Source organism: Streptomyces sp. NPDC015144 (assembly GCF_043079735.1).
Classification (GTDB): Bacteria; Actinomycetota; Actinomycetes; order Streptomycetales; family Streptomycetaceae; genus Streptomyces.
In genome coordinates, this window is sequence record NZ_JBIBUU010000008.1 from 56974 (window position 1) to 113008 (window position 56035).

A 56035-nucleotide genomic window follows, 5' to 3' on the forward strand; every position below is an offset into this window, starting at 1 on the left:
TGACGATCTTCATCGTCCTGGCGCTGGCCGCCGCGAACACGTCGGCCGGCGCTCCGCCGGTGATGCTCGCGGCGAGGGAGTCGCTGCCCCCGAAGCTGAACGTCACCTTCGTGCCCGGGTGCCGGCTCTCGAACGTCCTGCCCAGGGCGGTGAAGCTCTCCTTCAGCGAGGCCGCGGCGAAGACGGTCACCGTGCCGGAGAGCTTCTTGGAGGCCGGGGCGTCCGAGGCCGGTACGTCGTCCTTCCCGGACGAGGAACAGGCGGTCAGGACCAGCAGCGCGGCGGCGCCCGCCCCGGCCACTTGAAGGGTCCGGCGGGTCCGGCGCGCGGTACGGGTTGTCACGGGTTCCACTCCCTCTGGGCCTCACGGACCCGTCTACGGTCTACCGGCACCACCGGGCCGACCCGATGATAATGCCGCAGATGCGAGGGGGAAGTCTGCTGTGGCTTCGCATGAGCCCGGCAGTCAGTCTCAGGGGCTTGCATGTGCGTTTGTACGGGACGGTCGCCCCGGTGGAGTCGGGAGGGGTGTCACCCGCCGGTCAGGCACGGTCGATATGCACATTGGTCGACTTGATCCGGGCGGTCGCCTCCATCCCGACCTCCAGCCCCAGCTCCTCCACCGCCTCCCGCGTCAGCAGCGACACCAGCCGGTGCGGCCCGGCCTGGATCTCCACCTGGGCGGCGACGTCACCGAGCTTGACCGCGGTGACGATCCCCGGGAAGGCGTTGCGGACCGAGGTGTACGAGGCGTCCTCCTCGCTTCCGTCCTTGGCCAGCTCGACGGAGAAGGCGGCGAGGTCCTTGCCCTCGACGAGCCGCCGCCCGCTCTCGTCCCGGTGCGTGGCCACCCGGCCCGCGTCGGCCCAGCGGCGCGCGGTGTCGGGGCTCACGCCGAGGAGCCGGGCCGCCTGACCGATCGTGTAGTACTGCATACCGGCCAAGATAGGCCCACCCGCCCCGGGCCCCGGCGCCGGGCGCGCCCGGCCGGATCGGGGGTTGCTGGGCGCGCATGTCCGCTTCGAGCGGCTCGTGGCCGAATGTCCCCAGCGTGTTTCAAGCCGCCGGGCAATCCCTCGGGAGGGCTCGTTCGACGCGGTGGGCCGGAGGCACCGTATCCGACGCGGGAGCAGTTGGCGGAAGCCGTCCGGTGTCAAGAGCGGCTGATCTAAAGTGCTCAGGCCGGATCCCGAACCGAGGACCTGAGAAGGAATCACGGAATTATGCCCACTGAGACGTTCGAGTTTCAGGTGGAAGCGCGACAGCTTCTGCAGATGATGATCCACTCGATCTACTCGAACAAGGACGTGTTCCTGCGTGAACTCGTCTCCAACGCTTCCGACGCGCTCGACAAGCTCCGCCTCGAAGCGCTGCGCGACGACGCGCTCGACGTGGATGTGTCCGACCTGCACATCGCGATCGAGGCCGACCGGAAGGCCCGCACCCTGACCGTGCGGGACAACGGCATCGGCATGTCCCACGACGAAGTGGTCCAGCTCATCGGGACCATCGCGAACTCCGGGACCGCGAAGTTCCTGCGCGAGCTCAAGGAGGCCGAGGGCTCCGCCGCGGCCGAGGGGCTGATCGGCCAGTTCGGCGTCGGCTTCTACGCCAGCTTCATGGTGGCCGACGAGGTCGAGCTGCTGACGCGGCGCGCGGGGGAGGACCAAGGCACCCGGTGGATGTCGACGGGTGAGGGCACGTACACCGTCGAGACCGTCGACGACGCACCGCAGGGGACGTCGGTCACGCTCCGGCTCAAGCCCGAGGACTCCGACGACCAGCTCCACGACTACACCTCCCCGTGGAAGATCAGGGAGATCGTCAAGCGGTACTCCGACTTCATCACCTGGCCGGTCAGGATGGCCGCGGAGACCACGCCCGAGGATGCCGGGGCCGCCGGGGAGGAGGCCGACGACACCCCGCGCGAGCCCGAGACGCTCAACTCGATGAAGGCCCTGTGGGCCCGCTCGCGCGACGAGGTCTCCGACGAGGAGTACCACGAGCTGTACAAGCACATCAGCCACGACTGGGTCGATCCGCTCACCACCGTCCGGCTCCAGGCCGAGGGCACCTTCGAGTACCAGGCGCTGCTCTTCATCCCCGCGCACGCGCCCCACGACCTGTTCATGCAGGGGTACAAGCGCGGCATCCAGCTGTATGTGAAGCGCGTCTTCATCATGGACGACTGCGAAGCGCTGATGCCGCTGTACCTGCGCTTCGTCAAGGGCGTCGTCGACGCCCAGGACCTCTCCCTCAACGTGTCGCGGGAGATCCTCCAGCAGGACCGCCAGATCCAGCTGATGCACCGGCGGCTGGCGAAGAAGGTGCTGTCGACGGTCAAGGACATGATGTCCGCCGAGCCGGAGCAGTACGCCACCTTCTGGCGCGAGTTCGGCCGGGTCGTCAAGGAGGGGCTGCTGAGCGACTTCGAGAACCGGGAGACGATCCTCGGCATCTCGTCCTTCGCCAGCACCCACGACAAGGACGAGCCGACCACGCTGCGGAGCTACGTGGAGCGGATGAAGGAGGGCCAGGAGCACATCTACTACCTGACGGGCGAGTCCCGGCAGGCCGTCGAGAACTCCCCGCACATGGAGGCGTTCCGGGCCAAGGGCATCGAGGTACTGCTGCTGACCGACCCCGTCGACGAGGTGTGGGTCGAGGCGGACCCCGAGTTCGACGGGAAGAAGCTGCGCTCCGTGGCCAAGGGCGAGGTGGAGCTCGGCACCGAGGAGGAGAAGAAGGAGGCCGCCACCGAACGGGAGGGCCGGCAGCAGGAGTACGCGGATCTGCTCGGCTGGATGACCGAGCGGCTCGGCGAGAGCGTCAAGGAGGTCCGGCTCTCCTCGCGCCTCACCGTCTCGCCCGCCTGCGTCGTCTCCGACACCAACGGTGTGACGCCCGCCCTGGAGGCCATGTACCGCGCGATGGGCCAGGAAGTGCCGCACTCCAAGCGCATCCTGGAGCTCAACGCCGGGCACCCTCTGGTCAGCGGCCTCAACCGGGCGTACGCCGCCCGGGGCGAGGAGCCCGTCACCGGTCTGGAGGAGACGGCCGAGCTCCTGTACGACCTGGCGCTGCTGGCGGAGGGCGGCGAACTGGGCGACCCCTCGCGCTTCGTCAGGCTGATGGCCGACCGGCTCGAACGCACGCTGTAGGCAGCACCGCGCGACGGGGCCGCGCCCCGCGCCATCGGGCGCGGCCCCACCGGTCCGATCCGTGACGGGACGGGGCCGGCCGACCCGTCGCCTTCCCCGCACGCACGCCGCAACGGAGGTCTCCGTGAAGTCCAGCGCCCCGCCCCCGGCCGGAAACCGGCCCCCGGAGGTGCGGTTCACAGCGGCGGACCGCCTGGTCGCCGTGCTCGCCCTCTCCGGGATCGTCGTCTCCCTGATGCAGACGATCGTGATCCCGCTGGTGCCCGAGCTGCCCGACCTCCTGCACGCCTCCCCCTCCGACGCGACCTGGGCGATCACCGCGACCCTGCTCGCCGGAGCGGTCGCCACCCCGGTGATGGGCCGGCTCGGGGACATGTACGGCAAGCGCCGCATGCTGCTGGTCAGCCTGCTCCTGCTGGTGGCCGGCTCGGTGGTCAGCGCGCTCGGCGACGGCCTCGGCCCGATGATCGTCGGCCGGACCCTCCAGGGCCTCGCCTCCGGCGTCATCCCGCTGGGCATCAGCATCATGCGCGACGAACTGCCCGCCGAGCGGCTCGGATCGGCGGTCGCGCTGATGGGGGCCTCCCTGGGGATCGGAGGAGCCCTCGGACTGCCCGCCGCGGCCTTTCTCGCCGAACGGGTCGACTGGCACGTGCTGTTCTGGGTGGCGGCCTGCATGGGCGGGCTCGCCACGGTACTCGTCCTGACGCTGGTTCCGGAGTCGCGGGTGCGCACCGGCGGACGGTTCGACCTGGTGGGCGCCGCAGGGCTCTCCGTGGCCCTGCTCTGCCTGCTGCTCGCGATCTCCAAGGGGGCGGCCTGGGGGTGGGCCAGTGGGTGGACGCTCGGCCTGATGGGCGTCTCGCTGGTCGTCCTGGCGGTGTGGGGCCGCTGGGAGCTGCGGACCGGGCAGCCGCTGGTCGACCTGCGGACCACCGCCCGGCGGCAGGTGCTGCTGACGAACATCGCCTCGGCGGTCTTCGGCTTCGCGATGTTCGCGGTCTCGCTCGTACTGCCCCAGGTGATCCAGTTGCCGACGGCCACCGGGTACGGCCTGGGGTCCTCGCTGCTGACCGTCGGACTGGTCATGGGCCCGTCCGGGCTGGTCATGATGGCGGTCGCGCCCCTGTCGGCGCGCATCTCCCGGACCCGTGGGCCGAAGACGACGCTGATGACCGGAGCCGTCGTGGTCGCCGCCGGGTATCTGCTGGGCATCGTCCTGATGTCCGCGATCTGGGAGCTCCTGCTGGTGTCCGCCGTGATCGGGGCCGGGATCGGCCTTGCCTACGGGGCGATGCCCGCACTGATCATGGGCGCGGTGCCGGTCACCGGGACCGCCGCCGCCAACAGCTTCAACACGCTCACCCGGGCCATCGGCACCTCCGCCGCGAGCGCCGTGGCGGGCGTGGTCCTCGCCCAGATGACCACCCGGTTCGGCCCCATCGAGGTGCCGTCGCTGAACGGATTCCGTACCGTCCTGGCGATCGGCGCCGGCTCCGCGCTGCTGGCCTTCCTCGTCGCGTCCTTCCTGCCCGCCCACGACCCCGCCGGCGCCGGGGCCCGGCCGGCCACCGGGGCCACCGCGGCCGAACCCGCCGAGAGCTGAACGGGCCACGGGACAGGGGCAGGGGCGCGGGCTCCACGGCGCACGGAAAACCGGTGGCGGACGCCGAGCCGGGCCGCATAGCTTGTCGGCCCGTGACAGATGCGCCCGAGAGCACAGCGCCCGCCGCCCCGGCCCGACCGGCCCCGGAACGGCCCGAAGCGGAAGAAGGGCTGTTCTCCCGTACGTACCGGACGGCCACCGCGGGCTTCGCCGCGGTGATGTTCCTGACCGGGCTCGCCGCGCTCGCCGTGGTGCCCACTCTGCCGACCGCGGTACGGGACCTGGACGGGGTGGCGCTCTTCCCCCTGGTGGCGGGCTGTTTCGTGGCCGCGAGCCTGCTGGGCGGGGTGCTGGGCGGGCAGTGGGCGGACCGTGCCGGGGCCCAACGCCCGCTGGCGGTGGGCATGGTGCTGGCGGTGGTCACCCTGCTGGTCTCGGCCGCCAGCGGCTCGGTCTGGCAACTGGCCGCCGGACGCTTCGTGGACGGCGTCGCGGGCGGCATGATCGCGGTGGCCGTCAACGCGGCGATCGGCCAGGCCTATCCCGACCGGCTCCGGCCGAGGGCCCTGGCCCTGATGAGCGCCTGCTGGATCGTCCCGTCACTGATCGGCCCGCCGCTGGCCGGTCTGGTGGCCGAATGGTGGTCCTGGCGTGCGGTGTTCTACGGGCTGGCGGCGCTCACCGCGCTGCCCGCCCTGGCGGTGGTCGCCGCGCTGCGCGGCCGCTCCTGGCAGGCCCCGCCCGCGCCCGCCGGGGACGACGCGCCGCGTCCGGCGCCGATGGTGGCGCTGGCGGTGAGCGCGGGAGCCGCGCTCGGCCAGTACGGTGCGTCGGGCTGGGACATCCGCCATCTGCTGTTCGCGGCGGCCGGGCTGGCCCTGCTGGTGCTGTTCGCCAACCAGCTGCTGCCGACGGGCACCTGGCGCGCCGCACGCGGGCTGCCCGCCACCGTGCTGCTGCGCGGCCTGAGTTCGGGCGTGTTCTTCACGCTGGAGGCACTGGTGCCGCTGATGCTGGTCACCGGCCGGGACGTGGCCCCGGTCGTGACCGGGCTGGCCTTCACCGGGGCCGCGCTGGCCTGGGCGGCCGCCTCCTGGGTGCAGGGCCGCCTGCCGGAGCGGACCCCGCGCCATCGCCTGGTCGTGGTGGGCGCCGTGGTGCAGGCGGCGGCGGTCGTGCTCGCCGCCGTCGGGTCGCTGCCCGGGATGCCGCCCGCCGTCGCCGCCTCGTCGATGGTCGTCGCCGCGACCGGCATGGGCCTGCTCACCCCGTCCCTCACCGTGCTCTCGCTCGGCCACGCCCCCCGCGACCGGCAGGGCTACGCCAGCAGCGCCATGCAGACCAACCAGAACCTGGGCCAGATCGTGATCCTGGGCATCGCCTCCGCCCTCTTCAACGCCTTCCTGAGCGCCGGATCGGACGACCACACCGGCTACGCCGCCGCGTTCACCCTGCTGCTGGTGCCGGGAGTCCTGGCGGCCGTGCTCGCCACCCGGGCCCGCGAGGCGTGACCGGAGCGCCCCGGGACACCGGGACCCGGCACGGCCGCGTCGCCAGAACCCGCCCGGCTCAGACGCCGAAGGCGTGCACGACGATGCCCGCGCGCCCGGCGAGCTCCGTCAGCTCCCCGGCCCGCGCGGCCGGCAGGCACACCACCGGATAGCAGTCCGACTCCAGATCGATCACGGCGAGCGCCGCGCCGACCTCGCGGTAGCGGCGGCCGCACACCTCCAGGAAGTCGTACGTCGGCAGCAGCAGGTCACCGTCCTCGAAGAGCCCCCAGGGGTCGACGGCGGGCGCGGAGTCCAGCAGGCGCAGCTGGGCGCGGATCTCCTCCGGATGCTCCTTCCAGTCGAACTCGGCGAGCAGCCCGTGCGCGTACAGGGCGTCGACCAGCGCTATCCGGAGGAGCTCCGGGACGGGCCCGTCGACGCCCCGGTCCTCCAACTCGTCCGCGTACGCCCGCGCATAGCCCTCCGGGTCGTCGTGGGCGAGCAGCACCCGCTCGGCTACGGCCGGGCGCTCGGGGGCGAGCAGGGCGGTGACGGCGGTCAGGGAAGCGGCGACGACTCCGGTGCCGGACACGGGCGTTCTCCTTCGAAGGCCCGGGGCCGCGACCGGTCCCGGGGACGTGAACGCCCTGTTCGGCGCTCATGGGGGAAGCCTGGCACAGGGGTACGACAGTCGGCGCGGGGAGCCGGATGTGCGAGCCGTACGCCCTGAGTGGGGCGTTGCGGATCAAACGCCGGTAACGCGCCGTAATCAGGCGGAAAGTGGCCCTGTGGGCGGAGAAGGCGGAATCCTACGCTCGGTCCCATGCGCGTACTTTTCACCTCGACCCGCGGTGCGGGCCACTTCTACCCACTCGTCCCCCTCATCGACGCGTGCGCGGCGCGCGGTGACGACGTCCTCGTCGTCGCCCCCTCGGCGCTCGAACCGGTGCTCGCCGCCCGGAAGCAGCCGTACCGCATCGGCGGGGAGCCGCCGAGGGAGGCCATGGACGCGATCAGAGCGCGTGCGATGTCGCTGGCCCCGGACGACGGAGTCTCCGTGATGGTCGCGGAGGGGTTCGGCCGGCTCTGCACCGCCGCGATGCTGCCCGTGGTGGAGGAGGTCTGCCGGGACTGGCGGCCGGATCTGGTCCTGCACGAGACGTTCGAGTTCTCCTCCGTCGTGGCGGCCGAGCGCCACGGCATCCCGCACGCCCGGGTCGCGGTCTCCGCCGGGGGGTTCACCGCCCAGGCCGACCCCCTGGTGGGCCCGGTGCTCGACGCGTACGGCTCCGGCATCGCTGAGCGGCTCCTGGCCTCCCCGTACCTGACCCGCCTGCCCGTCTCCATGGACCCGTCCCCGTACGACGTGACCCACCGCTACCACGAGGAGCCCCGGTCGGCGGTCCTGCCGGACTGGTGGAACGGGGCGAAGGAGCCGCTGGTCCACCTCACGCTCGGCTCCGAGGCGGGCGCGCTGCCGACCGCGGCGGGGCTGTACCGGGGGCTGGTGGAGGCGGTGGGCGCGCTGCCGGTCCGGGTCCTGCTCACGACCGGGCGCCACCTCGGCCCCCGGGACCTCGGACCGCAGCCGCCGCACGTCCACGTGGAGTCATGGGTGCCGCAGGAGGACGTGCTGCGCGGGGCATCCCTCGTGGTGTGCCACGGCGGGTCGGGGACGGTCTACGGCGCTCTCGCGGCCGGTGTTCCGCTGGTCTGCGTCCCGCTCTTCGCCGACCAGCCGGCGAACGCGCGGCTGGTGACCGCGGCGGGGGCCGGCGCGGCCGTCGTCCCGGCGAACGCCGGCGGCGAGGAACCCACGGTGCTGGACCCCGACGACGTACGGAGCCTCGGCACCGCCGTCGAGCGGGTCCTCGCCGCGCCGTCGTTCCGCGAGCGGGCCCGGGCGCTGGCCGACGAGATGCGGGCCACCCCCTCGGCCGCCGAACTGGTCGGGGCCCTGTACGGGTGACCCCCGCGCACCGTCCGCTCCGGCGGACGGTGCGCCGCAGGTCGTTCGGGTCCGGAGGGGTCCCGGACCGCGGCTCAGTCCTGGATCAGGTCCTTGACCGCCTGCCCGGCCTCCCGCATGGCGTTCTTGGGCGTGGCCGAGCCGACCAGCACCGCCTGTACCTGCTTGGCGACCGCCTCCTCGATCTGGGAGTTCTTCGCGAACCGCCAGAAGGGGCTGCTGGTCGCCGTTCCGGTGATCTTGTCGGTCCAGCCGGTGGTGAAGGTGTCGCCCTGGACCTTCGGGTCCTCCAGGCCCTCGGTGGTGGTCGGCGGCAGCGCGAGCTGCTCGAAGTAGTCGGTGACCGTCTTCCTGTCCGACGTGGTGTGCAGCGCGAACTCGGTGGCCGCGTCCTGGCCGTGGCCCCGCACGATGACGATGACCTGGCCCCACAGCAGGGCGCGCGGGATGTCGCCCTTCTGCAGGACCGGACGGGCCACGGGCTGCATCGCGTCCGCCAGCTTCTTGTCCTTCGCCTGCGCGGCGATCACGCCCTTGCCCACCAGGGCGTCGTCGTAGAACGCGGCCCTGCCCTGGGCGAACAGGGCGCGCGCGTCGAAGCGGTCCACGTCGGCGGAGATCAGCCGCTCGTCGTACAGCCGCTTGTACCAGGTGACGGCGTCGATCGACGCGTCGTCGCCGATCGTCACCCGGTTTCCTTCGAGGAGCGTGCAGCCGAAGGTCTGCATCCACGGGAAGATGTCCTTGAGCTGCGCCACCTTCGTCGCGGCGGCGTACGGCACCAGCCCGCCGCCCAGCGCCTTCAGCTCACGCAGGGCCGACTCGAACTCCTCGGTCGTGGTGGGGTGCTTGGTGATTCCGGCCTGCTCCAGCAGCTTTCCGTTGGCGACCAGGCCGATCGACCCGGTGGTCCACGGCAGCCCGAGCTGCTTGCCGTTGTACGTGCCGCTCTCCAGCGCCACGTCGGTGTAGTGGCCCTCCGGGGCCTTCGTTCCCAGGTCGGCGAGCTTGCCGGTCTGGGCGATGGTGCCGAGCCAGGCGATGTCGAGCTGGACCGCGCCGGTGACCTGGCCGCCGCCCAGCTTGACCGCGAGCTGGCTGAGGTACTCGTTGTACGGGTACGAAGTCGTCTTGATGCTGGTGGACTTGAGCTTCTCCCAGTTCGAGACGATCTTCTGGACCGCGGGTCTGGCGGCCTCCTCGTTCATCGACCAGGACGTGAAGTGGAAGTCCTTGGCCCCGGTGTCGCCGCCGTTGGAGTTCGATCCGCTGGACGGAGCGCAGGCGCTCAGCGCCCCGGAGCTGGCGACTCCGAGCGCGCCGAGGGAGAACATCCGGAGCGCGCTGCGTCGGCTGAGGTCGAACCTGGTCATGAGGGTCTCTCCGTACGGGGAAGTCGAGCGGTTGAAGGTGGGGCGGGGGGCCGCGTGCCGGGACCGGATCAGTGCCGGGTGCCGGGGATGCCGGGTACGGCGTGACCGGCGGGCGGGGCCGCGGGACGCGGACCGGGCGCGTCGGCGGACCGTGCTCCCGATGGGGGGAGGCGGCGGACGGGCTCCGCGGTGCGGTGGTCGACCGCGCGGACGCCCGGTGTGCCGGGCGGATTGCCCGGGGGGACGGGGCGGTCGAGGGGACCGCGTGCCACCGGGCCGGGCCGGTGCCCGGCGGTCGGCGGGTGGGGGGAGGCGGGCGTGCCGGGCCGTGGTGCCCCGGCCGGGGCGACGGCCCGTGACTCGGGCCGGCCGCTGAGTAATCCGCTCAGCACGGACATGGCCCGCCGCACGCTCTGGTCGTTCCCTCGATCGAATGCCGTTACCGTGCGCACTCCGGCGAACCCGGCGTGCAACATGCGGAATCGTCGTCCATTCATCACGGAAACGTCAACCCTTGGGCGGGATGTGTTTGCGGTGTGCTGGCAGAGAAGTTTGACGATCCCTCAGTGAGGAAGTCTGAATCAGGATTCAGTGCCGCTCCATGCAAATTAATTGCGCAGTATGGGCGCGCTTGCGAGATCCCGTGCCCGGCGGCGCCGGTTCCCGCGCCGGGCCCCCTGTTCGGCGGCGCGTTGCCGCACGGCACACTGTTCGGAAATACCGCACCGCGAGGAGACCAGTCATGGCCCTGTTCGACCTGTCGCTGCCCGAACTCCGCTCCTACCGGCCACAGGTGGACGAACCGGCGGACTTCGACGCGTTCTGGGCGGAGACCCTCGACGAGACGCGCTCCTTCGACCTCGCGGCCTCCTTCGAGCCCGTCGAGACCGGGCTGAGCGGCATGCGCACCTGGAACGTCACCTTCGCCGGTTTCGGCGGCCATCCGATCAAGGGCTGGTTCAGCGCCCCCGCCGGTGCCGAGGGGCCGCTCCCGCTCGTCGTCCAGTTCCACGGCTACAACGGCGGACGCGGCCTGCCGCACACCCACGGCCTCTGGCCGCTGGCCGGGTACGCCCACTTCATCATGGACGTGCGGGGCCAGGGCAGCGGCGGAAACGTCGGCGACACCCCCGACCCGATCGGCTCCGGCCCCTCCATCGCGGGCTTCATGACCCGGGGCATCGAGGACCCGCGGAGCTACTACTACCGGCGGGTCTACGCCGACGCCGTACGCGCCGTCGAAGCCGCCCGCTCGCACCCGCTCGCCGACGCCGCCCGCACCGTCGTGGTCGGCGGCAGCCAGGGCGGCGGCCTCGCCCTCGCGGTCGGCGGACTCGTCCCCGGCCTGACGGGCATCGCGCCCGACGTCCCCTTCCTCTGCCACTTCGGCCGGGCCGTCACCCTCACCGACTCCAACCCGTACGCGGAGATCGCCCGTTACCTCAAGATGCACCGGGACAAGGAGCGGGGCGTCCTGCGCACCCTGTCGTACTTCGACGGGGTCTCCTTCGCCGCCCGGTCCACCGCCCCCGCGCTCTTCTCCGTCGGTCTGATGGACCAGGTCTGCCCGCCCTCCACGGTCTTCGCCGCCCACAACGCGTACGCCGGCCCGAAGGGCATGGAGGTCTACTCGTTCAACGGCCACGAGGGCGGCGACATGTTCCACGAGGCCGTCAAGGTCCGCTGGGTGCGCGAGGTGCTGAACGAAGCGGGCTGACCGGTGCCGGGGCGGGGGACCAGCGGGGTGTGGCCGGGGCCACGGACACCATGTCGACGCCTCGTATAGGGTCCAACGGGGTATGTCAATACCCCGTTCCGGTGGTCGGTGGCCAGGCAAGAGCAAGGGCGGACAGTGCGGCAGAGAATCTATGCGCAGACCCTGCGCGTCATCGCCTGCGCGCTGATGGTGTGGCAGGTCTGGCTGACGTGGTACGTCGCCGCCCACGAAGCCGTCGGCGTGCGGTGGAGCTGCGACGGCACCGGAAGCTGCGCCAGCGACCAGTTCGCCTCGGTGGCTCCGTTCCTGGGCATCGGCATGGCCGTCCTCCTCGGACTGCTCACCGCCCGGTACCTGCACCGGGCCGTGCCCGGCGCGATGGTCTCGCTGTCCGCCGCGGCCGCGCTCGCCGGCTGGTACGACGCGCTGGACGAAGGGCTGGTCGAGCGAGGGACCACCACCTCCTTCCACATCATCTTCCCGTTCGGCGAGTTCACCGTCTCCAGCTGGCTCGCCTTCCTCTGGTCCGTCGCGGGCGCGGGCTGCCTGGCCGCCTGGTGGGGAGCGGCGGTCAGCCTGCGCCGGTGCGGCGGGCTGCGGAGGTTCTCCCGCCGCTGCGCCACGGCCGAGGCACGGCTCACGGGCTGGCGCTCCGCGGGCGGCGGCAGGTACGGCGAGGTCACCGTGGTCTTCGACGACGCCGCCGGGGTCCACCACGAGGTCCCGGCCGTCGTGGAACGCCTCGCGCTGCGCCGCGACGTCCTCGCGCTGTACGACCCCGACCGCCCCGACGACCCGGACCGCACCCGGGTCGTCATCCCCCGCAGGAAGGCGCTGCGCCTCGTATGAGCATCCCGACCCCTTCCCCCGTCGCCCGGCTGCGCGGCGCCCTCCGGTCGCTCGGCGTCCTCTGCGCGCTCGGTACCGGACTCGTCCTGGCGGTCACGGTCCAGGGCGCCGTGCACGGCCCCCGCTGGCTGCTGTTCCTCGGGCTCCCCCTGGCGGCCCTCACCCTGGCCGCGTACGGCAGGATCGCCGAGGACATGGGCGAGAACGCGGCCGCCGCCCCGCTGCGCTCCGACGGCCCGCGCGCCTTCGCGCCCGCCGTCGTCAACAAGGTGCGTGCGGTGGACAGGGCCAGTGGCCGGACCGTCGGTGACGGGCGGTCGGTGAACTCCGCCTTCGCCTTCGACCTGACCGTGGTGGCCGACGGACTGCCCCCGTACCGGGTCGAGGTCCGCCACCCGCTCGACCTCCAGGGGCTGCTGCACCGCTCCAGGGCGGTCGTCGAGTACGACCCCGAGCAGCCCTGGCGGGTCGTCGTCCCGCAGAACCCGCCGCGCGCCTGGCTGGCCAGGGCGGAGACGCTCACCCCGCCCCAGGGCGAGGTGGAGCGGGCCGGACGCGGCGGCCCGGCCGGTCTGTGGGTCCTGGTGGCGGGTGCGGCGGTCGCCGCCGTGCTGCTGGTGGCGGTGGCGGTTCTGGGCTGAGCCCCGGCCCTGCCGGGCCGCCGGTGGCTCAGCTGTCGCGCGGGTACTTCTTGAGCACCTTGCCGTGGATGTCGGCCCGCAGATAGGCGCCGCCGTACTCGTCCGAGACGTAGACGCTGAGCGTCGGCTGGTAGTCGTCGAACGGGGACGCCGGGTCGATGTCCACGTAGTGCGTGGTGGGCTCGGCGACCCCCAGCTCCTTGTCCGCCCGGCGGATCAGCTCGGGCAGGGCGTCCCAGTCGAACTTCAGCAGGTCCACCGACTTGGCACCCGACATGAGCGTGCCGCCCGCGCGGTCCCGGACGGCCTTGCCGTCCCGGTAGGAGAAGACGTCGTACAGGGCCTTGTTCTTCGCGAGCGGGGCCTCGGCGCTCGCGTGCACGTCGTACAGCGTGAACGAGGTGATCTCGGTGCCGCCCATCACCGGCTTGAGCGAGGCGATGACGGACCGGGCACCGGCGGGCGTCAGCAGGTTCCTGGGCGGTGCCGGGGTCTTCTCCGTGCTGTCCGGGCCGGTGTTGTCCGACGTGGCGCTCTTCCCGGCGGAACGGCCCGCGGCCGTACGTTCCGACTGCGGCCGGTCCGCGGCGGAGGCGGCGCCGGGGTCGGCCGGTCCCGTCTCCGTCCCGGGCAGCAGCGACCACACCAGGACGCCGGTCAGGGCCGTCCCGGCGAGCGCGGTGGAGACCGCCACGATCCGGCCCCGCCGGACCCGCCGGTTGACCTCCCGGGTCCCCAGCGTCGGAGGCGCGGGGTTCGGGAAGGCGGGCGGGGCGAACGGATCGGCCGGCCGGGGAGCGGGGCCGGGGGGCAGGACGGCGGTCGGGGCGGGGCCGAAGCCGGGGCCCGGCGGTACGGCGTCCTGCGGGGCGGGTGTGGCCCGCCGGGGCGGTACGGCGTCCTGCGGGGGAGCGGTCCGGGGTCCGGACCCGTCGGCCACCGCGGCCAGCAACCGGTCCAGCTCCTCCGGGCCGGGCCGGGCGGCCGTGTCCCGGACCAGCAGCGCGGTCAGCACCGGTGCCAGCGGACCGGCCTGCCGGGGCGGCGGCACCTCCTCGTCCAGCACGGCGGCCAGCGTCGCCAGCGTGGTGGCCTTGCGCAGCGGATGGCGGCCCTCGACGGCGACGTACAGCATCATGCCGAGCGACCACAGGTCCGAGGACGGGTCGCCCTCGTCGCCGCGTATCCGCTCGGGCGCCATGTAGTCGGGGGAGCCGATGATGGAGCCGGTCGCCGTCAGGCTCGTGGACTCGCGGATCGCCGCGATGCCGAAGTCGGTGAGGACCGGGCTCCCGTCGGCCCGCAGCAGCACGTTGGCCGGCTTCACGTCGCGGTGCAGGATCCCGGCGGCGTGGGCGGCCCGCAGCGCGGAGAGCACCCCGCGCCCGAGCCGGGCGGCCTCGGCCGGGGCGAGGGTGCCCTCGGTCAGCCGCTCCGCCAGGGAGGCGCCGGGCACCAGCTCCATCACGATCCACGGATACGTACCCGCGCCGCCGTCCACGATGTGGTGGACCGTGACCACCCCGGGGTGGTCCAGCCGGGCCAGCGCCCGCGCCTCGCGCAGCACCCGCTCGCGCAGCAGCCGGGCCGACTCCGGATCGTTCTCCATGAGCGCCGGGTCCGGGGGCCGCACCTCCTTGAGCGCCACATCGCGGTGCAGGGCCAGGTCGTGGGCCCGCCACACCATGCCCATGCCACCGCTGCCGAGCCGGTTCACCAGCTCGAAACGGTTGTCGATCACGCGGCGCTCAGGCCCCCCAGCGGTCATGGGGAAGAGGGTACGGGGCAACGCCGGGGCGGCACGCACCCACCCCGCGCGCTGGCATGATCAGGGCATGAACGAGAGCATCATCGCCGCCTGCGACGGCGCCTCCAAGGGCAATCCGGGACCCGCGGCCTGGGCCTGGGTGGTGGCCGACGCGCAGGGGCGGCCCGAGCGCTGGGAAGCCGGGCCGCTGGGCACCGCCACCAACAACGTCGCCGAGCTCACCGCCCTGTACGAGCTGCTGGCGGCCACCGACCCGGCCGTACCGCTGGAAGTACGGATGGACTCGCAGTACGCGATGAACGCGGTGACCAAGTGGCTGCCGGGCTGGAAGCGCAACGGCTGGAAGACCTCGGCGGGCAAGCCGGTCGCCAACCGCGATCTGGTCACCGGCATCGACGAGCGGCTGACCGGCCGGACCGTGCGGTTCACCTACGTCCCCGCCCACCAGGTCGACGGCGACCCGCTCAACGCCATCGCCGACCAGGCGGCCAGCGAAGCCGCCGTCGCCCAGCGCCCGGCCGGTACCGCGCACGGCGCCACCGAGCCCCCGGCGCCCGCCCCCGCCCGCGCCACCGGCACCCGGAGCGCCGGCGCCTCCTCCGGGGGCGGGAAGCGGCCGGGCGCCTCCCGCCCGGCCCGGTCCGGCGGCACGATCCGGGCCAGGTTCGCGGGCCGCTGCCGGTGCGGTCGCCCCTACGCCGCCCAGGAGATGATCGCCAAGAACCCCGAGGGCTGGGGCCACCCGGAGTGCCGTACCGCCTCCGCCTGATCCGGCCGACGGGCGGCGCCCGGACCGGCCCGCGTGCCATGATGCGGACCGGGGAGCGGCACGCTGGGGGGGGGCGGATGCGAAGCACGGGCACGGTTCTGCGTGAGCTGCGCGGCGCCCAGAAGACGGCCAGAGGGGTGTCGCTGTACTCGCGGTACGTGAACCGGCCTGTCGGCCGGCTGTTCGCCGCGGCCGCGTACCGCATCGGCCTGACACCCAACCACGTCACTCTGGTCAGCGCGGCGTTCACCTTCTCCGGGATCGCCGCGGTGGCGCTGGTCCGGCCCTCGGCCGGGCTCGCGCTCCTGGTCTACGCCGCCCTGGCCGTCGGCTTCGCCCTCGACTCCGCCGACGGGCAGCTGGCCCGGCTCACCGGCCGGGGCGGCCCGGACGGCGAGTGGCTGGACCATGTGGTGGACTGCGCCAAGATGATCCTGGTCCACACCGCCGTCCTGATCTCCTTCCAGCGGTACGGCGGGGTGCCCGGCACGGGCTGGCTGCTGCTGCCGCTGGGCTTCCTGTTCACCGCCGTACTGACCTTCTGCGCCGGGCTGCTGCGCGAACAGCTGGGCCGGGCGGCCGCCCGGCCGGGCGCGGGCACCGGCGCCGCCGCCCCGGCCTCCCGGCTGCGGGCGCTCGCCCTGCTGCCCGCCGACTACGGGGTCTTCTGCCTGGTGTTCCTGCTGCTCGGCGACCGCGACGCGTTCCGGACCGGCTACGCGGCCCTCGCCGCCGTGCACACGCTGTTCCTGGCGCTGTTCCTCGTCAAGTGGTTCCGGGAACTCAGAGCGCTCCGGACTGACGGCTGACGATCACCTCCAGCGCCCGGCGCAACTGGGTGCTGGAGGTGTGCACGGTGTACGGGAAGTAGACGACCTCCACGCCCACCGCGGCCAGGTCGCGTTCCAGCCGTTCTCCGCGCTCCGTGCCCCGCCAGTCGTCCCCCTTGAAGAGGACGTCGAACCGCACCTGCTGCCAGGTCTCCACCTTGTCCGGCACCGTCTCCACGAAGGCCGCGTCCACGTAGCGCACGCTGCGCACGATCTCCAGGCGTTCCGGCAGCGGTATCACCGGCCGATGGCCCTTGGCGCGTTCGGCCATCTCGTCGGAGACGACTCCGGCCACGAGGTAGTCGCACTGACCGCGGGCATGCCGCAGGATGTTGAGGTGCCCCACATGGAACAGGTCGTAGACCCCCGGCGCGTAGCCGACCCTGTGCACCATCCGTTCTCTCCCCCCACGGTGGGCGCGACACCCCGCCCCCGCACACGGGGTGTCCGGACATGCCGTCCGGTGCGACGGGATGTCGGCATCGGTGCTGATGGTCCAACGACCTTACTGTGAAGAACAGTTGCGCATCTCGTGAACGGATAAGCTCGCTTTTGGGACCGTTCCCCGCGGGGAACACGGAGGGTCCCGGGGGGAAGGCGAGCGCCATGACCGATGCCCAGCTTCACCGACCGTTCGACGGCCGCACCCTGCTGCTCGTCTCGACGAACTACGCGCCGGAGCTGACCGGCATCGGCCCGTACGCCGCCCAGCTCGCCGAGCACTGGGCCGCGGCCGGGGCCGACACCCACGTACTGGCCGGGATGCCGCACTACCCGTCCTGGCGGACCGACCCCGGGTACCGGGGGGTGCGGCGGGTCACCGAGGAGCGGGCCGGGGTCACCGTGCACCGGCGCCGGCACTACGTCCCGCCCCGCCAGAGCGCCCTGCGCCGGGCCCTGTTCGAGGCGACCGTGCTCGGCCACGGAGTGCTGTCGCCGCCGGACACGCCCCCGCCGGACGCGGTGGTCGCCCAGATCCCCAGCCTCGCCGGAGGCGTGCTCGGCGCCCGGCTGGCCGCCCGGCACCGGGCCCCCTACATCCCCGTCGTGCAGGACCTGATGGGCGCCGCCGCCGCGCAGAGCGGCATCCGGGGCGGAGGAAGGGCGGCGGCCCTGGCCTCGGCCGCCGAACGCCGCGCGCTGCGCTCCGCCACCCTGGTCGGCGTCATCCACGAGAGCTTCGTGCCCCGCGTCGCCGCGTACGGCGTGGACCCGGGCCGCATCCGCACCGTGCCCAACTGGTCGCACGTACCGACGCCTTCGGCCGACCGGGCCGCGACCCGGGCGCGCCTGGGCTGGGACGAGGGCACCCCGGTCGTGCTGCACTGCGGAAACATGGGGCTCAAACAGGGGCTGGAGGTACTGGTCGACGCCGCCCGGCTGGCCCCCGGGATACACGTGGTGCTCATGGGCGACGGCAACCAGCGCGAGACGCTGCGCGGACGCGCGGCGGGCCTGCGCAACCTCGACTTCCTGCCCCCCGCCGCCGAGGACGAGTTCACCGACGTCCTGGCCGCCGCCGATGTGCTCGTGGTGACCCAGCGGGCCTCCGTCCTCGACATGAGCGTCCCCTCCAAGCTGACCTCCTACTTCGTCTCGGGCCGCCCCGTGGTGGCCTCGGTCGCCGAGGGCGGCGGTACCGCCCAGGAGGTCCACCGCTCCGGAGCCGGCCTCCTGGTCGCCCCCGAGGACCCGGCGGCCCTCCTCTCGGCGGTACGCAACCTCGTCGAGGCCCCGGCCAGGGCGGACGCCCTCGGGGCCAACGGGCCGCAGTACGTCGCACGCCATCTGGGCCGGGAAGCGGGCCTGGCCCGCTTCGACGCCCTGCTCACCGAGGTCCTCGCGGACGCGCAAGGGAGACCACGCCGATGAACCAGCCGAACACCGCCCTGGAGGACCAGGACGAACCGGCGCTGCTGCGGGACCAGTTCCGCCAGCTGCTGCGCTACCGGACCCTGCTCGTCTCCGGAGTGGTCGCCGGTCTCCTCGGCGGCGGCTGGCTCGCCCTCGGCGGGGAGGACACCTACACCTCCACCGGCGAGGTCGTCGTACGCTCCGCCGCCTCGGACCCCTTCGCCGCCGGCGCCTCCGCCGACAAGGGCATCAACATCGGCTCGGAACGGCAGACCGCCGTCAGCGACACCGTGGGGACCCTGGCCGCCGCCAACCTGGCCCGGCAGGGCGACCGGGTGGAGGTGGAACCCCTGCTGTCCGGCCTCCAGGTCACCAACCCGCCCAACACCCTGGCCCTCCGCTTCGCCTACACCGGCGCCACCCCCGCTCTCGCCCAGCGGCGCGCCCAGGCACTGGCCGCCGCCTACCTGGAGATCCGGCAGCAGCGCACCGAGAACAGCATCGCCAACATGGTCGAGGGCTACCGCGCCCAGCTCGCCCCGCTCACCACCCAGCGCGACCAGCTGACGCAACAGACCGGCGGAAGCGGCGACGTGACCAGCGCGCGCGCCAACCTCGTCGTCTCGATCTCCGAACTCTCCCGGAAGATCTCCGAGCTGCGCGCCCTGGACACCACACCGGGCTATCTGACGAAGAAACCCGCCACCCCGACCGGACCCAGCGGCCCCTCCCTGCCGCTGCTGCTCGGACTCGGCGGCGTCGTCGGCAGCGCGCTCGGGCTGCTGCTGTCCTGGGTGCGGCTGGTCTTCGACCCGGCCGTACGCTCCACCCGGGAACTGGTCCGCTCGCTCGGCGCCCCCCTGCTCGGCACCCTGCCGAGGGAGCGCTCCGCGACCGGATCGCCCCTGGCCATCGGCCGCGGCGGCAGCCGGCTCGCCGAGGAGTACCGCGCGGTGGCCTTCCGGCTCGCCTACGACCCGTCCTTCGACCGGCGCCGCAGACTCCTGGTCACCGCCCCGCGCGGGGACGGCGCCGCCGCGTCCGCCGCCGCGGCCAACCTGGCCGCCGCCTTCGCCGAGATGGGCCGCGACGTCATCCTGGTCGAGGCGGATCTGCGCACCCCCGCCCTGGCCGCGAACCTCGGCCCCGCCGCCCAGGGCGTCCCGGCGCGCGGCATCAACCGGGGCGAGTGGTCCTGGCCCGCCGAGAGCCGGATGAACGTGGACGTGCCGGGCTCGGGCGCCTTCACCCTGATCGCGGGCCGCCGCACCGACAACGTGCCGCGTGCCCTGACCTCGGCCCTGGTCGGCCGCATCCTCGCCGAGGGCGACCGGCCCGGCGCCGTCGTCATCGTGCTGGCCCCGCCCGTCCTGGCCTACGCCGACGCCGTCGCACTGCTCGACCGGGTGGAGGGCGTCGTCGTGGTCTGCGACCAGCGCGAGGTGCACCGCGCCGACCTGGAACGCATCCGCGAGATCATCGCCGGGGCGGGCGGCTCGGTGCTCGGCGCCCTCCTCCACCCCGGCCTCGGCCGCCCCGAACGCCGGGCCCGCAGCCGCGCCGTCGGACACCGGGCGGGCGGCGGACGGCCGGACCGGCGGCACGGACCGGACGGCCACCCGGCGGACACCGGCGACCCCACCCAGACACTGGGCCTGCGCCCCTTCGACCCCGCCGCCGGACACAGATGAGGGCACGGACCGCGATCGTCTGCTCGGTCGCGGACCAGGGGGTGGCCGCCCTCACCAACATCCTGGTGCTGGTGAGCGCCGCCCGGATCTCCACCACGGCCGACTTCGCCCGCTTCTCGGCGGTCTACCTGGTCTTCACGGTCCTCCTCGGCGTCTCCGGCGCCCACACCGGCCAGCCGCTGGTGCTGCGGCGCGGCGACGGTCCGCAGGTGCGCGGCGCCTGCCGGTCGGCGGTCGCCTTCACCGTGCTCGCGGCGGCGGCGCTCGGCGTTCCGTCGGCCGGGATCTGCCTGCTGCTGCCCGGCGCCACCCCGGCCGCCCTGGCCGCCCTGGGAGCCGTACTCCCCGTCGTCCTGGGACAGGACGCCCTGCGGTACGCCTTCGCCACCCTGCACCGGCCGCACCTCGCGCTCGCCGGTGACACCCTCCGGCTGCTCTGCGTACTGGGCGCCCTCGCCGTACAACCGCACGGCGCCTCCGCCGCCCGGCTGGTGACCGTCTGGGGGCTGGCCACCCTGCCCGCCCTGCTGCTGTCGGCCGCGCTGCTCCACCGGGAGACGGCCGGGGCGCCGCTGCGGATCCGGGAGCCGCTGCGCCGGGACCGTCTGGGGCGGCGGTTCGTCGTGGAGTTCGGGGTGGGCAACGCCACCGCCCAGCTCTCCGTGCTCGGGCTCGGCACGGTCGGCGACCCGCTGGTGGTCGGCGCCCTGCGCGGCGCGACCACCCTCTTCGGGCCGCTGAACGTGCTCTACGCCTCGGCCACCGGCTTCGGCCCGCCGCTGCTCGGCCGCCTCGCCGACGACCGGAGCCGGATCCGGGCCGCCGCCCTGCTCTCGGCCGTCCTCGCGGTCACCGCCGCCGCCTGGGCCACCGCACTGGCGCTGCTGCCCGAACCGGCCGGCCGCCGGCTGCTCGGCGACACCTGGCCCGTCGCGGCCGCCCTGCTCCCGGCGACCGGCAGCCAGTACGCGGCGATGGCCGTCGGCACCTGCGGGCTGCTGGCCCTGCGGGTCCTCGACCCGCGCACCACCCTCGCCGTCCAGGTGGTCTTCTCGCTCACCGCCGTCGCCCTCCTCACCGGCGGGTACCTGCTCGGCGGGGTGCCGGGCGCCGCCTGGGGGCTCTGCCTCGGCTCGGTCTGCAAGGCGCTGGCCACCTGGATCAGGGTGGTCCGGACCGGGCGCCGGACCGCGGCCGGACTGCCGTCCCCCGACGCGGACGCCCGTCCCGTCCGCCCGGAGTCCGCAGGCTCATGACCAGCAGCAGGCACAGGGCCGCCACCGCGGGCTTCCCCGCCGCCTGCAACAGCGGGCCGCGCAGCAGGATGAAGGCGTACCCGGCGACGAACGGCACCGCCACCGCGAGAACACCGCCGGGCCCCGGCCCCGCCCGGGAGACGGCCCGCGCGTACCGCCGGTCGGTACGGGCGGCGGCGTACCCGATCAGCGCGAACGCGCCGGCCATGCCCGGAGCCCCGAAGTCCACCCAGATCTCGGCCCACAACGGCGCCGACAGGTTGGTCATGGTCATCCCCATCCACTGACCGACCCGCACCCCGGTGTCCTCCGGCTTGCCCTCCCACACCGAACGGGGCACGAAGAACAGGGCGGACCCCGCCAGTTGACGCCCGTAACCGTGGCCCCGGCCGTCCACCCAGGTGATGGCGTTGGCGAACATCACCGTCTGGTCGTAGTCCTTGGCGGCCAGCGGCTCGAACACCGACGACGACTCCACCGGCCGGTACCCGTCGCTGTCGTAGCGGAACCGGTCCGCGTACGGGAACAGCACCAGCGCCCCCACCACCCCCACGGCCAGCACCGAACGGTACATCGCCGCGCTGCTCGGGAACGCGGTGAACAGCAGCGAGACCAGCACCGTCAGGAACCAGTAACGGGCGTTGGAGAACGGATTGTTGACGACGACGTTGAGCGCCACCAGCCCGGCCCAGACCAGCACCGTCGACGGGGAACGCCGCGCCCGCCGCGAGGTCACCAGACGGCGGGTGAAGAACAGCAGCGCGAGCAGCGCCGGCACCGTGCCGAAACCCTTGAGGAAGGCGGACCCCACATTGGACTGCCCCGACACCACCCCGCTGGCCGCCACCGAGGCGCTGATCTCCTGACGGCTGCTGAAGAAGACCGCGGGCCCGCCGAGCTTCACGACGTAGTAGCCGCTCGCCGCGAACGCCAGCACCACCAGCACCCTCAGCCGTACCGGATGCGCCACCGCAGGACCGCGCCCCGGCCGTGGGGCCGGCCGCGCGCGCAGGGGCCGCCGGGACGCCAGCAGCGCCCCCAGGTCGAAGGCCGCACACCCCACCAGCACCAGCGCCACCGCCGTCACCAGGTCCGCCCGCGGCCCCACCAGCGGTGTGGGCGTACGCCCGAGCACGAGCTGGGTGAAGGGCGCCACCCCCATCGCGATGTACACGAACATCCAGAACACACCCTGCAGCAGCCGCCGCCGGGTGGAGAGGATCATCGTCGCGAGCCGCGCCCCCGCGTAGCAGGTCAGCACGAGCTGGAGCCAGTACGCGGCGTCCCGCGCCCCGTCGCCCGGCTGCGCGGCGACCACCGCCGGCAGGAAGCAGACCAGGGCGAGGATGAGGGGGATCGCCAGGGCGCGCGAGAGCATCGCCCACGACATGGGCTTCGCCGGTGGCGCCGCCTCCCGCGCGGACATCGTCTGCTCCCCGCCTCCATGGACCGGAGGGTCCGCGCACCATGGAGCCGCGTACCCGTGAACCGTGAACACTCTAACGAATCAACCCACTTGGGGTGTTTGGACGACTAGTCTCGGGGCGTCGGCCGAGGGCTGGAGGGCCTGGTGAAGATCCTGCACATCGTCACACTGCACACCCCGGACCACGCGTTCGGCGGACCGACCAGGGTGGCGCTCAATCTGTCGAAGGCCCAGCGGGCCGCAGGCCACGACGCCAGGATCATGGCACTCGCCGACGGATTCGACGGCCCGCCGCCCCGCACGGTCGAAGGCGTACCGGCCCACCTCTTCCCGGCCCGCCACCCGCTGCCCGCCTTCGAGGTCAGCGGCATCACCTCCGGCGCGCTGCTGCGCACCGCCCACCGGATGGCACGCGGCGCCGACATCGTCCACCTCCACCTGATGCGCGACCTGGTGACCCTCCCCGCCGGACTGCTCACCCTGGCCTCCGGCACGCCCCTGGTCGTCCAGACCCACGGCATGGTCGACCCCACCGAGAACCGGATCGCCCGGCTCACCGACCTGCTGGGCGTACGCCGCGTCCTGCGCGGCGCCGACGTCGTACTGCACCTCACCGAGACCGAGCGCCGCGAGGTGGAAGCGGTCGCCGCGCCGGTGCCGCCGGCCCGCGCCGTACGACTGGTCAACGGGGTGCGCCCGCAGCCGATCAAGCCCGCCCGGACCCCGGGGCGCCCGCCGACGGTCCTCTTCCTCGCCCGGGTGCAGCAGCGCAAGCGCCCCGAGGACTTCGTCGCCGCGATGCCCGAGGTCCTGGCCCGCCACCCCGACGCCCGCTTCGTGCTGGCCGGACCCGACACCGGGGCCCTGCCCGCCACCCTCCGGCTCGCCCGCCGGCTGGGCGTGGCGGACTCGCTCGACCAGGTGGGGCCGCTCGGCCACGAGGAGGTCCTGGCGGCGGGGCGGGCGGCCGATGTGTACGTGCTGCCCTCGATCGAGGAACCGCTCGGCGTCTCCGTCCTCGAAGCGATGTCGGTGGGCACCCCCGTGGTGATCACCCGCACCTGCGGGCTCGCCCCCGACGTGGCGCGCGCGGGCGCGGGCCGGGTGATCGACAGCCGGGTGGGCGAGGACGGGCAGAACGCGCACAAGGTCGCCACGGCCGTCCTGGAGCTGCTCGAACCGGAGGCCAACTCCAGTGCGGGGAAGGCCGCGTGGGAGCTGGTCAACGCGGACTTCACCATCGACGCCGTCGCCGAATCCCTCCGGCGGACCTACGAGGACGTGCTCCGCCGGAGGGACGGCCGGGTCAGGGGACGCGCCCCTCGCGGGACTTGAGCGCGATCTGCCAGCGGTAGAAGCTCATCGCCACCGCGAAGTCGAACCCCGCCCGCCCGTCGAGGAACCCCCGCCGGTAGACGTACATGTAGACGAAGGACACCAGCGGCTTGAACGGCGCCCGGTGGAACAACTGCCCCTGGCGCGACTTCGCCCGGCGCACCTGTTCCTTGACCTCGGGGTGGTGCTCCAGCCACGCCTCCCAGTCCGAGTAGCGGTTGTGCCGTTCGAACCAGGCGGCGACCGGGTCGAGGTCCTGGTGCTCGATCGGATGGCGCAGCGCCCCGACCTCGTCGGCGACCGGCTGGTAGTGCCCCTCGACCTCGCCGATGCCCGGTGCGTCGAGATCCGCCACCTCCGGGTACCGGCAGCGGGTCCGGTCGGTCAGCGACCGCTTGCGGATGGTGTAGCCGTGCCGCAGCCGCTTCCCGGCGAACCAGTAGCCGAGCGGGATGTCGTACGCGGCCGGCTTCGGCGTGCCGGGGTCGGCGAAGATCCGGCGCAGTTCGGCCAGCAGGCCGGGGCTGATCCGCTCGTCCCCGTCGAGCAGCAGGATCCAGTCCAGGTCCGTGCGGACATGGTCCAGGCACCACTGTTTCTTGCGCGGATGGCCGCCGTCCCAGGTGTACGTGACCACCTCGGCCCCGCACTCCTCGGCGATCTTCACCGTGTCGTCCGTGCTGTGCGAGTCCACGACGACGACCGCCTCGAAGTGGCCGAGCACCGAGCCGACCGCCTCGGCGATGTTGAGCCCCTCGTTCCTCGTGGGGATCGCCACGGCTATCGGAAGCTTCTTCATCCGAGGTCCCCTTCGGGCAGCCAGGCGTAGCAGCCTGTGGAGGTGAAGGCGCGGGCGCCACGGCCCAGGGTGAGGACGGTCCGCTTCCCGTCGTCGGTCCCGCCCCCTTCGGCGAGCGGGGTGCCGTCGGCGCCGGTGATCCGCCAGGCGCAGCCCTCGGTGGGGGAGACGACCCGGTAGCGGCCCGGCCGCAGCCGCGCGCCCTGGAACGTGCCGTCCGCGTATCCCCGGGCCGCGTCCCGCAGCAGGTCGCGGCGCTGGGGGCAGAGATGCTCGATCGCCGGCTCCGCGTCGGCGATCTCACCGGTCAGGAGCGCGCCGACCGCCACGTCCCGGTCGGCCTTCACCAGGTAGCGCAGCCGGTCGCAGGTCTCCTGGCCGGTCTGGAGCACGGCCGCCGGGTCCATGCCCCGGGGCACCCGGTCGGTCAGGTACTCCTTCTGCTTCCCGGTGAACGAACCGGTGGCCGGGGTGAGCTGCTCGACCGGGATCCTCGGCGGTTCGGTGGTGCGCGGGGCCGAGGGGTCTGCGGGGTCACCGGGAACGGAGGAGGCGGGCGGGGGCCGGGTCGCGCCGGTGCCGGCCGCCTCCGGCGCGCCGCCCGGGTGCGGGGCCGGGGGAGGCGACGAGCCGCAGGCGGCCAGCGCCGCCGTCAGGACGACGACGGCGGCACCGGCCCGGAACGGACCCCTCATCCGCTGGTCCTCAGTGCGTAGTGGGCACTGATCTGCGCACTGGTCAGCGCGGTCGGGTAGACGGCGGTCTCATCGACCTGACCGGCGAAGAAGGTGCTGGACGGCTTGTTCGGCCAGCCGTTCAGGTTGTCCCCGCCGACCCGCCAGTAGCCGTCGTACTTCTCGTTGGTGGTGTACTGGGTGGTCGAGGCGCGCAGCACCCCGTCGACGTACAGCGCCATTCCGCCGGTGCCCTGGGTGGCGACGACGTGGTGCCAGGCGCCGTTGTTGTACGCGGCGGGGGTGGTGATGGTGCGGGCGCTGCCGCTCTTCACGCCGAAGACCAGCTTCCCGTCGTCGCGCATGTAGATGTGCTTGTCGTACTGGGTGCTGTCCTGCATGGTCAGATTGCTGAAGCCGACGATCCGGCCGCCCGTGGTGGTCGTGGTCCGGAACCAGGTCTCCACGGAGAACTTGGCGGGCTGCGGGTGGCGCTTGTTGCTGTAGACGTACTGGCTGGTCCCGTTGAGGCCGAGCGCCGTGGACGGGCCCGCGACGGCGGCCGGGACCGCCTGCCGGGTGGGGGAGTTGCGGGCGAAGCCGTTGTCGCGGCCGCCGCCGGTGTCGCCGACGAACGTCGAGGGGTCGTCGTACCGCCAGTACAGCGAGGCGCCGTCGGAGAGGACCCTGGCCGGGTACTTCGCGGCGGCGGACGCCACGGTCGCGGAGACGGCGGGCGACTTGGCGCTGGTGTTGGTGCCGTCGCTCGCGGTGATCCGGTACGTGTGGGTCTCGCCCGGTGCCACGTCCGAGTCGGTCCACCTCAGCTGCGGCCGGTCCCAGAACACCGAGTAGCCGGTCGTGGTGTACACCGGGGTGGTCCCGCCGTCCCGGTAGATCCGGTAGGTGAGGGTGCCGTCGTCGGTGTCGAAACTGGCCTGCCAGTTCACCTCCACCTTGCCCGCGGCGACCGTGGAGACGCTGACGTTCGGCACCCAGGGCGCCCCGGTGTCCGGGCCGTCGGCGAACCGGGTCAGCCCCTGCTGGGCGGTGCCGTTGACGGTGGTGAACTCGCCGCCCACCCAGAGGTAGTGGTGACCGCCCTTGTCCGCCTGGGCCATCACCCTCGGCCCGACCGGCTCGCCGATGCCGTCGTTGGTGTCCGGGAACCAGGGCAGCAGGGTGGGATCGGTCACCGACTGGGCCAGCAGATGCTTGCGCGGCTGGTTGGGGAACTCGCCCATGGTGGCGCAGTCATGGGCGTGGGACCCGCTGTAGAGAACATCCTTGTACACCAGGACGGCCTGGGTCGCGCCGAGGCAGGTGTCCCGCCAGCGCTGCGCGAAGGTGCCCAGGTCCAGGGCGATCCGCCCGTCGAACACACCGCCCCCGGTGCCCTCGTTGGCGGTGTAGAAACCGGTGGCGTCGGTCGCCAGGTCCTTCACCACGGAGGCGTCGGGGATGAACCCGGCCGGATAGCTCTTGGCCACCGCCCCGGTCGTCGCGTCGACGACCGCCAGCGCGTGCGACGTGGTGCCGTTGACGGTGAAGAAGTCGCCGCCGAGCAGCACGTGCTTGCCGTCCGGGGTGAGCTCGACCGCCCGGCCCACCTCGTCGGTGTCCGCCTTCCACGGCTTCAGCGCGGCCGCCGTGGTGACCGCGGCGAACTTGTTCCTGGTCTGTCCGGCCACCGAGTTGAAGTCGCCCCCGAGATACACGGTGTCGGCGGTGACGCTCAGCGCCCGCACCGTCGCGGAGACGGCGAGCTTGAAGTCCTGGCGCGGGGTGCAGGTGGCGGTGTCGATCGCGGCGATGTTGCTGACCCCGACCCCGCTCACCGACCCGAACTGGCCGCCGACATACAGGGTCTTCTGATCCGGTGAGAGCGCCAGGGCGCGCACGGTGGCCGTCCCGGACGACAGGGTGAACGAGAGCCGGCAGTCGGTCGGTTCGCCCGTCGCGGCGTCGAAGGCGGCGAAGTTCACCGCCGGCTGCTCCGAGGTGCCGGCCGCCGCGCCGGGCGGGCGGACGGTGGAGAAGGTCCCGCCGGTGTAGACGACGCCGCTGGACGAACCGGCCATCGCCCAGACGATGCCGTTGGTCTGCCAGGTGGACAGGTCGTCCGCGGTCAGCGCGACCGGTGCGGTGAGGGCCGAGGCGGGCGAGGTCACCGACGCCGCGGCGGACAGGGCCCCGGCGAGCAGGGCGAGCGCCGCGGCCGCGGCACGCAGCCGGCCGGGCCCGGAGCGTCTGCGCCCCGTGGTTGCGTTCATCATTCGGCTCCGATGGTGAGAGCGAGCGGCGACCGGGCGGCCGCCGTCGGTGAGGGGCGCACAGCGGCGCCAGGGCCGCGAGGTCTCATCGGTCCACCCGCACGGACGCTCCGGCGAGCTGGTCGGACAACTGCCGGATGTCCGCCTCGACCATGATCCTGGCGAGCTCCCGGGACCGCACCACCGGTTTCCAGCCGAGCAGTTCCTCGGCCTTGGCGGCGTCCCCGATCAGGGCGTCCACTTCGCTGGGACGTTCGTACTTGGCGTCGTGGCGGACGTGTTCGCGCCAGTCGAGGCCCGCGTGCGCGAAGGCGTACTCCAGGAACCGCCGGACGCTGACGCCCTCGCCGGTGGCGACCACGTAGTCGTCCGGGGTGTCGCGCTGGAGCATCCGCCACATCGCCTCGACGTACTCGGGGGCGTACCCCCAGTCGCGGACCGCGTCCAGATTGCCCAGGTGGAGATGGGTCTGCAGGCCCGCCTTGATCCTGGCCACGCCCCGGGTGATCTTCCGGGTCACGAAGGTCTCGCCGCGGCGCGGGGACTCGTGGTTGAAGAGGATCCCGTTCACCGCGAACATGCCGTACGCCTCGCGGTAGTTGACGGTGGACCAGTACGAGTAGACCTTCGCGACGCTGTACGGGCTGCGCGGATGGAACGGGGTGCGCTCGTTCTGCGGCGGCGGGTTGGCGCCGAACATCTCGGACGACGACGCCTGGTAGACCCGGGTGTCGATCCCGCTGGCCCGGACCGCCTCCAGCAGTCGGACGGTACCGAGTCCGGTCACGTCCCCCGTGTACAGCGGGGCGTCGAACGAGACCCGGACATGCGACTGCGCGCCCAGGTTGTAGACCTCGTCCGGCCGGATGTCGCGCAGCAGGTTGACCAGCGCGACGCCGTCGGCGAGGTCGGCGTGGTGCAGCAGGAACGAGCGGTTCTCCTCCTCGGGTCCCTGGTAGATGTGGTCTATCCGCTCGGTGTTGAAGCTCGACGAGCGTCTGATCAGCCCATGGACCGTGTACCCCTTGTCGAGCAGCAGCTCGGCCAGGTACGAGCCGTCCTGGCCGGTCACGCCGGTGATGAGCGCGGTCTTCGCCACGATTCCCCCTTCTCCGGTCACCTCGGTGACCGTTGTCTCCGCACCGAATGCTTTCCGCCGGGATAGCCGCATCGGGCGATCCCCGGCAAGACGTCATCACCGACCGCGTCGACTGGCAGAATCCGGCCCATGACGACCGATCTCCCCGGCCGCCCCCGGGATTCCGCCCGTCCGCTGCTGCGATCCGGCGCGCGCGTCTTCGTCGCCGGGCACCGCGGCCTGGTCGGCTCGGCGGTGGCCCGCCGCCTGACCGCCGAGGGGTACGAGGTGCTCACCCGGGACCGCGACCGGCTGGATCTGCGCGACGGCGAACGGACCGGGGCGTTCCTCCGTTCCGCCCGGCCGGACGCCGTGGTGCTGGCCGCCGCCCGGGTCGGCGGGATCATGGCCAACAGCACGTACCCCGTGCAGTTCATCGAGGACAACCTGCGCATCCAGCTGAGCGTGATCGCCGGGGCGCACGCGGCCGGGACCGAACGGCTCCTCTTCCTCGGCTCCTCGTGCATCTACCCCCGGCTCGCCCCGCAGCCGATCCCCGAAAGCGCCCTGCTCACCGGCGCGTTGGAGCCGACGAACGAGCCGTACGCCATCGCCAAGATCGCCGGGATCACGCAGATCCGCTCCTACCGCAGGCAGTACGGCGCCTCCTACATCAGCGCCATGCCGACCAATCTCTACGGCCCCGGCGACACCTTCGACCTCGCGACCTCGCACGTACTGCCCGCGCTGATCCGCCGGTTCCACGAGGCCCGCGTCGGCGGCGCGCCGGAGGTCGTGCTCTGGGGGTCGGGGAGCCCGCGCCGGGAGTTCCTGCACGTCGACGACCTGGCCGCCGCCTGCCTGCTGCTGCTGGAGCGGTACGACGGCGACGAACCGGTCAACATCGGCTGCGGAAGCGATCTGACCATCCGCGAACTCGCCGGGCTCGTCGCGGATGTGACCGGATTTCGCGGGAAGGTCGGCTGGGACGCGGACAAGCCGGACGGCACCCCGCGCAAGCTGCTCGACGTCTCCCGCCTCACCGCCCTCGGCTTCGCGCCGCGGATCGCGCTGCGCGACGGGATCGCCGGGACCTACGCGTGGTGGCTGGAACAGCACGCCGACAAGGGGTGAGCGTCCGGGCGTGCCGTCCCGGGGCGCGGGGGCTCCTCGCATCGTCCGCCGCCGCTCTCAGTACGCCCCGCGGCCGTCGGCGACGGCGCGCAGCGTGCGGGCCATGAGTCCCATGTCCGTGGCCACCGACCAGTTGTCGACGTACCAGAGATCGAGGGAGACCGTCTCCTGCCAGGACAGGTCGGAGCGGCCGCTGACCTGCCAGAGGCCGGTCAGCCCCGGCCGCACCGCGAGGCGGCGCAGCTCGCGCTCGTCGTAGCGGGACACCTCGTCCGGCAGCGGGGGCCGGGGGCCGACCAGCGACATCTCGCCGCGGACCACATTGAGCAGCTGGGGCAGCTCGTCGAGCGAGGTACGGCGCAGCAGGCGGCCGACGGCGGTGACCCTGGGGTCGCGGCGCATCTTGAACATCGGGCCGTCGGTCTCGTTCTCGGCGGCCAGGCGCGGCTTGCGGCTCTCGGCGTCGAGGACCATCGTGCGGAACTTCCACATGGTGAAGGGCCGGTTGTTCCGGCCCTGGCGGATCTGGCGGTGGAAGACCGGACCGGCGGAGCCGAGCCGGACCGCCGCCCCGATCAGCACGAGCAACGGGGCCAGGGCCAGCAGGCCGAGGGCGGCGCCCAACCGGTCCACCACCGCCTTCACGACCGGCTGCGGCCCCCGGCGCAGCGGCGGCGCGATGTGCAGCAGGGTGAGCCCGGCCGCCTCGGCGGGCCGGACGCGGGCGGGCGCGAGGCCGGAGAGCCCCGGCAGGACGGACAACGGGAGCCCGCCGTCGTGCAGCCCCCAGGAGAGCCGGGTCAGCCGCTCCTCGGAGAGTTGGGGGCCGGGGACCACCAGGGCCAGGTCCGCGTCCTGGGCGAAGGCCCCGCCCAGGACGGTCGACACGTCGTCGTCGGCGGGCTGTGGGGCGAGGCGGCCCGGCACCGGCACCCCGCACCCCAGCGGCGCGCCCCCCACGGGCACCGCGGCCACGACCCGGTACGGATGGTCGGTCCGGGACGCGAGAGCCCGCACCGCCCGGTCCACCCCCGGCGCTTCACCGACCACCAGCACCCGCCGCACCGGGCCGTGCCGGTGTCCGGGCCGGGGCAGCCGCCGCAGGGCCTGCGCCGCGACGGAGGCGGGCAGGGCGGGCAGCACGGCCAGGACCGCCGTCCCGGGACCGACCGGATCGCCGGTCAGCCCGCGCAGTACGGCGAGCACGCCCATGAGCAGCAGCCAGTCACCGGCCGAGGCCAGGACTCCCGTGGCCCCGTCCGGCGGACGGTCGGCGTACCGGCCGCGTAACGCCCGCAGCCCCGACCAGAGCAGCGCGGCCGAGGCGACGGAGACGGCGAGCGGCGCGGGCGGCAGCCCCGCGGCGCGCAGCACCAGCCACGCGGGTATCCCCAGCCCGAGGAGCTCGGCGCCGAGGACTGCCGTCGGTGTGCCGGGTATGTGCTCGGGCGCCGTCGCCCCCTGGGGGGCCGGGCCGGTCCTGCGGCGGGGCCCGGCCGGTGTCCGCCGCCGGGGGTCGGTGCCGTTGGCCCGGGGCGGCTCCGGCAGCGGGTGCGGGCGCCGCACCCCGGGGGCTCTTGTCCGGATCGCGCCGGGCTGATTCGAACGAAGCACCCAGGCCGGTCCCGGCCGGGCCGACCTGTCCGCATCGGGTAGCTCGGCGTACCCCATGAACCCCCCAGTCGCCGTCGCAACGTCATGAGCAGGGCGCATCCGCCGATCTCCTGGTCCGACGGACGCGCCCACGCTCGCTGCACGATATCCACACGTGTGGCTTTTCGCTGGAGTTCTCGTGAAGTTCAGACATGTGTACTGACTCGGGTCTCGTCCCGTTCCGCGCCGGATCGATCGGTCTGTGGCCGAGTGCGGCATTTGAAGTACGCCCGAATGCGGAGGTGTGGGGGCATCCGTGCCGGTCGGCCGCTCGGGTCGCCCACCCAGGTTGGTCCGCCACGGGGCGCCGCCGGGAGGCCTTCCCCGGCCAACAAACGAGCGAACAGCCGTACGGTGACGCCGTTGGCCGGAAAGCTTCGGCGCGGCGGCTTCCGTCACCGAACCAGGCCGTCCGCGATGCCGCCGGAGACCGGCCGGGCCGCGAGGCGCCCTCCGGCTCCGGCCCGGCCCTCCCGCGCCCCGCCGGCCCGGAGCGGGGTCAGGGCGCCGTCCACGGCCCACGGCCGTTCCACGGCGGCGGGGCGGGCGGCCGGGCCGATAGGGCGGGTCCTATCGAACGCGCCGTCCGGAGCAGCTTCCGCTGCTTCCATGCCAGGGCCGCGGCGAACGCGGTCGTGACCACCAGCAGGGACCCCATCGCCCTCGCCGCGCGGCGGTCGCGGAGAGCCCGGCGGTGCGTGGCCGTGCCGGCCGCCAGGAAATCCGATTCGAGGGAGGTGAGGTCCTCCCGGAGGGAGGCGTACGCGCCGAACTGGGCCAGGCGGACGGGTGAGATCCGTACGTCGCGCTCCCGCCCGACCGCCTCCCAGGCACCCGCCGCCTCGGTCAGCCAACGGTGGAAGCGCAGCTTCTCGCGGTCCTGCTCGATCCACCCGCCCAGCCGGGGCCAGGCGCTGATGAGGACCTCATGCGCCAGCCCGGCGGCAGCCGTGTCCAGGGTGATCAGCCGGGCCCGGGTGAGGGATTCCAGGACCTTGTCCGTCGTCCGGCCGTCGCCCAGGGACGCGAGTTCGGACCGGGTGACGGATCGGCGGGTGTCGGGGGCGCCGTCGGCACCCGGAGCGATCATCCGCAACAGGACCCGGCGTGCCACGTCCGCCTGGGCGGTGTCGAGCCGGGTGTAGACGTCCTCGGCGCTCTGGGCGATCGCCCCGTGCAGACCGCCGGCCCGTTCGTAGGAGTCCAGGGTGAGGGTGCGGCCGCGGCGTCGGTTCCAGGTCTCCAGGAGGGCGTGGGACAGCAGCGGCAGTGCGAAGCCGTTGTCCGCGACATCGGCGGTCAGCCGGGCCGTGAGCGCGCGCTCCACGACCAGACCGTGCGCCTGCGCGGGTTTGACGATGGCCTCGCGCAGCTCGGCGGGGTTCATACGGGTCACGGCCAGGCTCGCGCCGCGGACCACCGCGGCGAGGCCCGGATGCTCCAGACAGTACGAGGAGAAGTCCGCGCGGACCCCCAGGACGACGCGGAACCGGGAGGACGTCCCGCGCGCCGGGAGAAGAGCGGCGATGAACCGCTCCCGCTCGGCCGGGTCGTTGCACAGGGTGAAGAGTTCCTCGAACTGGTCCACGATCAGGAAGGTGCCGGGCAGCCGCGCGCCTGCAGACGGCAGGAGAGAGCGGTGGGTGGTGAACGGATGCTCGCCGGGGGTGATGATGCGGACCACCGCCCCACGTGCCGGACCGCTCTCCCGCTGCCGCAACCGGGGTACGAGTCCCGCGCGCAGGAGGGATGACTTACCGCTTCCCGAGGGGCCGAGAAGCGCTGCCACGGGCTCTCTCCGGGTGAGGTCCCACAGGTCCTCGGCGAGTTGCTCACGCCCGAAGTACAGCGCGTGGTCGGTGTGGTCGAAGCGGGTGAGTCCCTTGTACGGGGAGATGTTCCGGCCGGGGCTCTGCGCCGTGAGCTCCTTCGACGCGTGGTGCCACCGCGCCTCCCACCCGTCGGAGCTCGCGCCGCACGCCCCGACGTAGGCGAGGAGGACGCCGAGGGTGGGAAGCCGCTTGCCCGCCGCGGCCCGTGACAGGGTGGCGGCCGAGTAGCGGCAGCGACGGGCCATCCGTTGGTACGGAGGGTTGCCGGCGTCGTGCCGGAGCCGGCGCAGGGCACCCGCGAGTTCGGCCACCGGGCCCGCCGAAGCGTCGAGCGGATTCTCATGCCGGCCCATGGCCCCTGCCTTCCCCGTGGCGGCCTTTGAATCAACCGTGCCGTCATGACCGTCCGCAAGACGAATTCCAGCCGTGGACGGGCCGCGCGACGCCAACGGCGGCGGCGGATTGATTCATCGTGCGGCAGGGACTGCGCAACAAAGTCTGGCGGTCCGATATTGGGGCGCGGCTCGCGGGACCTCCGTCTGCCGGGAGCGCCGGTCTCGCGACCGGCCGCCGGCGGCGGGGGCGCACGGATCAGGTCCGTGCCGGGCGACGAACAGTGCATTCACGGGGAGCGGAGGGCACGGATGGGCGGGGAAGATCTGGCGACGGCGGCGGTGGACGCGGTGGCACGGGCCGCGGTCGCCGCAACGGCCGCGGTCGGCGGGGCGGCCGGTGGCATGGTCGTCGACCTGGTACGCGGCCGGCTGCGCGAGGTGGCCAGGGGAGAGGAGACCGTGGCAGAGGTCGAACGGACACCGGACGCCCCCGAGGCGCGGGCGAGGCTGCGGGAGAAACTGGCCGAAGTGCTGGCCGAGGACCCGGCGTTCGCCGCATATCTGGCGAGTGTCCTCGCCCCGCCCGAGCCGGCCGGGCCGCCCGCAGTCACGGGCGGCATCAACATCGACCGAGGGGGCCGGGCCCGCGGCACCTTCGTACTCGGCAACCAGGCGGTCACCAAGATCCGCAAGGGCGACCCGGGCGCGCTCGTGGCCGTGGTCGCGGTGGTCCTCGTCATGGCTCTGGCGGTGTACGCACTGGCCCGGCTCGCGACGGGGGACGACGGCGCGTCGATGTCGAACGGGCACCGGGTCGCCGTGCTGAAGGACCCCGCCACGGTCAGGGCCGTCGCACCCGACCTGCACGCCATGCCTACCGGCTGGACCAGCACACGCCCGACGAGCATCGAGTCGGGCGACAAAGCCTGCGCCGAGATGGTGGAGAAGCAGCTGTGCGAGTGGATCACGAGCGCGGCCCGGTCGTCCTTCCACGACCCCTACGACCAGTCGGCCGACTTCACGGTGCTCGCCTGCACCTCGGTCGATGACGCCCGGAGGCTCTATGACTGGGCCGAACAGCGGATGGGGCGGGCGGGCGGGGCCAAGCCGTTGGCGATAGAGGCCCTTGGTGACCAGGCGTTCGCCGTCGAATTCTCCGAAGGGAGGGGAGAGGCGTACGCGCGCGTGGGCACCGTGGTCGTCGGCGTCCAGGAGGAGGGCTCCAACGGCGACTACGAGGTCGCCACCCTGGAAGCGCTGGCGCGGATGGTGGCGGAACGCGCCCAGCAGGCCCAGGACGGCGACACCCCCAGCGCACGGGCGCGGCAGGCCTGACGGACCTCACGAAGGCCCGTGCCCGGTGGCGGCCGGCGGGGGAGGCGGCGCAGCCGGGCCGGGGCGCGGCTCAGCGGCGGTCGACCCCGTCCCCGGACCGGGGCGGCCAGGCCGCCGCGGCCCGTCCGGGCGCCAGCTGATCGACCACTTCGGCCAGTTCCTCGCAGGCGCGTTCGATGCGGTGGCGGACGTTGAGCTGCTCGGTCACCACCGCCGCGAGGAGCAGCGCGGTCAGGGCCACGCAGCCGTTGAACACGGCGAGGCTGACCATCACATGGACGATCGCCAGCCCCTCGAACGGGCCCGCTCCCTCCGTACCGGCGGCCGCGGCCAGCACCGACACCAGCAGGGCACAGGGCGCGCTGCCCGCCAGCTGGAAGCGGAGCGCGGCCCAGACGATCAGGGGGAACACCAGGCAGATCATGGACAGCGAGCTGCGGGTGGCCACCAGCGACACCACCACCGAGACGACCGCCAGCGCACTCGCCTCGCCCCACCGGTCACCGGCCCGGGGCAGCCGGGCCCTGCGCAGCACGAGCAGCAGCGGGGTGACCACGAGCACCCCCATCGCGTCCCCCGACCACCAGGCCGCCCAGACCGGCCAGAATCCGCTCTGCGGCAGCTCGCCGTCGATCAGCAGCATGCCCGCGCCCACGGTCGCGCTCACCGTCATCCCGGCCAGCGCGCCGAGGAAGACCAGCACGACCCCGTCGCGCAGCCGGTCCAGCTCGCTGCGGAATCCGGCCCTGCGCAGCATCAGGTACGAGCAGAGCGGGGCCGCGGTGTTGCCCGCCACCACGACGAAGGTGGACGGGGTGACCGACCCGCTGAGCGTGGCGACGACGAGCAGCGAGCCGAGCGCGACACCGGGCCAGACCCCCGGCCCCAGGAGGACCAGGGCGCCCAGCGCGATACCGGTCGGCGGCCAGAGCGGGGTGACGACCGCGCCGTGGACGGAGACCTGCTCGATGAGGCCGAGCCCGCCGGCCGCGTAGTAGGCGGCGGCGACCGCCAGGACACGCAGGACGGTCGCCGCCGTCCGCCCGGTTCTTTCACTGCGGATCACGCGTCTCATCAGACACCGGCCCGGACGGGCGGCGGCCGTGTGACACGCCTGGGGGCGCCGGGCCGGTCAGGCCGCTCCGGACACGGCCGCCCGGCGGCCCGTGCCGGGCGCGGCGCCGTGGCGCACCACGAGCACGGCGGCGTCGTCCCGGTGCCCGGTCTGCCCGGCCGCCCGCAGCACCGTGTCGGCCAGCTCCCCGGCGCCGGAGCCGGCCCCCGCCCGCACCAGCCGGGTCACCGCTTCGAGGCCTTGGTCGATCGGGAACGAGGGGCCCTCCACCACCCCGTCCGTGACCAGCACGAACGCGCCCGGATCGGTCAGCCGCCGCCGGGTGACCGGATACCGCTCGCCCGCCTGGATGCCGAGCGGCAGCCCGCCCTCGTCGCTGGTCACCCCGGACCGGCCGTCGGTGGTGGCCCACACCGCGGCGACATGACCGGCCCGCGCGCTGTACAGCTCCCGCGACTCCGGGTCGAGCCGGACGAACGTACAGGTGGCGAAGAGCCCGGAGCCCGCCGAGACCAGCAGGTCGTTGGTCCGGGCCACCACCTCGCCGGGATCCGTGGCCGTGGCGGAGATCGCCCGCATCGCGATCCGCACCTGGCCCATGAAGGCGGCGGCCTCGACGTCGTGGCCCTGGACGTCCCCGATGGCGAAGGCCAGCGTCCCGTCCGGCAGCACGAACCCGTCGTACCAGTCGCCGCCGATGTCGAGGCCGCTGCGCGCCGGTGTGTACCGGGCGGCGGTCTGGAGCCCGGGGCGGGCGGGCAGCGACGCCGGGAGCATGTCGCGCTGGAGGACCTCGGCCAGCTCCAGCCGCGCCCGGTGCAGCTCCACCTCGCGGCGGGCCCGGGAGGTCAGCTGCTGCAGGGTGGTGAGCAGCTCGTCGGAGCTCGCCGCACGGGGAGGCCGACGCCGGTTCATGGGCCGCTCCGCACCGCGCCCGTCCGTGCGGCGCACTCCGGGGCCGGTCGGCGCCCGCCCTCGCTGGACATCGTCATCCCGCATCCTATTTCGGCGGTGCCGTCCCCGCAGGGCGAGCGGGAACGCGCGGACCGGGCCGCCCGGGTGGATGCTGGGGACAGGACCGCGTCGAGGCGGCGCGACGCGACCGGGCGCGGTCGCAGGAGGTGTGCGATGACCCGCACGCAGGAGTGGCGGCTCCGTCTCGGCCTGACCGAGGACGACGGCACGACCAGGGCGGAGGCGGTCCTGGACACCGGTGCCGGGAAGGTCACCGGGCACGGGGTGGCCCACTGCAATCCGCAGGACGTGGACGTACCCGCCATCGGCGACGATCTCGCGGCCGGCCGGGCGATGAAGGATGTCGCCGCCCAGCTGATGAGGGCCGCCGACAAGGAGCTGGAGACCGTGGGCGGCGACCCCGCGACGGGCCCGGTGCCCCCGCCGTACGCCTGGCGCGACGCGACGGCCTGAGGCCGGGCCCGGGAACACCGCCCCGGGCCCGGTGGCGGCTCAGCCCTCCGCGCCGGAGTGCCGCTCCACGATCGCGGCGGTGGCCGTCCCGCGCGGCAGGACACCGTACTGGTGGCCGCGCTCCTCGCCCAGCCGGGCGGCGACGAACGCCTCGGCCGACGCCGAGGGCGCGTGGCGGAGCATCAGCGAGGCCTGGAGCGCCAGCGCCATGCCCTCCACCGAGGCGCGCGCCCGCAACTGCGCCGCGACCGGATCCTTCAGGTTCTCGGCGAGCTCCCGCCGCACCCGGCCGACATGCGCGTCCAGCACGGAGCTGGCACCGGCCGTGGTCTCCAGCTCGGCCCAGAACGCGTCCAGCGCGTGCGGGGTCCGCCCGATGCCGCGCAGCACGTCGAGCGCGATGACGTTGCCCGACCCCTCCCACACCGCCATCACCGGCTGCTCGCGGTAGCGCCGGGCCAGCGGCCAGTCCTCGGTGTAGCCGTTGCCGCCCAGGCACTCCAGCGCCTCGTAGGCGTGGTGCGGGCCGCGCTTGCAGATCCAGTACTTGGACACGGCGGTGGCCAGCCGCCGGAACAGCTCCTCGGACTCCCCGGCGCCGCTCTCGTACGCGTGCGCCAGCCGCAGCGAGGTCCAGGTCGCCGCCTCCGTCTCCAGCGCCAGATCGGCCAGGACCGCCGCCATGGCCGGCTGATCGACGAGCCGGGCGCCGAAGGCACTGCGGTGCCGGGCGTGCCAGATCGCCTCCGAGACCGACTGCCGCATGCCCGCGGTGGTGCCGAGCACGCAGTCCAGCCGGGTGTGGTTGACCATCTCGATGATGGTCGCCACGCCCCGGCCCGGCTCACCGGTCCGGACCGCCCAGGTGCCGTCGAACTCCACCTCCGAGGAGGCGTTCGACTTGTTGCCGAGCTTGTTCTTCAGCCGCTGGACGCGGATGGTGTTGCGGGTGCCGTCGGGCAGCACGCGCGGCACCAGGAAGCAGGTCAGCCCGGCCTCCGCCTGGGCCAGCACCAGGAAGGCGTCCGACTGCGGGGCGGAGAAGAACCACTTGTGGCCGGTCAGCAGATGGGCCCGGCCCTCGGGGTCGGAGGCCACCGGGACGGCCCGGGTGGTGTTGGCCCGTACGTCGGAGCCGCCCTGCTTCTCCGTCATCCCCATGCCGAAGATCAGCCCGGACTTCTCGGCCGGGGCGATCGTCCGCGGGTCGTAGGAACGGCTCAGCAGCCCCGGCAGCCACGCGCGCCCCACGTCCGGGTCGCGCTGGAGGACCGGGACCACGGCGTGCGACATGGACATCGGGCAGGCGTGGCCGGGCTCGATCTGCGCGAAGAGCATGAAGGACGCCGCCCGCGCCACCGCCGCCCCGGGCTTCGGGTCGGCCCAGCCCGCGGTGTGCGTGCCGTGCGCCACGGCCGCGCCGATGATCTCGTGGTACGCGGGGTGGAACTCGATCTCGTCGATCCGGTTGCCGAACCGGTCGTGGGTGCGCAGGACGGGCGGCGAGGTGTGGGCCAGCTCCGTGGCGTCCTGGAAGTCCCCGGAGCCGACCAGGGTGCCGATCGTGTGCAGGCGCGGCTCGTGCCGGCCGGCGCCGAAGGTCCGGACGGCCTCGGCGAGCGGCGCGTTGGTGCCGTACTCGTCGAGATCCCTGCGGGGCGGTGCCTGGTTGGTGACCTCGTGGGTGGGGTGCGGTGCGGGGGCCCCGGAGTGCGGGCCGGTCCGGTGCTCGGTGACGGTCATGGCGGTGCTCCTGTCCTGTTGCGTCGATGGGGGCGGGGCGTGCGGGGCCGGTCGTTCAGGCGGGCCGGGCGCCGACCGCCCTGAGGCACAGCGCGGTGAGGGCCTCCACGACCGGCTCCGCCTCCGCCCCGGCCCCCTCCCCGACCGGCGAGAGCGGGCCGAGCAACGCCTCGCCGACCGCGCCGATCACCGCGGCGGCCGACAGCTCGACGTCCTGTGGCGGGAGTTCGCCCGTACGGATCCCGGTGGCGATGATGGTCCCGGCAAGTGCGTGATAGCCGCGCCGGTAGCCGAGCCGCTCCTCCTCGACGAGCGGGTCGACCGGCTCGGCCAGCAGCGCCCAGGCGGTACGCGGACTGCTCAGCGCGCGGTACGAGAAGACCTCGACCAGCGCCCGCAACTGCTCCCGGGCGCCGTCGCGGACCCGCACCGCCTCCCGCACCGCTTCGAGTTCATGACTCGCGACATGCCGGAAGACCGCGGCCAGCAACTCCTGCTTGGAGGCGAAGTGGTTGTACACGCTGCCGGTCGCGACACCGGCCCGCCGGGCGAGCGCGGAGACACTGGCCGCCGGGTACCCGCCCTCGGCGAGCAGCTGCCGCGCCGCGTCGAGGAGCCGTTCGCGGTGGGCGAGCCGGGTGGCCTCGGTGCGGGCGGTGGCACGGTAGGCCATGGTCTGAACCTCTATTCATATCTTGTGGTGTCCAGCCAAGCACTGTTCCCGGCCGGGCGCAACGGCCGGTTCCGGACCACCGGAACCGGCCGTCGCCCTCGGCTCAGGAGCCCAGCGCCGTGGCGACCACCGCCTTCGCCTCCTCCTGGACCCGGGCGAGGTGGTCGCCGCCGAGGAAGGACTCCGCGTAGATCTTGTAGACGTCCTCGGTCCCCGAGGGGCGGGCCGCGAACCAGGCGTTCTCCGTGGTCACCTTGATGCCCCCGATCGGCGCCCCGTTGCCGGGCGCCTCGGTCAGCACCGCCGTGACCGGCTCACCGGCCAGGGTGTCCGCAGTGACCTGCTCGGGGGAGAGGCGCGCGAGAACCGCCTTCTGCTCCCGGTCGGCCGGGGCGTCGATCCGGGCGTACGCCGGCTCGCCGAACCGGGCGGCGAGCTCCGCGTACCGCTCCGAGGGGGACGAGCCCGTCACCGCGAGGATCTCCGAGGCGAGCAGCGCCAGCAGGATGCCGTCCTTGTCGGTCGTCCACACCGAGCCGTCCTTGCGCAGGAACGACGCCCCGGCGGACTCCTCGCCGCCGAACCCGAGCGAACCGTCGGCCAGCCCGTCCACGAACCACTTGAAACCGACCGGGACCTCGACCAGGCGGCGGCCGAGACCGGCAGCGACCCGGTCGATCATCCCCGAGGAGACCAGCGTCTTGCCGACCCCCGTCGACTCCGGCCAGCGCTCCCGGTGCCGGTACAGGTAGTCGATGGCGACGGCCAGGTAGTGGTTCGGGTTCATCAGCCCGCCGTCCGGTGTCACGATGCCGTGCCGGTCCGCGTCGGCGTCGTTCCCCGTCGCGATCCGGAACCGGTCGCGCTGCTCGATCAGCGAGGCCATCGCGTACGGCGAGGAGCAGTCCATCCGGATCTTCCCGTCCCAGTCCAGCGTCATGAACCGCCAGGTGGGATCGGTCAGCGGATTGACCACCGTGAGGTCGAGCCGGTGCTGCTCGGCGATCCGGCCCCAGTACGCGACCGACGCCCCGCCCAGCGGATCGGCGCCGATCCGCACCCCGGCCGCCCGCACCGCGTCCAGGTCGAGCACCGCCGGAAGATCGGCCACGTAGCCGCCGAGGAAGTCGTACGTCCCGGTGGTCGACGCCGCACGCGCGCGGGCGTACGGCAGCCTCCGCACCTCCTTCGACCCGGCGGCGATGATCTCGTTGGCCCGCCGCTGGATCCAGCCGGTGGCCTCGGACCCGGCGGGGCCGCCGTTCGGCGGGTTGTACTTGAACCCGCCGTCGCCCGGCGGGTTGTGGGAGGGCGTCACCACCACGCCGTCGGCGAACCGCTCCGTGCGGCCCCGGTTGTGGCCGAGGATCGCGTGCGAGACCGCCGGGGTCGGGGTGTAGCCGTCGGCCGGATCGAGCAGCACGGTCACGTCGTTGGCGGCGAACACCTCGACGGCGGTCACCCGTGCGGGTTCCGACAGCGCGTGGGTGTCGGCGCCGAGGAAGAGCGGCCCGTCGATGCCCTGGAGCGCCCGGTACTCGCAGATCGCCTGGCTGGTGGCGGCGATGTGGTCCTCGTTGAACGCGGTGGCCGTGGCCGAACCGCGGTGGCCGGAGGTGCCGAACGCCACCCGCTGGTCCGGCTCGGCCGGGTCCGGGTGCAGCGTGTAGTACGCCGTCACCAGCCGGGCCACATCGATGAGATCCTCGGGCCGGGCCGGTTGTCCGGCTCGCTCGTGCGGCATGCCTGCTCCTTGGTGTCGGTGGTCGCTCCGGTTGCTTCCGTCCCATTTTCCCGGGCCGCCCGCACCGTGCCGAGACCGCCCCGCCGGACGGCGGTCCGGCGACGGCCCCCGCCGCGCCGCCTACGCCGGGGAGTCCGGGAGGCCGCCGGTCCGCGACCCGCCCGCGGCAGGACCGGCGAGGTCGGCGAGGTCGGCCACCACCAGAGCGGCCGCCCGTACCGGGTCGCCACCGGCGCGGGCGAGCAGCGCGGCCGCGTCGTACTCCGTACCGGCCGACTCCCGGTGACTCACCTTCAGCGCGTGCACCGACTCGTAGCGCGGTGACCGGAGCGCCGCGCCGAGATCCGGGCGCAGCCGCTCCAACTCCACGACGACCGCCCAGGCATCGGCCTCCATCCGGACCCGCCGCACCGGGTCGCAGGCCGCGGCGGCCCACTCGGCCCCGGCCGGATCGGGCCCGTAGGCGGCCAGCGCGGGCAGGAGTTCGGGGACGCCCAGGATCGCCGCCGCGTCGACGAGGAAGAGGCAGGATCCGTCGTCGGAGTCCAGCAGGTGCGCGATCAGCGGGACGGCCCGCGGGTCGTGCCGTCGGGCCAGCCCCAGGGCCCCCTCCTCCCGGACCGCGCCGTGCGTGTCGGTGGTGCACGTCCGGAGCGCGTCCCTGATGGCGGCGGTGTCCTGCTCCAGCTGGAACCCCAGCGTGAAGGCCGCCCATGCGCGGACCTCCGGGTCCTGGTCCCCGGTGAGCCGGATCAGCGCCCGGACGTCGGGCCCGTCGGGCAGGCCGCTGTCGACGGAGGCGAACTCCGAGGCGACGTCGCGCCGCAGACCGGCGTCCTCGTGTCCGGACAGCCGCACCAGCACGGGAACGGCGCGCGGATCCCGCGTCCGGCCCAGGGCGTGGACGAGGGACGAGAGCACACGGCGCTCCGTCTCCACCCCGGCCAGCGCCATCAGGGACATCGCCGCCCCGCCGCGCAGGGACTCGTGCGCCTCGGCCGCCCTTCCGGCCAGATCGCAGCCCGCCTCCCGCTCCAGGACACCGGCCGATCCCAGCAGCTCCGACGCGCAGTGCGCCACGGTCTCCGCGCTCGCCCCCTCCACCACCTCCTCGACCAGGGCCCAGTAGGCGTGCAGGTCCTCGTCCGCCCCCGAGTCCTCCGCCACCCGTGCCGCGGTCGTCAACCGCCCCCGTATTCCAGCCCCGTCGTCCATCCACGCATTCTCACACCGGGGACGGGGCGCGCGGGCCGGTGTCAGCCCGCGATCCCGGGCACGACCAGACCCGTCTCGTACGCGATCACCACCGCGTGGGTCCGGTTCTGCGCTCCGAGCTTGGTCAGCACGTTCCCGACATGCGTCTTCACCGTCTCCGCGCTCACCCCGCAGGACCGGGCGATCTCCGGATTGGACAGACCGGTGGCCATCAGACGGAGCACCTCCTCCTCCCGGACCGTGAGCGCCGCCCGGGGCAGCGCCTCGGCGGAGTCCAACGGGCGGGCGGTGACCATCCGGCGCAGGGCCGCCGGAAAGAGGATCGCCTCGCCCGCCGCGACCACCCGTACCGCCTCCGCGATCCGGGGCACCGGGAGCCGCTTGAGGACGAAGCCGCAGGCCCCGGCGCCGAGCGCGGCGGTGACGTAGCCGTCGTTCTCGAAGGTGGTGATCACCACGACCTTCGGCGGCGCGTCCGGCCCGGCGAGCAGCTGCCGGGTGGCCTCGATGCCGTTGAGCCTCGGCATCCGTACGTCCATCAGGACCACGTCCGGCCGCAGCCGCCGCGCCCGCTCGACCGCCTCGACGCCGTCGGCCGCCTCCCCGACCACCGTGATCCCCGGCTGCATTCCGAGCAGGGTGCCCAGGCCGCTGCGTGTCACCGCGTCGTCGTCGGCGATCAGGAGGGTGACGGGGGTGTCGGCCACGGGGGTCCGGCTCGCGTCGGGGCCCGCCGCGCTCGCGGGTGAGCCGGTCATGAGGGCAGGTGTAGCGGCAGCCGGACCCCGAGCCGCCAGTGCTCCGGTCCCTCCCGGCCGGCCTCGAACTCGCCGTGCAGCAGCCGTACGCGTTCGGCGAGTCCCGGCAGGCCGAGCCCGGACGTCGGGAAGGCGTCCGGGACCGGGCGCGCCCCCGGAGCGCACCGGTTGACCACACCGAGACTCACCAGCTCGGGCGTGGCCGTCACCGTGACCCGGATCGGACCGCCCGCGCCGTGCCGCAGCGCGTTCGTCAGCCCCTCCTGCACGATCCGGTACGCGGCCCGCGAGAGCGTCCCCCGTATCTGTGTGAAGTCGCCGGACAGCTCCGGCTCCACCACGGCGCCCGCCTGCCGTACCCCGTCGAACAACCCGGGCAGATCGGCCAGGGTGCGGCTCGGCGCCGCCCCCGTCCGCTCCTCGCGCAGCATGCCCAGCACGTAGTCGAGGTCCTCGAGGGCGGTCCGGGCCGACTCCTCGATGCCGCGCAGGGCCGCCCGTGCCGCCGCCGGGTCGGCGCCGAGCACCTCGCCCGCCACCGCCGCCTGGATCGTGGCGGCCGTCAGCGTGTGCCCGATCGAATCGTGCAGCTCGTGGGCGAGGCGGTTGCGTTCGGCCAGCGAGCGCTCCCGCTCGGCTGCCCGCGCGAGCCGCTCGGCCGACGACGGACCCAGCAGCCGGGGAGCCAGCCACCGCAGGGCGCCGGTCACCGCCAGACACGACAACGCCGCGAACAGCAGGCAGCACCCCGCCGCGACCCAGCTCTGCCAGCCGCTCTCCGGCCGCAGCGACCAGCCGCGCACACTCAGCCCCGCCTCGGCACCGGCCCAGCCGCCCGGGAGGAGAATTCCGGCGGCGAGCAGCAGGACGCCCAACTGCGCCCCCGTCCACCCCAGCACCACCTGCGACAGGAGCCACAGTGGCGTCCGCCAGCGGTCGGCCCCCGCCCCCGTGGCGGAATCCGGCCCCTCGGCGGCAGCGTCCGCGCCCCGCCGCACGGGGTCGGGCAACGGCACCCCCAGCATCCGCCGGGCACATGCGATCGACACCCGCCGCGTGGTCCGGGCCAGCCCGGTCAGGCCGATCAGCACGGACCAGACCAGCGCCGTCAGGGCGAGCCGCACGCCCGCCGGGGCGGACGGCCACGCCAGCGCGGGCAACGCCGCGAAGGGCAGCAGCGGAAGACTCGCCAGCGCACCGCAATAGGCGAAGAGCGCACCCGTGTACGTGGAGCCGCGCAGCAGCGGCCGGATTCCTCTGGACATGATCCGGCCAGTATGGCCGGACGGCCCAGCGAGACCCTCCCCCGATCGGGGGAGCGGATTCTCCCACCTTTCCGTGATGTCTCCGCGCACCCCGAAATCCAGAATCGGGACCTCGCCGACCGACAGGACGAAAGGACGGGCCGATGAACGCCCAGGGAACCGGGACACCGCTGAACCGCACGGCACCGGAGCGGACACCTCTCACGGGGGGCCGGACCGCACCCGCCGGCACCGGACCGGGCCCCGCGCGGAACGGCCTGGCCCCGGCCGCCATGACACTCGGCATCGCCGGCCTCCTCACCTCCGTCGTGCTCGTCGGCGGCCCCCTCGCCGTGTGCGGCCTGATCCTGGGCATCGCCGCGCTGATGACGGCCCGACGGACCGGAACCGGCCGGGGCAAGGCCCTCACCGCCCTGGTGACGTCGGCCCTCGCGATCGTGGTGTCCGGGCTGATCGCCGTCCTTCTGGCCTGGTACGCGAACCACACCCAGGCGTGCTACCAGCCCGACGGCCTCCGCCAGTACACGCAGTGCGTCCGCGCACACCTCGGCGCCAACTGACCCGCGCCACCGGACCCGGAACCGACAGCCCCTCCCTCCCGACAAGGACGAGCACCACCGTGCGCGACGGAAACACCCGCACCCCCTTCCTCGCCGCCGCCCTCGCGACGGCCGCCGCTTCGGCACTGGTCGTCGTCACGGCCTGCGCCGCGCCCGAGCGGCCCGGCCCCGCCCCGGCCAAGGACCCGCTGCGGCGGTACACCCAGCAGTCGCTCCACTGGAAACGCTGCGCGGAGAAGGAGCCCGCCGCCTTCCGCTGCACGACGGTCGAGGTACCGCTCGACTACCGCGACCCCGGCGGCAGAACCATCGGCATCGCGATATCCCGGCTGAGGGCCGGCAGCGCGAAGGACCGCCACGGCGTCCTGCTGCTGAACCCGGGCGGCCCCGGGGCACCGGGACTGGACCTGCCCGTCGACCCGCTCATGAAGTTCCCCGCCGAGGTGAAGCGGCGGTTCGACCTCGTCGGATTCGACGCCAGGGGCACCGGCCGCAGCGCACCGGTCAGTTGCGGCCTGACCGCGGAGGAACAGGCCGACCATCCGTACAGGGCGGAGACCTTCGCCGAGGACGTGGACCGGGCGCGGACGATCGCCGCGAAGTGCCGGGCCGCCGCCGGTGACGAACTGCCCCGGCTCACCACCCGCAACAGCGCGCGCGACATGGATGTCATCCGTGCCGTGCTGGGCGAGAAGAAGATCTCCTACCTCGGATACTCCTACGGCACCTACCTCGGCGCCGTCTACACGCAGCTGTTCCCCCGCCGCGTCGACCGCGTCGTCCTCGACAGCGCGACCGACCCCACCCGGATCTACCGGGGCATGTTCCAGGACATGGCGAAGGCGGCGGAGCGGGCGTTCACCCGATGGACCGGATGGGCCGCCCGGCGGCACACCACGTACGGGCTGGGCGGCACCCCGGCCGAAGTCCGCCGGACCTTCTGGGACCTGGTCGCGCGGGCGGACCGCGAGCCGATCGCGTTCGAGGGGCAGAGTCTCACCGGCGACGACCTCCGCGCCGACAACGGCATGTTCTTCCACCTCCGGACGGCCGCCGAACGGATCGCCGGGCTGAAGAGGGCGGCCGGGACCGGGAACCCGGCGCGGTCCGGCACGGCCGGTGCGGCCGAGGAGGGCGACGACACCTACGTCTCCGCCGCCTGGTCCTACCTGTGCGCCGACACCCGCACCTGGCCGCACGACCCCGAGCGGTACCGCCGGGAGGCGATCCGTGACACGGCCCGCTATCCGCTGTACGGCGACTTCGCGTCGGCCATCACCCCTTGTGCCTTCTGGAAACCGGGCAGCGAGCCGCAGACCACCGTCGACAACGGGACCGGAGCGCTGATCGTGCAGAACGAGTGGGACCCCCAGACCCCGATCTTCGCCGGGCGGGCCATGCACCGGGCCCTGCGCGGCTCCCGGATGCTCACCGTCGCCGACGGCGAGGGACACGGAGTCCTCTACGCGCCCGGCGGCGATTCCTGCGCGGACACGGCGGCCACGGCCTACCTGACCACGGGCCGGCTCCCCGCCGAGGATGTGACCTGCCGGGCCGGGGCCGAGCGGTAGCCCGCCACGGCGCGCTTCCCGCCGCCCGAGGACCGGCCGAACCAGGCCCCCGCGGACCGGGTAGGTTCGGCCACGACGACGGGCGGCCCGCCGGGGCCGGCCGGACAGGAGGGGTGGAAAGGTGCCGAACGATTCCGTACCGGAGGACCGGGTGGTGCTCCGAGGGGCGACCGCGCAGGACGCCGGGCCGCTCACCCGGCTCTTCCTCGACTCGCGCGCCGCGGCCATGCCGTATCTGCCGAAGGTGCACAGCGACGAGGAGACCCTCGCCTGGATGACCCATGTGGTCCTGCCCGGCACCGCGGTGCGGATCGCCGAGACCGGGGCCGGCGAGCTGCTCGGTTTCTCCTCCGTGGACGGGACCGAGCTGGAACACCTCTACCTCCGTCCCGATGTACGGCGTCGGGGCATCGGTTCGCTGCTGCTGGCCGAGGCACGCGAGCGTGCGGCCGGGGAGCTCACGCTCCACGTCTTCCAGCGCAACACCGACGCCCGGGCCTTCTACGAGCGGCACGGATTCACCGCCGTCGCCTTCGACGACGGGAGCCGCAACGAGGAGGGGGAACCGGACGTCAGATACCGCTGGACGGCAGGCGGCTGACCGGCCGCGGCAGGATCGCGGCCGGGCGGACCCTGCGGCACAGTGGGCACATGGACGACCTGAACAGCCTCGCCGACGAGCACCTGACCGCGGCCCGTGCCTCCGCGCACGGCCGCAGCGCCCACCGTCTGCTGCACGAGGAGCCCCTGCGGCAGACCGTCATCGCCCTCACCGCGGGCTCCGCCCTCGACGAGCACAACGCCCCCGCCGCCGCCTCGCTCCAGGTGCTCCGCGGCCGGGTCCGGCTCACGGCGGCCTCCGGCGACGTGGAGCTGGGGGCCGGCGGGCTCCAGCCGATCCCGCAGGAGCGGCACGGGCTGCTGGCCCTGGAGGACGCCGTGGTGCTGCTGACCGCCGTCAACGAGTGACAGCACCGGGGCCGGGGACCGCCCGGACCCGCTCCAGGACCCACACGGCCAGGCTGCCCGCGGCGAGCGCGCCGCCCAGCAGGCAGACACCGCTCCAGCCGGCCCGGGACCAGACCACCGAGGCGAGCGCGGCCCCGGCCGCCCCGCCCATGAAGAACAGCGTCATGAAGGCGGAGTTGATCCGGTTGCGGGCCTCCGGACGGAGCGCGTAGATCACGTTCTGACTGCTGTTGAGCCCGGCCTGCTGGGCGATGTTCAGCAGGACCACGCCCACCGTGAGCCAGAACAGCGAGGTCCCCCCGGCCAGCAGCGGCAGCCAGGCGAGCGTCAGGAGCAGGGCGGCCGTCGCCGAGACCGCCTGCACCCGGCCCCGGTCGCCGAGCCGCGCCGCGATGTTCATGCCGATCACCCCGATGACCCCCACCAGACCGAACCCCCCGATGGCGGCCGCGTTCCAGCCGAAGGGGGAGCCGGCCAGCAGGAAGGTCAGCGAGGTCAGCTGCACGCTGTACGAGGCCATGGAGAACGCGCCGAAGGCGGCCCGGCGGCGCAGCACGGGCTCCTCGCGCAGCAGCGCCAGCGTGGAGCGCAGCAGTCCGGTGTACGGGATCGAGGCCGTGCCGCCCGGCCGGGGCAGCCGGGGCAGCCGACGGTGCAGGAGCACCGCCATGACGGCCATGAGCGCGGCGTTCACCCAGTACACGGTCCGCCAGCCGCCCAGTTCGGCGAGCGCGCCGGCGGCCATCCGCCCGACCAGTCCGCCGAGCAGCACCCCGGACATCACGATGCCGACGACGCGGCCGCGCTCGGCCGGGGCGGCGAGCGTCGCCGCGAACGGCACCACCACCTGCGCCCCGACCGAGGTCAGCGCGGTCAGCAGGGTCCCCGCGACGAGCAGCGGCCCGGTCGGCGCGGCGGCCGTCGCCAGCAGGAAGAACGAGGTGAGGGCGAACAGCCCCACCGCGAGCCGCCGCCGGTCCAGGACGTCCCCGAGCGGGACGAGGAGGATCAGCCCCAGCGCGTAACCGGCCTGGGCGGCGGTGACGATGAGTCCGGCCGCGGTCGGCCCCAGGTGCAGACGGGCCTGGATGACGTCGAGGAGCGGCTGCGCGAAGTAGTTGCCCGCGCAGGAGAGGGCGGCGGCGAGCGCCATCAGCAGAACCAGGCCGCGTCCGAGGGCGGGCGGTCGGGAGGGGACGCCGGGGACGGCCCGGCCGGGAATTTCCTGAGTGGTGTGAGCCATGCGCCCAGCTTCCGGGAGCCACCATCCATGAGTCCAACACATGTTTTTCATTTCATCGATCGTGATTCACGATGGACGCATGGAACTTCAGCAGATGCGCTACGTCGTCGCGGTCGCGGAACTCGGCAGCTTCACCCGCGCCGCGCAGCGGTGCCTGGTCGTCCAGTCGGCGCTGAGTCATCAGATCGCCCGGCTGGAGAAGGACCTGGGCGCCCGGCTCTTCGACCGCACCAGCCGCCGGGTCCGGCTCACCGCGGCGGGCGAGGCGTTCCTCCCGCAGGCCCGCCAGGCGCTCGACGCGGCGGAGCGGGCCCGCGCCGAGGTCGCGGCGACGGCGGGGGAGGTGCGCGGCCGTCTCGCGGTCGGGGTCATCCCGACGGTCTCCTCGGTCGACGTCCCGGCCGCGCTGCGGGCGTTCCACCTGCGCCACCCGCAGGTACGGATCGTGCTGCGCGAGGGGGCCAGCAAGGACCTCGTCCAGGAAGTGCGGGACGGGACGGTCGACGTGGCGTTCCTGGGCGTGCTGCCGAGCTACCGCCCCACGGGGGTGAACGACCACGAGCTGAGCACCGGCGAACTGGTCGCCGTCGTGGCCCCCACCCATCCGCTCGCCGCGGAGCGGCAGGTGGACCTCGCCCGGCTGGCGCGGGAGCTCTTCGTCGACTACCCGGACGGCACCGCGGCCCGCGCGCAGTCGGAGGAGGCGTTCGCCGCCCACGGACTCACCCGCGAGGTGGCCTGCGAGGTCAACGGCACCGACTTCATCGTCCGGCTGGTCCGCAGCGGCCTCGGCATCGCCCTGCTCCCGTCCGCCTTCGCGGCGGAACTGACCGGTGTCAGCGTGCTGTCCGTCGACGGAGCCCCGGCCCGCACGGAACGCCTGGTCTGGAGCCGCTTCCGGCCCACCCCGGCCGCCGCCGCGTTCCTGACCGGACTCGGCGTCGGCCCCGGCGACGAGGCCGGGCCCGGGGGCCGGTGACGCCGCCACCGGGCCGCGTCCCCGCACACGGCAGGATCGGGGGAACGGCCCCGGGCACCCGGCCGGCCGGGACACGTACACCAGCGCACGGTAGGAGACCCCACCCCATGCTCGACGGATTCGACCTGCTGGTCATCGGCGAGTGCGTCGCCGACATCGTCCGGCGGCCCGGCCTGGCCGACCGGGTCCACCCGGGCGGCAGCCCGGCCAACGTCGCCCACGGCCTGGCCCGGCTCGGCCACCCCACCACCCTGCTCACCCAGCTCGGGCCCGACGCCCACGGCCGGCTGATCCGGGATCATCTCGCCGGGGCGGGCGTCGAGGTCCGTACCGACGGCGCCACGGCCGCCACCCCGTCCGCCGCCGTGACCCTGGACGGGACGGGCCGGGCCACGTACACCTTCGACATCGGCTGGACGCTCGGCCCGGTCGCCCCGGAGCGGCCGCCGCACCACGTCCACACCGGCTCCGTCGCCGCCGTGCTGGAACCGGGCGGGGACACCGTCGTCGGCGCCGTCGAGTCGCTGCGGACCACCGCCACCGTCAGCTACGACCCCAATGTGCGCCCCGCGCTGATGGGGGACCGGGACGCCGCCCTGCGCCGGGTCGAGCGGTGCGTCGCGCTCAGCGACGTGGTCAAGGCCAGCGACGAGGACCTGGACTGGCTGTACCCCGGCGAGGAGCCGGAGCGGGTCGCCGAGCGGTGGCGGGCGAGCGGCCCGGCGCTCGTCCTGGTCACCCGGGGCGGCGACGGGGCGCTGGCGGTCTGGTCCGGCGGGCGGGAGGCGATCGCCGCGCTGCCCGCCGAGGTCGTCGACACCGTGGGGGCGGGCGACGCCTTCATGTCCGGCACCCTGCACGCCCTCGCCGCGCACGGGCTGCTCGGCGCGGCCGCCCGGGATCGGCTGCGCCGGGCCGACCGGGCCCTGGTCGCCGACGTCCTGCGGTACGCGGCGGCCTCGGCGGCGGTGACCGTGGCCCGGGCGGGCGCCAACCCGCCGGACGCGGCGGAGCTGCGGGCGGCGCTGGGGCCCGCCCGGTAGCCCGGGTCAGCCGGTCACGGTGGGGCGCGGGCCGCTGTCGTCGTCGAGGAACTCGACGACGGCGAGCGCGAACAGGGCGCACAGCGCGATCCACACCGTGACCAGTCCGGTCGGCCGGTCCCACACCAGCAGGACGGCGCCGGCCACCACGACCACCGTCCAGTTCAGCGGGCGCCGGGCGCGGTGCACCCACCGGCCGACGGGGCCGCCGGTGAACCCGGCCGCCTCCCGCACCGCTCCGATGCCGCCGCTCCACACCGCCGTCACCCGGGTCGCGGCACGGCCCGTACCGGTGAGCCACGCGGCGAGGGCCACCACGACGCCCAGCGTGACGACCAGCCGCACCAGCACCCGCATGGGTCCGGCCAGCGCGTCGAAGACCGCACCGGCGGCGGGCCGGGACACCCCGGAGGGCAGGCTGTCGAGGTAGAAGGCCCGGCCCAGCCACAGGGCCAGCCCCAGCACGGCCGCGCCCGCCCCCAACGCCAGTGCCGTCGCGACCAGCGCGCGCCGCCGGCGCACCGAGAGGAGCACCCCGCCCGCCGCCAGTGCCAGGGCGACCGGCGGCAGCCAGAGGCCGATGAGCTGGAGGGCCCGGAACCACATCGTCGCCCGGCCCACCGACGGGGCGGTGAGCACGGTGAAGTCGGTGTGGACGGCGGGGAGTTTCGCCGCCGCCTTCAGCCCCCGGTCGACGAGCCGTTGTTTCACCTGGTCGACGACGGGCGCGAGATCGACGGTGACGGTGTCGTCCGTGATCCGTACCGCTCCCTCCCGGCTCCCGGACAGGGCCTTCACCGCGGCGGACTGGGAGGCCCGGTTGAGATCGGTCCAGATCCTGGCGAAGGCGTCGCCGGAGACGAACCTCTCCACCGTCCCGTGCACGAACCCGGTGATGCCCGTGGTGAGGGGGCCGCTCAGCGTCGCCAGCGCCCGGTCGAGCGCGGGCCGGTCCGCGGGCGCCACATCGGCCAGCAGCGTCTTCACGTCCAGGTGCTGCATGACCGCGCCGGTGACGCGGTCGGTCACCGCCGTCCGCACCTCCGGGTCGGAGGCCAGCGGCGCCATCATCGCGACGTAGTTGCCGGTGTCGCCGATCTGGTTCTTCGCCCAGGTGGACACGATGCCCAGCGGGGTCAGGACGGTGGCGACGAGCACGAGCAGCACCGCGAGGGCCGACCGCGCACGGGGCGGGCGGTGCCGCGCGCCCCCGGCCTCCAGCGCTGCCACCCTGGCCCGCAGCGCCGCCAGTTCGCCGTTGTCCGGGGAGGGGCCGGCCCGGTCGTGCTCCGCTTCCATCCCTCCACCTGACGGCCTGCCGGGACGGGGCGCGTGGCGGGCTGCTGCGGATGGCGGAACGCGGTCACCACGGCGTGCGCCCCGGGACACGCGCCGGGCGAAGAAATGACCCGATCGGCTCATTGGCCGCATCCTCACCGGGGCTACGACCGTTCGACCACCAGTAGGGGTGATCGATTACAGCGGAGGGGGCGGAGATGACACGGGTCGGTACGGACGTGGCGGTGACGGGACTGGGGCTGGTGACTCCGGCGGGGGTGGACGAGGACACCTTCTGGGACGGGCTGTGCGCCGGGGTCTCCACGGCCCGTCGCTGCGAGGAACTGGCCGGTCTGCCGGTCGACTTCGGCTGCCCGGTGGACGGCGTCGACCTGGACGAGGCGATCGGCGGCCGTTCGGTCTGGCGGATGGCGAGGTTCGTGAAGATGGCGCTGCTCGCCGCCCGCCGGGCGGTGGCGGACGCCGGTCTGTCGCCGGACCGGTGGGACGGCGACCGGGTCGGGGTGGTGCTCGGGGTCGGGGTCGGCGGGGTGTCCGCGCTCGTGGACAACGTACGCAGGCTCGACGGCGGCGGGGCGGAGGCGGTGTCACCGCTCCTGGTCCCGATGATGATGCCCAACGCGGCGGCCGGGGAGGTGGCCATCGCGCTGCGGGCGTACGGCCCGAGCCTGGCCCCGGCGACCGCCTGCGCCTCCGGGGCGACCGCCCTCGCCCTCGCCCGCGACCTGCTGCTGGACGGCCGGTGCGACGTGGTGGTGGCGGGCGGCGCGGACGCCGTGCTCACCCCGTTGGTGGTGAGCGCCTTCGCCGGAATGGGGGCGCTCTCCCGGCGTACCGGCGATCCGGCGGGGGCCTCGCGGCCGTTCGCCGAGGACCGGGACGGGTTCGTGATCGGCGAGGGGTCCGGCGTACTGGTGCTGGAGCGGCCGGCCGACGCGCTCGCCCGGGGCGGCCGCCCGCGCGCCCTGCTGACCGGCGCCGGTTCCGCCACCGACGCCCACCACCCCACCGCGCCCGACCCGTCCGGGGGCGGGGCCCGCAAGGCCGTCACGGCCGCGCTGAACGAGGCCGGCTGGAGGCCCGACCAGGTCGACCACATCAACGCGCACGGCACCGCCACCCCGCTGAACGACGCGATGGAGGCCGCGCTCATCGCCGGGCTCTTCCCCCACCGCCCCTCGGTGACCGCCCCGAAGGGCGTGCTCGGGCACACCCTCGCGGCGTCCGGGGCGATCGAGGCGGCCGCCTGCGTGCTGACCCTGGAGCGCGGGACCGTACCGCCGATCGCCAACCTGGGCGCGGCGTCGGAGGAGTTCGATCTCGACTGCGTGACCGGTCGGGCCCGGTCCCAGGAGGTCGAACGGGTGCTCAGCCACTCCTTCGGATTCGGCGGGCACAACGTCGTCCTCGCCCTGCGGCGGTTCGGCACGGACCGTCCGTCGCCCTCAAACCGGGGTGTCCTCGACAATGCTTGATCGTTCTATTTTCATGACCGCAGCGACCGACCACACCTCCGCAGAACGGACCAGGGACCTCCTCACCGGTGTGCTACTCGGCGACGACTTCCGCCGGGAGCACGGTTTCTGGCAGCGGCTGATCCGTACCGAACCCTTCCGCCGCCCGGAGCGCGGCTCCACCGAGGAGGAACGCCGGGCCCTCGCGTACGAGCGGCTGCGCCACCTCAACGACAGCCTGGAGGGCGATGCCCCCCCGACCGGTCCCCGTGCGCTGGCCGCCCTGCACGAGTGGCTGGGCCCGGTGGACCCGGCGCTGACCACGGTGGCGGGCATCCACTACAACCTCTTCCTCGGCAGCCTCCTCGACCACGGCGGCGAACACCGCCGCGACCTCACGGACTTCCTGCGGCTGCGGCGCGTCGGCACGTTCCTCTGCACGGAGGTGGCGCACGGCAACGACGCGGTCGCCGTCGAGACCACGGCCGAGTACGACCGCGAGCGCGACGGCTTCGTCCTGAGCACCCCGCATGCCGGGGCGCAGAAGTTCATGCCCAACACCAGCCCGTGCGGCGGCCCCAAGTCCGGACTGGTGGCCGCACGCCTCCTCGTCGACGGCCGTGAACACGGTGTCTTCCTCTTCCTGGTGCCGCTCACCGACGAGGCGCGGACCCTGCCCGGCGTACGCGTGCGGCTGCTGCCCACCCGTACCGGCAGCCCGGTCGACCACTGTCTGACCTCCTTCGACCGGGTGTTCGTGGACCGCACCGCGCTCCTGGACGGGGAGCACGGCCGGATCGGCGAGGACGGGGAGTTCAGCAGCGCCGTCGCCAACCGCAGGCGCCGCTTCCTCGCGTCGATCGGACGGGTCACCTCCGGCAAGATCTCGATGACGGCCTGCGCGGTCGGCTGCGCGCGCGCGGCGCTCGCCGTCGCCGTCCGCTACGGGGGCCACCGCCTCATCTCCGGCCCCCGTGGCTCGGACCGGGTGCCGGTGATCGCGCACCGCAGCCACCACGGGCCGCTCGCCTCGGCGATGGCCACCGTCTTCGCGATGAGCCTGCTGCACCGCCGGGCCCTGGACCGCTGGGAGGCGGAGGGGCCGGGGGAGGAGGCGGAGCGGCTGGTCGCCGTCGTCAAGGGCTGGGTCACCTGGGAGGCCAGGTCGGTGATCGTGGAGTGCCGGGAACGCTGCGGCGCCCAGGCGCTCCTGGAGCACAACGGGCTGAGCGAACTCCTGACCGGGATCGAGGGCGCCATCACCGCCGAGGGGGACAACCTCGCCATCCACGCCAAGGCCGCCGCCGAGATGCTCTTCGCCACCGCCCCGGCCGGCCCCGGTCATCTCCCCGGCCCCCTTCCCGGGCCGGGCGCACTCGACGATCCCGGCTTCCTCGGGCGGCTGCTCGCCCGGCTGGAGGGGCTCTGGTTCGACCGGGCCCGTGAGCGGATGCGCCTGGTCCCGCACGGCGACCCGCTGGCGCGCTGGAACGCGGCCTCCGGGCCCGCGCTGCGCGGCGTCGAGGCGCACGCCCAGCGCCAGGCCGCCGAAGCGTACGCCCGGGCGGTGGCCGCGCTCCCCGAGGGGCCCGCCAGGGAACGGCTCGGCGCGCTGCAACGGCTCTTCGCACTCGAACGGATCGCCCGCGCCGGTGGCGATCTGCTGGCGGCGGGGCTGCTGACCGCCGATCAGGTCGACGGGCTGCCGGACCGGCTGGAGGAGCTGACTGCGGAGATCGCCCCGCACCTGCCCGAGCTGGCCGAGTCCTTCGCGCTGCCGCCGGAGGTGCTCGCCGACTGGCCCATCGCCCGCCCCGACTACGTGGACGTCTACGACGATCCCGAGGCCCCCTGGCGGCCGGACACGGACCGGGCGCCGTCCTCCGAGGAGCGGTGAGAACCATGAACAGAAGGAGAACAACCGTGCGTGGCAGTCAGGTCGGAGAGACGATCGGAGCCGTTGGCGTCCGCTTTGTCCTATTGGCGTACTGGAGTGCGACAGCCGTGCTGGCCCGCTGGTGCGAGGGGTGTGAGGAGAACGGTGCCGAATCGGTTCGGCGCAAGGCGTAACTGGACGCACTCCATCCAGTTGATCCGGCGTCGGGATGGTTTCGCCGCCGTCCCGGCAGTCCTTACCGAACGATGGAAAGAAAGAAACATGAGTA

Annotated in this window: 48 protein-coding genes (2 of these 48 running past the window's edge); 25 read left to right on the forward strand and 23 right to left on the reverse strand. The window is 73.8% G+C overall.

Annotated elements, in window-relative coordinates; all coding sequences use genetic code 11:
* Together modA and ACF08W_RS15955 are read right to left on the reverse strand one after the other, a co-directional pair.
* Positions 1 to 343 carry the 5' end (the start) of a molybdate ABC transporter substrate-binding protein gene (modA, locus tag ACF08W_RS15950; protein ID WP_392279579.1) on the reverse strand. The gene continues 476 nt to the left of window position 1, outside the view, so only the first 343 of its 819 coding nucleotides appear in the window; its start codon is at positions 341 to 343; the stop codon falls past the left edge of the window.
* A 199-nt stretch (positions 344 to 542) separates the two neighbouring features.
* Positions 543 to 935 carry a molybdopterin-binding protein gene (locus tag ACF08W_RS15955; RefSeq protein ID WP_385212573.1) on the reverse strand — a complete coding sequence of 131 codons (393 nt, stop codon included), beginning with the start codon at positions 933 to 935 and terminating at the stop codon, positions 543 to 545.
* 288 nt (positions 936 to 1223) lie between these two features.
* Here ACF08W_RS15955 and htpG point away from each other — a divergent pair, with 288 nt between their 5' ends.
* The 3 genes from htpG (at position 1224) to ACF08W_RS15970 (ending at position 6278) form a co-directional block, all read left to right on the forward strand.
* Entirely contained in the window at positions 1224 to 3161 is a 1938-nt protein-coding gene (gene htpG, locus ACF08W_RS15960; RefSeq protein ID WP_392279580.1) for a molecular chaperone HtpG, read from the forward strand.
* A gap of 235 nt (positions 3162 to 3396) precedes the next feature.
* Entirely contained in the window at positions 3397 to 4767 is a 1371-nt protein-coding gene (locus tag ACF08W_RS15965; RefSeq protein WP_392279712.1) for an MFS transporter, read from the forward strand.
* A gap of 92 nt (positions 4768 to 4859) precedes the next feature.
* Positions 4860 to 6278: an MFS transporter gene (locus ACF08W_RS15970; RefSeq protein WP_392279581.1), complete on the forward strand. Its 1419-nt coding sequence runs from the start codon at positions 4860 to 4862 to the stop codon at positions 6276 to 6278.
* A 58-nt stretch (positions 6279 to 6336) separates the two neighbouring features.
* Here the strand turns inward: ACF08W_RS15970 and ACF08W_RS15975 are convergent, their stop codons facing one another.
* Positions 6337 to 6852, reverse strand: coding sequence for a hypothetical protein (locus ACF08W_RS15975; RefSeq protein ID WP_392279582.1), 516 nt, complete (start codon positions 6850 to 6852; stop codon positions 6337 to 6339).
* Positions 6853 to 7083: 231 nt separating this feature from the next.
* Here ACF08W_RS15975 and ACF08W_RS15980 point away from each other — a divergent pair, with 231 nt between their 5' ends.
* On the forward strand, positions 7084 to 8229 hold the full coding sequence (locus tag ACF08W_RS15980; RefSeq protein ID WP_392279583.1) for a glycosyltransferase: 1146 nt from the start codon (positions 7084 to 7086) through the stop codon (positions 8227 to 8229).
* Positions 8230 to 8303: 74 nt separating this feature from the next.
* On the opposite strand, the gene ACF08W_RS15985 is transcribed toward ACF08W_RS15980, so the two are convergent.
* On the reverse strand, positions 8304 to 9602 hold the full coding sequence (locus ACF08W_RS15985) for an extracellular solute-binding protein (protein ID WP_392279584.1): 1299 nt from the start codon (positions 9600 to 9602) through the stop codon (positions 8304 to 8306).
* 742 nt (positions 9603 to 10344) lie between these two features.
* Here ACF08W_RS15985 and ACF08W_RS15990 point away from each other — a divergent pair.
* From ACF08W_RS15990 to ACF08W_RS16000, 3 genes are all read left to right on the forward strand, one after another.
* Positions 10345 to 11319 carry an acetylxylan esterase gene (locus ACF08W_RS15990; protein WP_392279585.1) on the forward strand — a complete coding sequence of 325 codons (975 nt, stop codon included), beginning with the start codon at positions 10345 to 10347 and terminating at the stop codon, positions 11317 to 11319.
* Positions 11320 to 11454: 135 nt separating this feature from the next.
* Positions 11455 to 12168, forward strand: a complete 714-nt coding sequence (locus ACF08W_RS15995) for a hypothetical protein (RefSeq protein ID WP_392279586.1) — start codon at positions 11455 to 11457, stop codon at positions 12166 to 12168.
* On the forward strand, positions 12165 to 12809 hold the full coding sequence (locus tag ACF08W_RS16000; protein WP_392279587.1) for a hypothetical protein: 645 nt from the start codon (positions 12165 to 12167) through the stop codon (positions 12807 to 12809). Before ACF08W_RS15995 ends, ACF08W_RS16000 begins: the two co-directional genes overlap by 4 nt.
* Positions 12810 to 12837: 28 nt before the next feature.
* On the opposite strand, the gene ACF08W_RS16005 is transcribed toward ACF08W_RS16000, so the two are convergent.
* Complete coding sequence (locus tag ACF08W_RS16005) at positions 12838 to 14577, reverse strand: protein kinase (RefSeq protein WP_392279588.1); 1740 nt, start codon at positions 14575 to 14577, stop codon at positions 12838 to 12840.
* Positions 14578 to 14644: 67 nt separating this feature from the next.
* On the opposite strand from ACF08W_RS16005, the gene ACF08W_RS16010 reads away from it, so the two are divergent.
* Entirely contained in the window at positions 14645 to 15346 is a 702-nt protein-coding gene (locus ACF08W_RS16010) for a ribonuclease H (RefSeq protein ID WP_392279589.1), read from the forward strand.
* 77 nt (positions 15347 to 15423) lie between these two features.
* Positions 15424 to 16155: a CDP-alcohol phosphatidyltransferase family protein gene (locus tag ACF08W_RS16015; RefSeq protein ID WP_392279590.1), complete on the forward strand. Its 732-nt coding sequence runs from the start codon at positions 15424 to 15426 to the stop codon at positions 16153 to 16155.
* Here the strand turns inward: ACF08W_RS16015 and ACF08W_RS16020 are convergent.
* Positions 16130 to 16570: an adenylyltransferase/cytidyltransferase family protein gene (locus ACF08W_RS16020; RefSeq protein WP_352277892.1), complete on the reverse strand. Its 441-nt coding sequence runs from the start codon at positions 16568 to 16570 to the stop codon at positions 16130 to 16132. The two genes, ACF08W_RS16015 and ACF08W_RS16020, sit on opposite strands and share 26 nt — an antisense overlap.
* Before the next feature lie 212 nt (positions 16571 to 16782).
* Between ACF08W_RS16020 and ACF08W_RS16025 the strand changes: the two genes are divergently transcribed.
* From ACF08W_RS16025 to ACF08W_RS16035, 3 genes are read left to right on the forward strand one after another with little or no spacing between them, the layout of a single operon-like run.
* Positions 16783 to 18048, forward strand: coding sequence for a glycosyltransferase (locus ACF08W_RS16025; RefSeq protein WP_352277893.1), 1266 nt, complete (start codon positions 16783 to 16785; stop codon positions 18046 to 18048).
* Complete coding sequence (locus ACF08W_RS16030) at positions 18045 to 19721, forward strand: lipopolysaccharide biosynthesis protein (protein WP_392279591.1); 1677 nt, start codon at positions 18045 to 18047, stop codon at positions 19719 to 19721. The genes ACF08W_RS16025 and ACF08W_RS16030 overlap by 4 nt, the downstream gene beginning before the upstream one ends.
* Complete coding sequence (locus tag ACF08W_RS16035; protein WP_392279592.1) at positions 19718 to 20977, forward strand: hypothetical protein; 1260 nt, start codon at positions 19718 to 19720, stop codon at positions 20975 to 20977. The genes ACF08W_RS16030 and ACF08W_RS16035 overlap by 4 nt, the downstream gene beginning before the upstream one ends.
* Here ACF08W_RS16035 and ACF08W_RS16040 read toward each other — a convergent pair.
* Positions 20883 to 22403, reverse strand: a complete 1521-nt coding sequence (locus tag ACF08W_RS16040) for a hypothetical protein (RefSeq protein ID WP_392279593.1) — start codon at positions 22401 to 22403, stop codon at positions 20883 to 20885. The genes ACF08W_RS16035 and ACF08W_RS16040 overlap by 95 nt on opposite strands.
* Before the next feature lie 144 nt (positions 22404 to 22547).
* On the opposite strand from ACF08W_RS16040, the gene ACF08W_RS16045 reads away from it, so the two are divergent.
* On the forward strand, positions 22548 to 23738 hold the full coding sequence (locus ACF08W_RS16045) for a glycosyltransferase (protein WP_352277900.1): 1191 nt from the start codon (positions 22548 to 22550) through the stop codon (positions 23736 to 23738).
* Here ACF08W_RS16045 and ACF08W_RS16050 read toward each other — a convergent pair.
* The 4 genes from ACF08W_RS16050 to gmd all read right to left on the reverse strand — a co-directional run bounded on the left by ACF08W_RS16050 (position 23710) and on the right by gmd (position 28583).
* Positions 23710 to 24537, reverse strand: coding sequence for a glycosyltransferase family 2 protein (locus ACF08W_RS16050; protein ID WP_392279594.1), 828 nt, complete (start codon positions 24535 to 24537; stop codon positions 23710 to 23712). The genes ACF08W_RS16045 and ACF08W_RS16050 overlap by 29 nt on opposite strands.
* The gene (locus ACF08W_RS16055; RefSeq protein ID WP_392279595.1) at positions 24534 to 25232 is read right to left on the reverse strand and encodes a hypothetical protein; all 699 of its coding nucleotides are present in this window, start codon (positions 25230 to 25232) and stop codon (positions 24534 to 24536) included. The genes ACF08W_RS16050 and ACF08W_RS16055 overlap by 4 nt, the downstream gene beginning before the upstream one ends.
* On the reverse strand, positions 25229 to 27484 hold the full coding sequence (locus ACF08W_RS16060) for a LamG-like jellyroll fold domain-containing protein (protein ID WP_392279596.1): 2256 nt from the start codon (positions 27482 to 27484) through the stop codon (positions 25229 to 25231). Before ACF08W_RS16060 ends, ACF08W_RS16055 begins: the two co-directional genes overlap by 4 nt.
* An 85-nt stretch (positions 27485 to 27569) precedes the next feature.
* The gene (gmd, locus tag ACF08W_RS16065; RefSeq protein WP_352277905.1) at positions 27570 to 28583 is read right to left on the reverse strand and encodes a GDP-mannose 4,6-dehydratase; all 1014 of its coding nucleotides are present in this window, start codon (positions 28581 to 28583) and stop codon (positions 27570 to 27572) included.
* Positions 28584 to 28712: 129 nt separating this feature from the next.
* Between gmd and ACF08W_RS16070 the strand changes: the two genes are divergently transcribed.
* The gene (locus tag ACF08W_RS16070) at positions 28713 to 29696 is read left to right on the forward strand and encodes a GDP-L-fucose synthase family protein (protein ID WP_385212538.1); all 984 of its coding nucleotides are present in this window, start codon (positions 28713 to 28715) and stop codon (positions 29694 to 29696) included.
* Between the two features lie 57 nt (positions 29697 to 29753).
* Here ACF08W_RS16070 and ACF08W_RS16075 read toward each other — a convergent pair whose 3' ends face one another.
* Together ACF08W_RS16075 and ACF08W_RS16080 are read right to left on the reverse strand one after the other, a co-directional pair.
* Entirely contained in the window at positions 29754 to 31367 is a 1614-nt protein-coding gene (locus ACF08W_RS16075) for a sugar transferase (protein WP_385212536.1), read from the reverse strand.
* A gap of 481 nt (positions 31368 to 31848) precedes the next feature.
* Positions 31849 to 33534 carry a helix-turn-helix domain-containing protein gene (locus ACF08W_RS16080; protein WP_392279597.1) on the reverse strand — a complete coding sequence of 562 codons (1686 nt, stop codon included), beginning with the start codon at positions 33532 to 33534 and terminating at the stop codon, positions 31849 to 31851.
* Positions 33535 to 33825: 291 nt separating this feature from the next.
* Between ACF08W_RS16080 and ACF08W_RS16085 the strand changes: the two genes are divergently transcribed.
* Positions 33826 to 34851, forward strand: a complete 1026-nt coding sequence (locus tag ACF08W_RS16085; RefSeq protein WP_352277909.1) for a hypothetical protein — start codon at positions 33826 to 33828, stop codon at positions 34849 to 34851.
* Positions 34852 to 34921: 70 nt separating this feature from the next.
* Here ACF08W_RS16085 and ACF08W_RS16090 read toward each other — a convergent pair whose 3' ends face one another.
* The gene (locus tag ACF08W_RS16090) at positions 34922 to 35917 is read right to left on the reverse strand and encodes an MASE1 domain-containing protein (protein WP_392279598.1); all 996 of its coding nucleotides are present in this window, start codon (positions 35915 to 35917) and stop codon (positions 34922 to 34924) included.
* A 66-nt stretch (positions 35918 to 35983) separates the two neighbouring features.
* The gene (locus ACF08W_RS16095; RefSeq protein ID WP_352277912.1) at positions 35984 to 36841 is read right to left on the reverse strand and encodes a PP2C family protein-serine/threonine phosphatase; all 858 of its coding nucleotides are present in this window, start codon (positions 36839 to 36841) and stop codon (positions 35984 to 35986) included.
* Positions 36842 to 37054: 213 nt separating this feature from the next.
* On the opposite strand from ACF08W_RS16095, the gene ACF08W_RS16100 reads away from it, so the two are divergent.
* Positions 37055 to 37354: a DUF1876 domain-containing protein gene (locus ACF08W_RS16100; RefSeq protein ID WP_352277914.1), complete on the forward strand. Its 300-nt coding sequence runs from the start codon at positions 37055 to 37057 to the stop codon at positions 37352 to 37354.
* 39 nt (positions 37355 to 37393) lie between these two features.
* Here ACF08W_RS16100 and ACF08W_RS16105 read toward each other — a convergent pair whose 3' ends face one another.
* From ACF08W_RS16105 to ACF08W_RS16130, 6 genes are all read right to left on the reverse strand, one after another.
* Entirely contained in the window at positions 37394 to 39097 is a 1704-nt protein-coding gene (locus tag ACF08W_RS16105) for an acyl-CoA dehydrogenase family protein (protein WP_392279599.1), read from the reverse strand.
* A gap of 55 nt (positions 39098 to 39152) precedes the next feature.
* Positions 39153 to 39770, reverse strand: coding sequence for a TetR/AcrR family transcriptional regulator (locus ACF08W_RS16110; RefSeq protein ID WP_392279600.1), 618 nt, complete (start codon positions 39768 to 39770; stop codon positions 39153 to 39155).
* Between the two features lie 103 nt (positions 39771 to 39873).
* Positions 39874 to 41514 (reverse strand): phosphoglucomutase (alpha-D-glucose-1,6-bisphosphate-dependent), encoded by a 1641-nt coding sequence (pgm, locus tag ACF08W_RS16115; protein WP_392279601.1) that lies wholly within the window; start codon positions 41512 to 41514, stop codon positions 39874 to 39876.
* Between the two features lie 120 nt (positions 41515 to 41634).
* The gene (locus tag ACF08W_RS16120) at positions 41635 to 42729 is read right to left on the reverse strand and encodes a HEAT repeat domain-containing protein (RefSeq protein ID WP_385212527.1); all 1095 of its coding nucleotides are present in this window, start codon (positions 42727 to 42729) and stop codon (positions 41635 to 41637) included.
* A 41-nt stretch (positions 42730 to 42770) separates the two neighbouring features.
* On the reverse strand, positions 42771 to 43487 hold the full coding sequence (locus ACF08W_RS16125; RefSeq protein WP_385212525.1) for a response regulator: 717 nt from the start codon (positions 43485 to 43487) through the stop codon (positions 42771 to 42773).
* Positions 43484 to 44752, reverse strand: a complete 1269-nt coding sequence (locus ACF08W_RS16130) for a histidine kinase (RefSeq protein WP_392279602.1) — start codon at positions 44750 to 44752, stop codon at positions 43484 to 43486. The genes ACF08W_RS16125 and ACF08W_RS16130 overlap by 4 nt, the downstream gene beginning before the upstream one ends.
* Before the next feature lie 143 nt (positions 44753 to 44895).
* Here ACF08W_RS16130 and ACF08W_RS16135 point away from each other — a divergent pair, with 143 nt between their 5' ends.
* The 4 genes from ACF08W_RS16135 (at position 44896) to ACF08W_RS16150 (ending at position 47852) form a co-directional block, all read left to right on the forward strand.
* Complete coding sequence (locus ACF08W_RS16135) at positions 44896 to 45312, forward strand: DUF4190 domain-containing protein (RefSeq protein ID WP_392279603.1); 417 nt, start codon at positions 44896 to 44898, stop codon at positions 45310 to 45312.
* 59 nt (positions 45313 to 45371) lie between these two features.
* Positions 45372 to 46883: an alpha/beta hydrolase gene (locus tag ACF08W_RS16140; protein WP_392279604.1), complete on the forward strand. Its 1512-nt coding sequence runs from the start codon at positions 45372 to 45374 to the stop codon at positions 46881 to 46883.
* Between the two features lie 121 nt (positions 46884 to 47004).
* On the forward strand, positions 47005 to 47484 hold the full coding sequence (locus ACF08W_RS16145; protein WP_352277920.1) for a GNAT family N-acetyltransferase: 480 nt from the start codon (positions 47005 to 47007) through the stop codon (positions 47482 to 47484).
* 50 nt (positions 47485 to 47534) lie between these two features.
* Entirely contained in the window at positions 47535 to 47852 is a 318-nt protein-coding gene (locus ACF08W_RS16150; RefSeq protein ID WP_352277922.1) for a cupin, read from the forward strand.
* On the opposite strand, the gene ACF08W_RS16155 is transcribed toward ACF08W_RS16150, so the two are convergent.
* A complete protein-coding gene (locus ACF08W_RS16155; protein WP_392279605.1) occupies positions 47842 to 49095 on the reverse strand; it encodes an MFS transporter in 1254 nt (417 codons plus the stop codon). The two genes, ACF08W_RS16150 and ACF08W_RS16155, sit on opposite strands and share 11 nt — an antisense overlap.
* Before the next feature lie 79 nt (positions 49096 to 49174).
* On the opposite strand from ACF08W_RS16155, the gene ACF08W_RS16160 reads away from it, so the two are divergent.
* Together ACF08W_RS16160 and ACF08W_RS16165 are read left to right on the forward strand one after the other, a co-directional pair.
* Positions 49175 to 50074, forward strand: a complete 900-nt coding sequence (locus ACF08W_RS16160; RefSeq protein ID WP_392279606.1) for a LysR family transcriptional regulator — start codon at positions 49175 to 49177, stop codon at positions 50072 to 50074.
* A 107-nt stretch (positions 50075 to 50181) separates the two neighbouring features.
* Positions 50182 to 51117, forward strand: coding sequence for a carbohydrate kinase (locus ACF08W_RS16165; protein ID WP_392279607.1), 936 nt, complete (start codon positions 50182 to 50184; stop codon positions 51115 to 51117).
* Between the two features lie 6 nt (positions 51118 to 51123).
* Here ACF08W_RS16165 and ACF08W_RS16170 read toward each other — a convergent pair whose 3' ends face one another.
* Complete coding sequence (locus ACF08W_RS16170) at positions 51124 to 52416, reverse strand: hypothetical protein (protein ID WP_392279608.1); 1293 nt, start codon at positions 52414 to 52416, stop codon at positions 51124 to 51126.
* Between the two features lie 197 nt (positions 52417 to 52613).
* On the opposite strand from ACF08W_RS16170, the gene ACF08W_RS16175 reads away from it, so the two are divergent.
* The 3 genes from ACF08W_RS16175 to ACF08W_RS16185 form a co-directional block, all read left to right on the forward strand.
* Positions 52614 to 53891: a beta-ketoacyl-[acyl-carrier-protein] synthase family protein gene (locus ACF08W_RS16175; RefSeq protein WP_392279609.1), complete on the forward strand. Its 1278-nt coding sequence runs from the start codon at positions 52614 to 52616 to the stop codon at positions 53889 to 53891.
* Between the two features lie 13 nt (positions 53892 to 53904).
* The gene (locus tag ACF08W_RS16180) at positions 53905 to 55767 is read left to right on the forward strand and encodes an acyl-CoA dehydrogenase (protein WP_392279610.1); all 1863 of its coding nucleotides are present in this window, start codon (positions 53905 to 53907) and stop codon (positions 55765 to 55767) included.
* A gap of 261 nt (positions 55768 to 56028) precedes the next feature.
* Positions 56029 to 56035 carry the beginning of an acyl carrier protein gene (locus ACF08W_RS16185; protein WP_385212499.1) on the forward strand. 269 nt of this gene lie beyond the right edge of the window, so 7 of the gene's 276 nt are visible here — the first part of the coding sequence; its start codon is at positions 56029 to 56031; the stop codon falls past the right edge of the window.

What these genes read in the sequence shown, in the direction of transcription:
- ACF08W_RS15955 (WP_385212573.1), bottom strand. Translation starts at nt 935, where the DNA reads ATGCAGTACTACACGATCGGTCAGGCGGCCCGGCTCCTCGGCGTGAGC.
- htpG (WP_392279580.1), top strand. Translation starts at nt 1,224, where the DNA reads ATGCCCACTGAGACGTTCGAGTTTCAGGTGGAAGCGCGACAGCTTCTG.
- ACF08W_RS15965 (WP_392279712.1), top strand. Translation starts at nt 3,397, where the DNA reads ATGCAGACGATCGTGATCCCGCTGGTGCCCGAGCTGCCCGACCTCCTG.
- ACF08W_RS15980 (WP_392279583.1), top strand. Translation starts at nt 7,084, where the DNA reads ATGCGCGTACTTTTCACCTCGACCCGCGGTGCGGGCCACTTCTACCCA.
- ACF08W_RS15985 (WP_392279584.1), bottom strand. Translation starts at nt 9,602, where the DNA reads ATGACCAGGTTCGACCTCAGCCGACGCAGCGCGCTCCGGATGTTCTCC.
- ACF08W_RS15990 (WP_392279585.1), top strand. Translation starts at nt 10,345, where the DNA reads ATGGCCCTGTTCGACCTGTCGCTGCCCGAACTCCGCTCCTACCGGCCA.
- ACF08W_RS16000 (WP_392279587.1), top strand. Translation starts at nt 12,165, where the DNA reads ATGAGCATCCCGACCCCTTCCCCCGTCGCCCGGCTGCGCGGCGCCCTC.
- ACF08W_RS16005 (WP_392279588.1), bottom strand. Translation starts at nt 14,577, where the DNA reads ATGACCGCTGGGGGGCCTGAGCGCCGCGTGATCGACAACCGTTTCGAG.
- ACF08W_RS16010 (WP_392279589.1), top strand. Translation starts at nt 14,645, where the DNA reads ATGAACGAGAGCATCATCGCCGCCTGCGACGGCGCCTCCAAGGGCAAT.
- ACF08W_RS16015 (WP_392279590.1), top strand. Translation starts at nt 15,424, where the DNA reads ATGCGAAGCACGGGCACGGTTCTGCGTGAGCTGCGCGGCGCCCAGAAG.
- ACF08W_RS16020 (WP_352277892.1), bottom strand. Translation starts at nt 16,570, where the DNA reads ATGGTGCACAGGGTCGGCTACGCGCCGGGGGTCTACGACCTGTTCCAT.
- ACF08W_RS16025 (WP_352277893.1), top strand. Translation starts at nt 16,783, where the DNA reads ATGACCGATGCCCAGCTTCACCGACCGTTCGACGGCCGCACCCTGCTG.
- ACF08W_RS16030 (WP_392279591.1), top strand. Translation starts at nt 18,045, where the DNA reads ATGAACCAGCCGAACACCGCCCTGGAGGACCAGGACGAACCGGCGCTG.
- ACF08W_RS16035 (WP_392279592.1), top strand. Translation starts at nt 19,718, where the DNA reads ATGAGGGCACGGACCGCGATCGTCTGCTCGGTCGCGGACCAGGGGGTG.
- ACF08W_RS16040 (WP_392279593.1), bottom strand. Translation starts at nt 22,403, where the DNA reads ATGTCCGCGCGGGAGGCGGCGCCACCGGCGAAGCCCATGTCGTGGGCG.
- ACF08W_RS16050 (WP_392279594.1), bottom strand. Translation starts at nt 24,537, where the DNA reads ATGAAGAAGCTTCCGATAGCCGTGGCGATCCCCACGAGGAACGAGGGG.
- ACF08W_RS16055 (WP_392279595.1), bottom strand. Translation starts at nt 25,232, where the DNA reads ATGAGGGGTCCGTTCCGGGCCGGTGCCGCCGTCGTCGTCCTGACGGCG.
- ACF08W_RS16060 (WP_392279596.1), bottom strand. Translation starts at nt 27,484, where the DNA reads ATGAACGCAACCACGGGGCGCAGACGCTCCGGGCCCGGCCGGCTGCGT.
- ACF08W_RS16070 (WP_385212538.1), top strand. Translation starts at nt 28,713, where the DNA reads ATGACGACCGATCTCCCCGGCCGCCCCCGGGATTCCGCCCGTCCGCTG.
- ACF08W_RS16075 (WP_385212536.1), bottom strand. Translation starts at nt 31,367, where the DNA reads ATGGGGTACGCCGAGCTACCCGATGCGGACAGGTCGGCCCGGCCGGGA.
- ACF08W_RS16080 (WP_392279597.1), bottom strand. Translation starts at nt 33,534, where the DNA reads ATGGGCCGGCATGAGAATCCGCTCGACGCTTCGGCGGGCCCGGTGGCC.
- ACF08W_RS16085 (WP_352277909.1), top strand. Translation starts at nt 33,826, where the DNA reads ATGGGCGGGGAAGATCTGGCGACGGCGGCGGTGGACGCGGTGGCACGG.
- ACF08W_RS16095 (WP_352277912.1), bottom strand. Translation starts at nt 36,841, where the DNA reads ATGAACCGGCGTCGGCCTCCCCGTGCGGCGAGCTCCGACGAGCTGCTC.
- ACF08W_RS16100 (WP_352277914.1), top strand. Translation starts at nt 37,055, where the DNA reads ATGACCCGCACGCAGGAGTGGCGGCTCCGTCTCGGCCTGACCGAGGAC.
- ACF08W_RS16105 (WP_392279599.1), bottom strand. Translation starts at nt 39,097, where the DNA reads ATGACCGTCACCGAGCACCGGACCGGCCCGCACTCCGGGGCCCCCGCA.
- ACF08W_RS16110 (WP_392279600.1), bottom strand. Translation starts at nt 39,770, where the DNA reads ATGGCCTACCGTGCCACCGCCCGCACCGAGGCCACCCGGCTCGCCCAC.
- pgm (WP_392279601.1), bottom strand. Translation starts at nt 41,514, where the DNA reads ATGCCGCACGAGCGAGCCGGACAACCGGCCCGGCCCGAGGATCTCATC.
- ACF08W_RS16120 (WP_385212527.1), bottom strand. Translation starts at nt 42,729, where the DNA reads ATGGACGACGGGGCTGGAATACGGGGGCGGTTGACGACCGCGGCACGG.
- ACF08W_RS16125 (WP_385212525.1), bottom strand. Translation starts at nt 43,487, where the DNA reads ATGACCGGCTCACCCGCGAGCGCGGCGGGCCCCGACGCGAGCCGGACC.
- ACF08W_RS16130 (WP_392279602.1), bottom strand. Translation starts at nt 44,752, where the DNA reads ATGTCCAGAGGAATCCGGCCGCTGCTGCGCGGCTCCACGTACACGGGT.
- ACF08W_RS16135 (WP_392279603.1), top strand. Translation starts at nt 44,896, where the DNA reads ATGAACGCCCAGGGAACCGGGACACCGCTGAACCGCACGGCACCGGAG.
- ACF08W_RS16150 (WP_352277922.1), top strand. Translation starts at nt 47,535, where the DNA reads ATGGACGACCTGAACAGCCTCGCCGACGAGCACCTGACCGCGGCCCGT.
- ACF08W_RS16155 (WP_392279605.1), bottom strand. Translation starts at nt 49,095, where the DNA reads ATGGCTCACACCACTCAGGAAATTCCCGGCCGGGCCGTCCCCGGCGTC.
- ACF08W_RS16160 (WP_392279606.1), top strand. Translation starts at nt 49,175, where the DNA reads ATGGAACTTCAGCAGATGCGCTACGTCGTCGCGGTCGCGGAACTCGGC.
- ACF08W_RS16165 (WP_392279607.1), top strand. Translation starts at nt 50,182, where the DNA reads ATGCTCGACGGATTCGACCTGCTGGTCATCGGCGAGTGCGTCGCCGAC.
- ACF08W_RS16170 (WP_392279608.1), bottom strand. Translation starts at nt 52,416, where the DNA reads ATGGAAGCGGAGCACGACCGGGCCGGCCCCTCCCCGGACAACGGCGAA.
- ACF08W_RS16175 (WP_392279609.1), top strand. Translation starts at nt 52,614, where the DNA reads ATGACACGGGTCGGTACGGACGTGGCGGTGACGGGACTGGGGCTGGTG.
- ACF08W_RS16180 (WP_392279610.1), top strand. Translation starts at nt 53,905, where the DNA reads ATGACCGCAGCGACCGACCACACCTCCGCAGAACGGACCAGGGACCTC.